59 protein-coding genes, 2 tRNA genes and 1 riboswitch (2 of these 62 cut by a window edge) are annotated in these 54,576 nt (G+C 57.2%); of the genes, 28 read left to right on the forward strand and 33 right to left on the reverse strand.

The window, feature by feature from the left end; translation table 11 throughout:
* Positions 1–865, reverse strand: the 5' portion of a protein-coding gene (locus A6013_RS02550; protein WP_028012690.1) for a rhodanese-related sulfurtransferase. The gene continues 185 nt to the left of window position 1, outside the view; only the first 865 of its 1,050 coding nucleotides appear in the window; the start codon lies at positions 863–865; its stop codon lies beyond the left edge, outside the window.
* A 222-nt stretch (positions 866–1,087) separates the two neighbouring features.
* Here A6013_RS02550 and A6013_RS02555 point away from each other — a divergent pair, with 222 nt between their 5' ends.
* The 3 genes from A6013_RS02555 to A6013_RS02565 all read left to right on the forward strand — a co-directional run bounded on the left by A6013_RS02555 (position 1,088) and on the right by A6013_RS02565 (position 3,844).
* Positions 1,088–2,014, forward strand: coding sequence for a Kdo(2)-lipid IV(A) acyltransferase (locus A6013_RS02555; protein ID WP_028012689.1), 927 nt, complete (start codon positions 1,088–1,090; stop codon positions 2,012–2,014).
* 140 nt (positions 2,015–2,154) lie between these two features.
* Positions 2,155–3,372 carry a multidrug efflux MFS transporter MdtG gene (gene mdtG, locus A6013_RS02560; protein ID WP_069732491.1) on the forward strand — a complete coding sequence of 406 codons (1,218 nt, stop codon included), beginning with the start codon at positions 2,155–2,157 and terminating at the stop codon, positions 3,370–3,372.
* 97 nt (positions 3,373–3,469) lie between these two features.
* Positions 3,470–3,844 carry a MysB family protein gene (locus A6013_RS02565; protein WP_069732492.1) on the forward strand — a complete coding sequence of 125 codons (375 nt, stop codon included), beginning with the start codon at positions 3,470–3,472 and terminating at the stop codon, positions 3,842–3,844.
* 6 nt (positions 3,845–3,850) lie between these two features.
* Here A6013_RS02565 and A6013_RS02570 read toward each other — a convergent pair whose 3' ends face one another.
* The 3 genes from A6013_RS02570 to mdoG all read right to left on the reverse strand — a co-directional run bounded on the left by A6013_RS02570 (position 3,851) and on the right by mdoG (position 8,237).
* A complete protein-coding gene (locus tag A6013_RS02570) occupies positions 3,851–4,078 on the reverse strand; it encodes a YceK/YidQ family lipoprotein (protein ID WP_013097162.1) in 228 nt (75 codons plus the stop codon).
* 84 nt (positions 4,079–4,162) lie between these two features.
* Positions 4,163–6,691, reverse strand: a complete 2,529-nt coding sequence (gene mdoH / locus A6013_RS02575) for a glucans biosynthesis glucosyltransferase MdoH (RefSeq protein ID WP_069732493.1) — start codon at positions 6,689–6,691, stop codon at positions 4,163–4,165.
* Positions 6,684–8,237 (reverse strand): glucans biosynthesis protein MdoG, encoded by a 1,554-nt coding sequence (gene mdoG / locus A6013_RS02580; RefSeq protein WP_028012685.1) that lies wholly within the window; start codon positions 8,235–8,237, stop codon positions 6,684–6,686. The genes mdoH and mdoG overlap by 8 nt, the downstream gene beginning before the upstream one ends.
* 254 nt (positions 8,238–8,491) lie before the next feature.
* Here mdoG and mdoC point away from each other — a divergent pair, with 254 nt between their 5' ends.
* Positions 8,492–9,631 (forward strand): glucans biosynthesis protein MdoC, encoded by a 1,140-nt coding sequence (mdoC, locus tag A6013_RS02585; protein ID WP_028012684.1) that lies wholly within the window; start codon positions 8,492–8,494, stop codon positions 9,629–9,631.
* 35 nt (positions 9,632–9,666) lie between these two features.
* Here the strand turns inward: mdoC and ymdB are convergent, their stop codons facing one another.
* From ymdB to csgB, 5 genes are all read right to left on the reverse strand, one after another.
* Positions 9,667–10,209 carry an O-acetyl-ADP-ribose deacetylase gene (gene ymdB, locus A6013_RS02590; RefSeq protein WP_069732494.1) on the reverse strand — a complete coding sequence of 181 codons (543 nt, stop codon included), beginning with the start codon at positions 10,207–10,209 and terminating at the stop codon, positions 9,667–9,669.
* A 103-nt stretch (positions 10,210–10,312) separates the two neighbouring features.
* Positions 10,313–10,633: a type 1 fimbrial protein gene (locus A6013_RS02595; RefSeq protein WP_045261657.1), complete on the reverse strand. Its 321-nt coding sequence runs from the start codon at positions 10,631–10,633 to the stop codon at positions 10,313–10,315.
* A 150-nt stretch (positions 10,634–10,783) separates the two neighbouring features.
* Positions 10,784–11,116 carry a curli assembly chaperone CsgC gene (csgC, locus tag A6013_RS02600; RefSeq protein WP_059356860.1) on the reverse strand — a complete coding sequence of 111 codons (333 nt, stop codon included), beginning with the start codon at positions 11,114–11,116 and terminating at the stop codon, positions 10,784–10,786.
* A gap of 61 nt (positions 11,117–11,177) precedes the next feature.
* Positions 11,178–11,630: a curli major subunit CsgA gene (gene csgA, locus A6013_RS02605; RefSeq protein WP_047368274.1), complete on the reverse strand. Its 453-nt coding sequence runs from the start codon at positions 11,628–11,630 to the stop codon at positions 11,178–11,180.
* Positions 11,631–11,671: 41 nt separating this feature from the next.
* Positions 11,672–12,127, reverse strand: coding sequence for a curli minor subunit CsgB (csgB, locus tag A6013_RS02610; protein WP_028012679.1), 456 nt, complete (start codon positions 12,125–12,127; stop codon positions 11,672–11,674).
* A gap of 754 nt (positions 12,128–12,881) precedes the next feature.
* On the opposite strand from csgB, the gene csgD reads away from it, so the two are divergent.
* The 4 genes from csgD to csgG are packed head-to-tail and all read left to right on the forward strand — an operon-like array spanning position 12,882 to position 15,223.
* Positions 12,882–13,532 (forward strand): biofilm master transcriptional regulator CsgD, encoded by a 651-nt coding sequence (csgD, locus tag A6013_RS02620; protein ID WP_028012677.1) that lies wholly within the window; start codon positions 12,882–12,884, stop codon positions 13,530–13,532.
* A 4-nt stretch (positions 13,533–13,536) separates the two neighbouring features.
* Positions 13,537–13,926: a curli production assembly/transport protein CsgE gene (gene csgE, locus A6013_RS02625; RefSeq protein ID WP_028012676.1), complete on the forward strand. Its 390-nt coding sequence runs from the start codon at positions 13,537–13,539 to the stop codon at positions 13,924–13,926.
* A gap of 23 nt (positions 13,927–13,949) precedes the next feature.
* The gene (gene csgF / locus A6013_RS02630) at positions 13,950–14,363 is read left to right on the forward strand and encodes a curli production assembly/transport protein CsgF (RefSeq protein WP_028012675.1); all 414 of its coding nucleotides are present in this window, start codon (positions 13,950–13,952) and stop codon (positions 14,361–14,363) included.
* 26 nt (positions 14,364–14,389) lie between these two features.
* Positions 14,390–15,223, forward strand: coding sequence for a curli production assembly/transport protein CsgG (gene csgG / locus A6013_RS02635; RefSeq protein WP_028012674.1), 834 nt, complete (start codon positions 14,390–14,392; stop codon positions 15,221–15,223).
* A 43-nt stretch (positions 15,224–15,266) separates the two neighbouring features.
* Here the strand turns inward: csgG and A6013_RS02640 are convergent, their stop codons facing one another.
* The 4 genes from A6013_RS02640 to ghrA form a co-directional block, all read right to left on the reverse strand.
* Positions 15,267–15,749, reverse strand: coding sequence for a DUF1097 domain-containing protein (locus tag A6013_RS02640; RefSeq protein WP_072201771.1), 483 nt, complete (start codon positions 15,747–15,749; stop codon positions 15,267–15,269).
* Positions 15,750–15,845: 96 nt separating this feature from the next.
* Positions 15,846–16,400: a molecular chaperone gene (locus A6013_RS02645; protein WP_048998814.1), complete on the reverse strand. Its 555-nt coding sequence runs from the start codon at positions 16,398–16,400 to the stop codon at positions 15,846–15,848.
* A 20-nt stretch (positions 16,401–16,420) separates the two neighbouring features.
* Entirely contained in the window at positions 16,421–17,158 is a 738-nt protein-coding gene (locus A6013_RS02650; RefSeq protein ID WP_028012671.1) for a phosphatase, read from the reverse strand.
* Positions 17,159–17,242: 84 nt separating this feature from the next.
* Positions 17,243–18,181, reverse strand: coding sequence for a glyoxylate/hydroxypyruvate reductase GhrA (gene ghrA / locus A6013_RS02655; RefSeq protein ID WP_069732495.1), 939 nt, complete (start codon positions 18,179–18,181; stop codon positions 17,243–17,245).
* Positions 18,182–18,413: 232 nt separating this feature from the next.
* Here ghrA and A6013_RS02660 point away from each other — a divergent pair.
* Positions 18,414–18,501: transfer RNA gene (locus A6013_RS02660), tRNA-Ser, on the forward strand.
* 243 nt (positions 18,502–18,744) lie between these two features.
* Here the strand turns inward: A6013_RS02660 and A6013_RS02665 are convergent.
* On the reverse strand, positions 18,745–19,650 hold the full coding sequence (locus A6013_RS02665; protein WP_028012669.1) for a LysR family transcriptional regulator: 906 nt from the start codon (positions 19,648–19,650) through the stop codon (positions 18,745–18,747).
* A 109-nt stretch (positions 19,651–19,759) separates the two neighbouring features.
* Between A6013_RS02665 and A6013_RS02670 the strand changes: the two genes are divergently transcribed.
* The 3 genes from A6013_RS02670 to A6013_RS02680 all read left to right on the forward strand — a co-directional run bounded on the left by A6013_RS02670 (position 19,760) and on the right by A6013_RS02680 (position 21,543).
* Positions 19,760–20,620, forward strand: coding sequence for a pirin family protein (locus tag A6013_RS02670; protein WP_069732496.1), 861 nt, complete (start codon positions 19,760–19,762; stop codon positions 20,618–20,620).
* A 20-nt stretch (positions 20,621–20,640) separates the two neighbouring features.
* The gene (locus tag A6013_RS02675; RefSeq protein ID WP_069732497.1) at positions 20,641–21,318 is read left to right on the forward strand and encodes an isochorismatase family protein; all 678 of its coding nucleotides are present in this window, start codon (positions 20,641–20,643) and stop codon (positions 21,316–21,318) included.
* Positions 21,319–21,455: 137 nt separating this feature from the next.
* Positions 21,456–21,543: transfer RNA gene (locus tag A6013_RS02680), tRNA-Ser, on the forward strand.
* A 145-nt stretch (positions 21,544–21,688) separates the two neighbouring features.
* Here the strand turns inward: A6013_RS02680 and phoH are convergent.
* From phoH to efeU, 4 genes are all read right to left on the reverse strand, one after another.
* A complete protein-coding gene (phoH, locus tag A6013_RS02685; RefSeq protein ID WP_024908976.1) occupies positions 21,689–22,477 on the reverse strand; it encodes a phosphate starvation-inducible protein PhoH in 789 nt (262 codons plus the stop codon).
* 499 nt (positions 22,478–22,976) lie between these two features.
* Entirely contained in the window at positions 22,977–24,260 is a 1,284-nt protein-coding gene (efeB, locus tag A6013_RS02690) for an iron uptake transporter deferrochelatase/peroxidase subunit (protein WP_028012667.1), read from the reverse strand.
* Positions 24,261–24,265: 5 nt separating this feature from the next.
* Complete coding sequence (gene efeO / locus A6013_RS02695; protein WP_028012666.1) at positions 24,266–25,393, reverse strand: iron uptake system protein EfeO; 1,128 nt, start codon at positions 25,391–25,393, stop codon at positions 24,266–24,268.
* 40 nt (positions 25,394–25,433) lie between these two features.
* The gene (gene efeU, locus A6013_RS02700; RefSeq protein WP_028012665.1) at positions 25,434–26,267 is read right to left on the reverse strand and encodes an iron uptake transporter permease EfeU; all 834 of its coding nucleotides are present in this window, start codon (positions 26,265–26,267) and stop codon (positions 25,434–25,436) included.
* A 251-nt stretch (positions 26,268–26,518) separates the two neighbouring features.
* On the opposite strand from efeU, the gene A6013_RS02705 reads away from it, so the two are divergent.
* Positions 26,519–27,703 (forward strand): NupC/NupG family nucleoside CNT transporter, encoded by a 1,185-nt coding sequence (locus A6013_RS02705; RefSeq protein WP_047368266.1) that lies wholly within the window; start codon positions 26,519–26,521, stop codon positions 27,701–27,703.
* Between the two features lie 48 nt (positions 27,704–27,751).
* Here the strand turns inward: A6013_RS02705 and A6013_RS02710 are convergent, their stop codons facing one another.
* A complete protein-coding gene (locus A6013_RS02710; RefSeq protein ID WP_069732498.1) occupies positions 27,752–28,171 on the reverse strand; it encodes a DUF3574 domain-containing protein in 420 nt (139 codons plus the stop codon).
* A 70-nt stretch (positions 28,172–28,241) separates the two neighbouring features.
* On the reverse strand, positions 28,242–29,750 hold the full coding sequence (putP, locus tag A6013_RS02715) for a sodium/proline symporter PutP (RefSeq protein WP_049001648.1): 1,509 nt from the start codon (positions 29,748–29,750) through the stop codon (positions 28,242–28,244).
* 422 nt (positions 29,751–30,172) lie between these two features.
* On the opposite strand from putP, the gene putA reads away from it, so the two are divergent.
* Both putA and A6013_RS02725 read left to right on the forward strand, forming a co-directional pair.
* On the forward strand, positions 30,173–34,135 hold the full coding sequence (gene putA / locus A6013_RS02720; RefSeq protein WP_069732499.1) for a trifunctional transcriptional regulator/proline dehydrogenase/L-glutamate gamma-semialdehyde dehydrogenase: 3,963 nt from the start codon (positions 30,173–30,175) through the stop codon (positions 34,133–34,135).
* Positions 34,136–34,186: 51 nt separating this feature from the next.
* A complete protein-coding gene (locus tag A6013_RS02725) occupies positions 34,187–34,582 on the forward strand; it encodes a lysozyme inhibitor LprI family protein (RefSeq protein ID WP_069732500.1) in 396 nt (131 codons plus the stop codon).
* On the opposite strand, the gene rutR is transcribed toward A6013_RS02725, so the two are convergent.
* The gene (gene rutR, locus A6013_RS02730) at positions 34,579–35,217 is read right to left on the reverse strand and encodes an HTH-type transcriptional regulator RutR (RefSeq protein ID WP_028012659.1); all 639 of its coding nucleotides are present in this window, start codon (positions 35,215–35,217) and stop codon (positions 34,579–34,581) included. The two genes, A6013_RS02725 and rutR, sit on opposite strands and share 4 nt — an antisense overlap.
* A gap of 245 nt (positions 35,218–35,462) precedes the next feature.
* Between rutR and rutA the strand changes: the two genes are divergently transcribed.
* From rutA to rutG, 7 genes are read left to right on the forward strand one after another with little or no spacing between them, the layout of a single operon-like run.
* Positions 35,463–36,554 carry a pyrimidine utilization protein A gene (rutA, locus tag A6013_RS02735; RefSeq protein WP_069732501.1) on the forward strand — a complete coding sequence of 364 codons (1,092 nt, stop codon included), beginning with the start codon at positions 35,463–35,465 and terminating at the stop codon, positions 36,552–36,554.
* A complete protein-coding gene (gene rutB / locus A6013_RS02740) occupies positions 36,554–37,243 on the forward strand; it encodes a pyrimidine utilization protein B (RefSeq protein ID WP_028012657.1) in 690 nt (229 codons plus the stop codon). The genes rutA and rutB overlap by 1 nt, the downstream gene beginning before the upstream one ends.
* An 11-nt stretch (positions 37,244–37,254) precedes the next feature.
* Positions 37,255–37,641, forward strand: a complete 387-nt coding sequence (gene rutC / locus A6013_RS02745; protein WP_069732502.1) for a pyrimidine utilization protein C — start codon at positions 37,255–37,257, stop codon at positions 37,639–37,641.
* Positions 37,642–37,648: 7 nt separating this feature from the next.
* The gene (rutD, locus tag A6013_RS02750) at positions 37,649–38,449 is read left to right on the forward strand and encodes a pyrimidine utilization protein D (RefSeq protein WP_028012656.1); all 801 of its coding nucleotides are present in this window, start codon (positions 37,649–37,651) and stop codon (positions 38,447–38,449) included.
* 9 nt (positions 38,450–38,458) lie between these two features.
* Positions 38,459–39,049: a malonic semialdehyde reductase gene (locus tag A6013_RS02755; RefSeq protein WP_069732503.1), complete on the forward strand. Its 591-nt coding sequence runs from the start codon at positions 38,459–38,461 to the stop codon at positions 39,047–39,049.
* A 12-nt stretch (positions 39,050–39,061) separates the two neighbouring features.
* Positions 39,062–39,553 carry an NADH-dependent FMN reductase RutF gene (gene rutF, locus A6013_RS02760; RefSeq protein ID WP_032644856.1) on the forward strand — a complete coding sequence of 164 codons (492 nt, stop codon included), beginning with the start codon at positions 39,062–39,064 and terminating at the stop codon, positions 39,551–39,553.
* A 21-nt stretch (positions 39,554–39,574) separates the two neighbouring features.
* Positions 39,575–40,897 carry a pyrimidine utilization transport protein G gene (gene rutG / locus A6013_RS02765; protein ID WP_069732504.1) on the forward strand — a complete coding sequence of 441 codons (1,323 nt, stop codon included), beginning with the start codon at positions 39,575–39,577 and terminating at the stop codon, positions 40,895–40,897.
* Positions 40,898–40,955: 58 nt separating this feature from the next.
* Here rutG and A6013_RS02770 read toward each other — a convergent pair whose 3' ends face one another.
* From A6013_RS02770 to A6013_RS02785, 4 genes are all read right to left on the reverse strand, one after another.
* Positions 40,956–41,456: a GNAT family N-acetyltransferase gene (locus A6013_RS02770; RefSeq protein ID WP_172616463.1), complete on the reverse strand. Its 501-nt coding sequence runs from the start codon at positions 41,454–41,456 to the stop codon at positions 40,956–40,958.
* 27 nt (positions 41,457–41,483) lie between these two features.
* Positions 41,484–41,753, reverse strand: coding sequence for a DUF1778 domain-containing protein (locus A6013_RS02775; protein WP_008499829.1), 270 nt, complete (start codon positions 41,751–41,753; stop codon positions 41,484–41,486).
* 61 nt (positions 41,754–41,814) lie between these two features.
* Positions 41,815–42,732 (reverse strand): DMT family transporter, encoded by a 918-nt coding sequence (locus tag A6013_RS02780; protein WP_069732505.1) that lies wholly within the window; start codon positions 42,730–42,732, stop codon positions 41,815–41,817.
* A gap of 116 nt (positions 42,733–42,848) precedes the next feature.
* Entirely contained in the window at positions 42,849–43,019 is a 171-nt protein-coding gene (locus tag A6013_RS02785; protein ID WP_001273664.1) for a general stress protein, read from the reverse strand.
* A 390-nt stretch (positions 43,020–43,409) separates the two neighbouring features.
* On the opposite strand from A6013_RS02785, the gene wrbA reads away from it, so the two are divergent.
* Both wrbA and A6013_RS02795 read left to right on the forward strand, forming a co-directional pair.
* Positions 43,410–44,006 carry an NAD(P)H:quinone oxidoreductase gene (wrbA, locus tag A6013_RS02790; protein ID WP_041910554.1) on the forward strand — a complete coding sequence of 199 codons (597 nt, stop codon included), beginning with the start codon at positions 43,410–43,412 and terminating at the stop codon, positions 44,004–44,006.
* A gap of 18 nt (positions 44,007–44,024) precedes the next feature.
* Positions 44,025–44,252 carry a YccJ family protein gene (locus A6013_RS02795; protein WP_028012649.1) on the forward strand — a complete coding sequence of 76 codons (228 nt, stop codon included), beginning with the start codon at positions 44,025–44,027 and terminating at the stop codon, positions 44,250–44,252.
* Positions 44,253–44,285: 33 nt separating this feature from the next.
* On the opposite strand, the gene agp is transcribed toward A6013_RS02795, so the two are convergent.
* Positions 44,286–45,527, reverse strand: a complete 1,242-nt coding sequence (gene agp, locus A6013_RS02800) for a bifunctional glucose-1-phosphatase/inositol phosphatase (protein ID WP_069732506.1) — start codon at positions 45,525–45,527, stop codon at positions 44,286–44,288.
* 152 nt (positions 45,528–45,679) lie between these two features.
* On the opposite strand from agp, the gene A6013_RS02805 reads away from it, so the two are divergent.
* Both A6013_RS02805 and A6013_RS02810 read left to right on the forward strand, forming a co-directional pair.
* A complete protein-coding gene (locus tag A6013_RS02805) occupies positions 45,680–46,123 on the forward strand; it encodes a helix-turn-helix domain-containing protein (RefSeq protein ID WP_028012647.1) in 444 nt (147 codons plus the stop codon).
* A 125-nt stretch (positions 46,124–46,248) separates the two neighbouring features.
* The gene (locus A6013_RS02810) at positions 46,249–47,043 is read left to right on the forward strand and encodes an SDR family oxidoreductase (protein WP_069732507.1); all 795 of its coding nucleotides are present in this window, start codon (positions 46,249–46,251) and stop codon (positions 47,041–47,043) included.
* 1 nt (position 47,044) lies between these two features.
* Here the strand turns inward: A6013_RS02810 and A6013_RS02815 are convergent, their stop codons facing one another.
* On the reverse strand, positions 47,045–47,404 hold the full coding sequence (locus tag A6013_RS02815) for a helix-turn-helix domain-containing protein (protein WP_023335206.1): 360 nt from the start codon (positions 47,402–47,404) through the stop codon (positions 47,045–47,047).
* A gap of 100 nt (positions 47,405–47,504) precedes the next feature.
* Between A6013_RS02815 and A6013_RS02820 the strand changes: the two genes are divergently transcribed.
* Complete coding sequence (locus tag A6013_RS02820) at positions 47,505–48,254, forward strand: SDR family oxidoreductase (protein WP_069732508.1); 750 nt, start codon at positions 47,505–47,507, stop codon at positions 48,252–48,254.
* Position 48,255: 1 nt separating this feature from the next.
* On the opposite strand, the gene A6013_RS02825 is transcribed toward A6013_RS02820, so the two are convergent.
* Entirely contained in the window at positions 48,256–48,759 is a 504-nt protein-coding gene (locus A6013_RS02825; protein ID WP_069732509.1) for a DedA family protein, read from the reverse strand.
* 155 nt (positions 48,760–48,914) lie between these two features.
* Positions 48,915–49,084: riboswitch (M-box (ykoK) riboswitch) on the forward strand.
* Between the two features lie 60 nt (positions 49,085–49,144).
* On the opposite strand from A6013_RS02825, the gene A6013_RS02830 reads away from it, so the two are divergent.
* Complete coding sequence (locus tag A6013_RS02830) at positions 49,145–50,146, forward strand: magnesium transporter (protein WP_069732510.1); 1,002 nt, start codon at positions 49,145–49,147, stop codon at positions 50,144–50,146.
* Here the strand turns inward: A6013_RS02830 and hpxK are convergent.
* The 5 genes in view from hpxK to A6013_RS02855 are tightly spaced (at most 13 nt apart) and all read right to left on the reverse strand, a layout consistent with a single transcriptional unit that may run on beyond the window.
* Entirely contained in the window at positions 50,112–51,374 is a 1,263-nt protein-coding gene (gene hpxK / locus A6013_RS02835; protein ID WP_069732511.1) for an allantoate amidohydrolase, read from the reverse strand. The two genes, A6013_RS02830 and hpxK, sit on opposite strands and share 35 nt — an antisense overlap.
* Positions 51,371–52,612 (reverse strand): alanine--glyoxylate aminotransferase family protein, encoded by a 1,242-nt coding sequence (locus A6013_RS02840; protein ID WP_069732512.1) that lies wholly within the window; start codon positions 52,610–52,612, stop codon positions 51,371–51,373. Before A6013_RS02840 ends, hpxK begins: the two co-directional genes overlap by 4 nt.
* 13 nt (positions 52,613–52,625) lie before the next feature.
* A complete protein-coding gene (locus A6013_RS02845) occupies positions 52,626–53,363 on the reverse strand; it encodes an amino acid ABC transporter ATP-binding protein (protein WP_008499843.1) in 738 nt (245 codons plus the stop codon).
* Positions 53,344–54,000 (reverse strand): amino acid ABC transporter permease, encoded by a 657-nt coding sequence (locus A6013_RS02850; protein ID WP_014883296.1) that lies wholly within the window; start codon positions 53,998–54,000, stop codon positions 53,344–53,346. The genes A6013_RS02845 and A6013_RS02850 overlap by 20 nt, the downstream gene beginning before the upstream one ends.
* Positions 54,000–54,576, reverse strand: the 3' portion of a protein-coding gene (locus tag A6013_RS02855) for an amino acid ABC transporter permease (protein WP_041912033.1). 89 nt of this gene lie beyond the right edge of the window; the window shows 577 of its 666 coding nt (coding positions 90–666); its start codon lies beyond the right edge, outside the window; it ends in the stop codon at positions 54,000–54,002. The genes A6013_RS02850 and A6013_RS02855 overlap by 1 nt, the downstream gene beginning before the upstream one ends.

Genomic DNA, 54,576 nt, shown 5'->3' on the forward strand with positions numbered 1-54,576 from the left:
ACAGCAGGTGGCAACCGTCGTTTTTGCAGTTGGTGTGGGTATCGCACGGCGCGCCGCACTGGTGGCACTGGGCAATCACATCTTCTGAAATGCGCTCGCCCATGCGCTCGTCAAAGACGAAGTTTTTACCGATAAAGCGTACCGGTAAGCCCTGCTCACGGGCGCGGCGGGCGTACTCGATAATACCGCCTTCAATGTGCCAGACCTTGTTGAACCCATTGTGCTTCATCCACGCGCTGGCCTTCTCGCAGCGGATACCGCCAGTGCAGTACATAACGATTTTTTTATCCTTATGCTCCTGCATCATCTCCACCGCTTTAGGTAGCTGCTCGCGGAAGGTATCGGCCGGAATCTCCATCGCGTTTTCGAAATGACCCACTTCGTACTCGTAGTGGTTACGCATATCAATGAATACGGCATCCGGATCGTCCAGCATCGCATTCACTTCCGCGGCCTTCAGATATTCGCCGACGTCCGCCGGGTTAAACTCAGGATCGTCAATACCGTCCGCCACGATGCGTTCACGCACCTTCATGCGCAGCACCCAGAACGATTTTCCATCGTCATCCAGGGCAATGTTCAGGCGTAAGCCGTTGAGGGCCGGATCGAAGCTATAAAGCGCGTCGCGGAACGCATTCACTTTGCTTTCCGGCACGCTAATCTGCGCGTTAATGCCTTCGCGGGCAAGGTAGACGCGCCCGAAAACGTTCAGCGCCGTGAAGGCCTGATAAAGCGCATCGCGGGTCGCCTGCGGATCGTCGATGGTGAAGTATTTGTAGAAGGAGATGGTCGTGCGCGGTTCGGTTTCAGCCAACATGCGCGCCTTTAACATCTCATTCGAAACGCGGTTGTGTAACACTGGCATGGTGTACAAGTCCTGCAATCGTCAGAGAGAATGAAAAATCGGTCGGCATCATATAGCAAACAAAACTAATTTACATCCACACAATTTACGCTACATTTCACACACCCTGATGAATCAGGCTTAACAATTGCCGTCGTCGTGCAGGTTTCGACGGCAGATATTTTGGCTACGTCTCAAAAAATGCGACAATAGCGAAACAGGACGTTTGAACACAGGAAAGACATGACCCAGTTACCAAAATTTACCGTCGCCCTTTTGCACCCCCGCTATTGGATGACCTGGCTTGGCATTGGCTTTTTATGGCTACTGGTACAGCTTCCCTACCCTGTTATCTTCCGGTTAGGTACATCATTAGGCCGACTCGCGCAAACGCTTATGAAGCGCCGCGCCCGCATCGCGTATCGTAACCTTGAGCTGTGCTTTCCGCAGATGAGCGAGGCGGAGCGCCATGATATGGTCTCGAAGAATTTCGAGTCCGTCGGCATGGGTCTCATGGAGACCGGTATGGCGTGGTTCTGGTCGGACAAACGTATGGCCCGCTGGAGCAAGGTTACAGGCACCGGCATGGAGCCGGTGCATACGCTTCAGGCCAATCAGACCGGCGTGCTGCTGATCGGCGTCCATTTCCTGACGCTCGAAATCGGGGCGCGTATGTTTGGCATGCAGGCGCCCGGCATCGGGGTTTACCGTCCTAACGACAACCCGGTTATCGATCTCATCCAGACCAACGGCCGCATGCGCTCCAACAAAAGCATGATCGACCGTAAGGATCTGAAGGGCATGATCCGCGCGCTGAAGTCCGGTGAAGTGGTCTGGTATGCCCCCGATCACGACTATGGCCCCCAGGCCAGCGTCTTTGTCCCCTTCTTCGCCGTTGATGAGGCCGCCACCACGACCGGCACCTGGATGCTGGCGCGGATGTCCAAAGCCGCCATCGTTCCCTTTGTTCCCCGCCGTATGCCGGATGGCTCAGGCTACGAGCTGATGATGCTTGAGCCGGAACTCGCGCCGCCGCTGGAAGATGCGGAAACCACCGCGCGCTGGATGAACGGCGTTGTGGAGAAGTGCATCATGCTGGCACCCGAGCAGTACATGTGGCTGCATCGACGCTTTAAAACGCGGCCAGAAGGCACGCCTTCCCGCTATTGATCCTCATGCGGCCCTCAGGGCCGCATGCTATTTTAGCTTTAAAAGCTCCCCCTCATTGCGGCAATCATAACCCAGGCGCATAATTAGCAGGCTTATTACTTCATGCCTCAGGTGCTCTGCACCTCACTATGCGGATTGTTATGACACCCTCAGATGCCCCCATAAACTGGAAGCGTAACCTCACGGTTGCGTGGCTTGGCTGTTTTCTTACCGGCGCGGCGTTTAGCCTGGTCATGCCTTTCCTGCCGCTCTACGTCGAACAACTGGGCGTGACGGGCCATAGCGCGCTCAACATGTGGTCTGGCCTGGTATTCAGCATCACGTTTCTCTTTTCCGCCATTGCCTCCCCCTTCTGGGGCGGCCTTGCCGACCGCAAGGGACGTAAAATCATGCTGCTGCGTTCGGCGCTGGGGATGGCGATAATCATGGCGCTGATGGGCATGGCGCAGAACGTCTGGCAGTTCCTGATATTGCGCGCATTGCTGGGCTTATTGGGCGGATTTATTCCCAACGCGAACGCCCTGATCGCCACGCAAATTCCTCGCCATAAGAGCGGCTGGGCGCTTGGCACGCTCTCAACCGGTGGCGTGAGCGGCGCCCTGCTTGGGCCGCTGGCGGGGGGATTACTGGCGGATAACTACGGCCTGCGCCCGGTCTTTTTCATCACCGCCAGCGTGTTGTTCCTGTGCTTTATCGTCACCCTGGTCTGCATCCGTGAAAAATTTACGCCCGTCGCCAAAAAAGAGATGCTTCACGCCAGAGACGTGCTGACCTCGCTTAAAAATCCCAGACTGGTGCTGAGCCTGTTCGTAACGACATTGATCATTCAGGTGGCAACCGGATCGATCGCTCCTATTCTCACCCTATACGTTCGCGACCTGGCGGGTAACGTCAGCAATATTGCGTTTATCAGCGGACTGATTGCCTCTGTGCCCGGCGTGGCGGCGCTGGTTAGCGCACCGAGACTGGGGAAATTGGGTGACCGGGTCGGCCCGGAAAAGATCCTGATCTGCGCACTGATCATTTCCGTCCTGCTGCTTATCCCCATGTCGATGGTGCACTCTCCGTGGCAGCTGGGCGTGCTTCGCTTTTTGCTGGGCGCCGCCGACGGGGCGTTGCTGCCTGCCGTACAGACCCTGCTGGTCTACAACTCCACGAATCAGATTGCCGGGCGTATCTTTAGCTATAACCAGTCGTTTCGCGATATCGGTAACGTCACCGGGCCGCTTCTCGGGGCGGGTATTTCCGCCAGCTTCGGTTTTCGCGCCGTCTTTATCGTGACGGCAGGCGTGGTGCTGTTCAACGCGATTTACTCGTGGTTCAGTTTATCCCGCGCGTTACGGCCGGTGACGGAATAAGAAGAACGCCTGACGGCTTATTTTCGCATTCATACTTGCAGAATCTGATATTCAGCTATTCTTTCCCTGAAACCTTCTGGAAAACAGGGAGACACCAATGACCATGTACGCCACGCTGGAAGAAGCTATTGATGCCGCTCGTGAAGAGTTCCTTGCCGATAATCCCGGCGTTGAGGAAGAAGATGCTGACGTGCGACAACTTAATATCCAAAAATATGTTCTGCAGGATGGGGATATTATGTGGCAGGCTGAATTCTTTGCCGACGAAGGTGAAGAAGGAGAATGTTTGCCGGTCCTGAGCGGTGCAGGTGCGCAGGCCGTGTTTGATGGCGATTATGACGAAATCGAGTTACGCCAGGAATGGCTGGAGGAGAATACGCTGCACGAGTGGGATGAGGGCGAATTTCAGCTCGAGCCACCGCTGGATACGGAAGAAGGTCAAACCGCAGCCGATGAATGGGACGAGCGTTAATTTACGCTACTCGTACGGGCCGTGGCTGGCATCGATGGGCAGCAACAGCGTGTCGAAAATCAGCGAGAACGGCAGATCGAGCACCGTCAGGTAGCGCCATGCGGAATCACGGACATCCCATTTTACGCCCGGGTAGTACTGGTTGCCATGGCCCTGACCTGGAATGGTGCGGCTGATGATGCTGCCGCAGCCGCTCAGCAGGCATGCCATCATGACGACGATGATTATTTTCATCAGTAACCTCTAAAAAAATACCGGCCTCACAGCCGGTATTTTATCTGGCGGGTGGCGCTTTGCTTACCCGCCTTGCTTAACCGCTTACTTCGCCTTCAGCGCCAGCGGGTTCAGCTTCAGCTCTTTGTAGTAGTTCACCCACGAAGAGTACTTCTCCGGAGCGGACCATACGCGATAGTGAAGTCTTGCCATCGTGACCGGATCGCTCAGCAGCACCAGACGACGGTCGCGATTGAGTTTTTCCGGGGTCTCGTTAAGCGCCTGCTCAACATGACGATCGCGGGCAATCTCCAGCACCTGGCTTGCGCGGTGGCGCGCGGTGGCCATTGCCGTCGCCAGAGCGTTGAATGACGGATTAAACACGGCGTGCATAAAGCCATCGTCCAGCGTGCGGTTACGGTTCTGCTCCAGATAGGTATCGGTATCCACCAGCACCTGCGGCGGGGAATACTCTTCCGGGATCAGGAACAGTTTCCAGCGTTTGGTACGCAGCCCTACCGTTGAACGGCTGGAGATCACGGACACAAACGGCGACAGGATCAGCGAGAAGACAATCGGCGCCAGCCAGAACAGGAAGCGCAGATCCAGCCAGGCCATCCCGGCCGCCCACACCAGGCCCAGCAGCAACTGAGAGCCGTGGCGCATGAAGGCTTCACTCCACGGCGTGGAGTCGTCATCACGCTGCGGTGAGTTCCAGACCACTTCCCAGCCCAGGAACGCGCTGACCACAAACACGGTGTGGAACAGCATACGCACCGGCGCAAGCAGCACGGAGAACAGCACTTCCAGCAGCAGCGAAAGGGTTACGCGGAAGAATCCGCCGTACTCTTTCGAGCCTTTGCACCAGATCAGGATGATACTGAGCAGCTTAGGCAGGAACAGTAGCACCATGGTGGAAGCAAACAGCGCAATCGCCAGCTCCGGACGCCACTGCGGCCACACCGGGAACAGCTGGCGCGGTTGCAGGAAGTATTGCGGCTCCGTCAGGGCATGGACGACCTGCAGCGCAGTGGAGAGCGCGAGGAACATAAACCACAGCGGTGCGGAAAGATAAGACATTACGCCCGTCAGGAACACCGCACGGTGAACCGGATGCATCCCTTTTACGAGGAACAGGCGGAAGTTCATCAGGTTACCGTGACACCAGCGGCGGTCGCGCTTGAGCTCGTCCAGCAGGTTCGGCGGCAGCTCTTCGTACGATCCCGGCAGGTCGTAGGCAATCCAGACGCCCCAGCCCGCACGACGCATCAGCGCCGCTTCCACGAAGTCATGCGACAGAATCGAACCGGCAAACGAACCCTCGCCCGGCAGCGGCGCCAGCGCACAGTGTTCGATGAACGGCTTCACGCGGATAATGGCGTTGTGGCCCCAGTAGTGCGACTCACCCAACTGCCAGAAGTGCAGACCGGCGGTAAACAGCGGGCCGTAAACACGGGTGGCGAACTGCTGGCAGCGCGCGTACAGGGTGTCCATGCCGGATGCTTTTGGCGAAGACTGAATGATCCCCGCGTTCGGGTTGGCTTCCATCAGACGCACCAGACCGCTCAGGCAGTCACCGCTCATGACGGAGTCAGCATCCAGCACGACCATGTAGCTGTACTGGTTACCCCAGCGGCGGCAGAAGTCATCGATGTTGCCGCTTTTACGCTTCACGCGACGGCGGCGGCGGCGGTAGAAGATCTGCCCTTCGCCCTGCACTTCTGCAATCAGCTCCATCCAGGCTTTTTGTTCTGCAACGCAGATATCCGGGTTGTAACTGTCGCTCAGGATGTAAACGTCGAAATGCGCCGCATTACCGGTTGCCTTTACGGACTCCCAGGTTGCACGCAGCCCCGCAAATACGCGGTCAACGTCTTCGTTACAGATAGGCATAATCAGCGCGGTACGGTGCTCAGGATTGAGGGGTTCATCCCCGACCGTTGACGCCGAAATGCTGTACTTGTCCCGTCCCATCAGCAGCTGCAGGAAGCCCATCAGCGCGGTCCAGAACCCGGCCGAGACCCAGCAGAAGAGGACCGCGAACAGCAGGAGAATGCCGCTCTGCAGGATATACGGCAGCAGCTGCATGAAGGAGACCCAGAGATCCTGGCCCATCATGTCCGTCGGGTTGATAAACGCCCAGCCCTGGTAAGGCAGAATGGTTTTCATATACCAGGTCGCGACAACCGTCTGCGCCAGCGTCAGAAGCAGCAGGATATAACGGCGAATTGTCCCCACGGTACGCCATTTCTGTTCGGAGGCCTGCTCTTCTTTCGTCAGGCGCGACAGATAGCGCGGCGTGACGTCACGCCCGCGCAGGCGATCCCAGAAGCGGCCAACCGGGTTGGTGCGCCATGGATCGGGGAACATTGAGGAACGCGTCGCTTTCGGCATCGCCTGAAGCTGATCGCGTCCTTCGTCGTCTTTAATCAACTGCCCTTCTGCCAGCGAGTCCGGCCAGGCCTGCTCCAGACGCGCCTTGACTGACCCCAGCGGCGTATCATCATCACGGGAAAACTGACGATGTTCGCCATCCAGCGCGGTATGAACCGCGCGGATGTCGCTCTTAGGCAGCGCCGCATTTTCGATATCCGTCAGCGGCATGGCATCAATATATTCAGATGTATTATTCATTGGCAGGTAGCTGGTAGCTCCAGGTTTCACTCAGCGGCTGATCTTCACTGACCAGCGCAGCACGCATTTCAGTGGTCTGTTTCGGATCTTTCACTTTCACGCGCAGGGTCAGACGCCAGCCTTTGGTTACCGGGTTGTAACGCACGGTGTTCTCTACGATTTCACCGTTGTCACCGATGCTGGCCTGGGCCGACACCGCAGTATCAGGAGACAGTTTCTTCATATCCTGGCCGGTGAAGTCCACGACAAACGCTACCGTACCGTCAGGCTGACGGATCAGGTTAGACTGCTTCACGTCACCCGTAGAGCGGCGAGTCTGCGTCACATACGCGTTATCCGGCGCATGCAGCTTATCTTCGTCGCGGCTGAAGGTAATGGTGTACTTGAAGTTCATCTCTTTACCGGCTTCCGGCAGCTGATCCGGCGTCCAGTATGCGACGATGTTGTCGTTGGTTTCGTCGTTGGTTGGAATTTCAACCAGCTCTACCTTGCCTTTACCCCAGTCGCCTTTCGGCGTAACCCAGGCGCTTGGACGCAGGTCATAGCGGTCGTCGAGATCTTCAAAGCGAGAGAACTGACGGCCACGTTGCAGCAGGCCAAAGCCCTGCGGGTTTTCCATCGCAAAGCTGCTGACCGCCAGATGTTTCGGGTTATTCAGCGGACGCCAGATCCACTCACCGTTACCGGCATGAATAGACAGACCGTTGGAGTCATGCAGTTCCGGGCGGAAGTTGGTTGCCGGTGACGGCTGGTTCGGCCCAAACAGGAACATACTGGTCAGCGGAGCGACGCCCAGTTTGCCCACTTTGTCACGCAGGTAAACCTTAGACTGCACGTCAACGACCGTGTCACGACCAGGCATAATCACAAAGCGATAGGCACCGGTTGCGCGTGGGGAATCCAGCAGCGCATAAATAGTCAGACGTTTGTCCGTTGGTTTTGGACGCTCAATCCAGAACTCGCGGAAACGCGGGAACTCTTCACCTGATGGCAGCGCGGTATCAATAGCCAGACCGCGCGCAGAAAGCCCGTACACCTGCCCCGCGCCAATCACGCGGAAGTAGCTGGCGCCAAGCATGCTAACGATTTCGTCGTTTTTATCTTTGCTGTTGATCGGGTAAAGCACCTTGAAGCCTGCGAAGCCCAGGTCTTTCACCGTATCTTTGTCGTGCTGCACATTGCCAAAATTGAAGTAATCCGGGCTGTACTTGATCTTACGTACCGCGGTCGCCGTCACTTCATTGATGGCAACAGGCGTGTCGAAGTACATACCCTGATGATAAAATTCAAGCTTGAACGGGGTTTTAACGTTGTTCCAGTACGCTTTATCGTGGTTGAACTGGATCTGCTGATAGTCCGCATACTTCATGTCGCGGAAAACGGAGGGCAGGTTACTTTTCGGCGCTTCGTAGCTCTTGCCTGCCATCGATTTTGCCTGTTTTGCGACATCGTCGATGTTAAAGGCCAGTGCCGATGAGGTATACAGTGATAACACCACCGCAACACCCAACCAACGCATTTTCATCATCTGTGGTTTATGTTTCATAATAAGTAAGCACTTCCCCCTTTGTGTGCTTATATCGATCCGATCCATTTTAATGGAAACTCAGGCAATCCGACAACATAATCACTGCTTTGTTCAGCTGCTGGCTCATGGATTAAGCAAATGAAAGAACCCGTTATTCACTTTGCGTGCTTATCCTGGAGACAGTGTGTCGGTCTTGGTGTAGGGTTGGCGTCGAATGTAACCATTATGAGCCTTAGGGATAAGGCGAAAAGTCTGAGAATGCGCAACGTTATATGAGCACAACACCGATACAACGGGAATATTTCCTCGACTCGATCCGGGCATGGCTGATGCTATTGGGGATCCCCTTTCATATTTCACTGATTTACTCCAGCCACACGTGGCATGTTAATAGCCAGATGCCCTCCTGGTGGCTGACGCTGTTTAATGACTTTATTCACGCCTTCCGCATGCAGGTGTTTTTTGTCATCTCCGGCTATTTCTCGTACATGCTTTTTTTACGCTATCCGCTTAAGCGCTGGTGGAAAGTGCGCGTGGAGCGCGTAGGTATTCCCATGTTAACCGCCATACCGCTCCTGACGCTGCCGCAGTTCATTATGCTGCAATACGTTAAAGGCAAGGCGGAGAACTGGCCGAATCTCTCGCTGTATGAAAAGTACAACACGCTGGTCTGGGAGCTGGTGTCTCACCTCTGGTTCCTGCTGGTTCTGGTGGTGCTGACCACGGTCAGTCTGGTGATTTTCAGCCGCCTGCGCCGTCATCTCAGCACGACAGCAGACTCTTTCTTCGCTAACGTCACGCTGGGCAAACTGTCGGTGCTCTTTTTACTGCTGGGGATCGCTTATGCCGCGGTGAGACGCACGCTGTTTATCGTCTATCCACCAATACTGAGCGACGGCCTGTTCAATTTTGTGGTGATGCAGTCGCTGTTCTACATTCCGTTCTTTTTGATTGGCGCGCTGGCCTTTATTCATCCGAGGCTTAAAGCGCTGTTTACCACCCCGTCACCGTGGTGCGCGGTGGGTGCGGCCATCGCCTTCGTGGCCTACCTGCTGAACCAGCGCTACGGGAGCGGCGACGCCTGGATGTATGAAACGGAAAGCGTGATCACCATGCTGTTGGGCTTGTGGATGGTGAACGTAGTGTTCGCACTCGGCCACCGTTTGCTGAACTTTAAGTCCAGCCGCGTGACCTACTTCGTCAATGCCTCACTGTTTATCTATCTGGTGCACCACCCGTTGACGCTGTTCTTCGGGGCATACATCACGCCGCATATCGCATCCAACACGCTGGGCTTCTTTACCGGGCTGGTGTTTGTGGTGGGGATTGCCGTCGTACTCTACGAGATCCATCTGCGGATCCCTCTCCTGCGCTTCCTGTTTTCAGGAAAACCTCAGCCGAAAGCCGCCTGAGCAGCGCGGCGCACTCACGGTGCGCCGCCTTCGCTTCAGCTCTCCAGCTCTTGTCTGCGGTGAGTCAAAAGCCGCTGATAAAGATGCGTGGTGTCTTCATCGAAGCAGACAAAAATCACCTTCTCTGGCAGCGGTTTAAGCGACAAATAGCGGTAAACCGTTTCGACGGCGATGGTCGCCGCTGCCGCCTTAGGATATCCATACACGCCGGTGCTGATGGCCGGGAACGCCATCGTTTTATAGCCGTTGTCGGCGGCAAGCCGCAGACAGTTTCGGTATGCCTCCTCCAGAAGGCTCGCTTCATGCTGCTCTCCGCCGTGCCACACGGGCCCGACAGCATGAATCACCGCTTTGGCAGGAAGGTTGCCCGCCAGCGTAATCACCGCATGGCCCGGAGGGCATTCACCCTGTTGCTGACGCACCATTTTACAGGCTTCCAGTAACTGCGGTCCGGCAGCCCGGTGAATAGCGCCGTCTACGCCTCCTCCCCCCATCAGGGAAGGATTGGCCGCATTGACGATGACGTCGACATGAACTGTCGTAATATCGCCATGAATAACTTCAATTTGCGGTTTCATAAAGCCCCTCTGCTGCCCGCCTTTTTTATAAGTGTATCGCAGAGGGGTTATTGAGAAAAACGATAGGCATAAAACCGCGCCCGCCGACGGGCGCGCACGGGTATTAACGATACTGGATCTGAACAACCGCGAGCGTTTTTTCAGGATTCAGGTACGTCATATTCACTGTCGCCAGGCCGGAAGCCGTCGCCTTGCCGTTCAGCGCGTCGCCGTAACTCACCATACGCGTTTGCATACGATTTTTTTCCGGACACGACACCGCCAGCTGCCGCTGCTGCTGGGTAACTTCGCAAGGGTCAGCAACGATTGCGCCGCGAAAGTGAATAACGCCGCCCTGCGCGAGCGTGGCCGAATAAGCTGGAGCGATAAATGCCGAAACAAGCAGGCCCAGACCTGAAATAAGATGTGCAAAAGAGTGGGTCACGATATGTACTCCTCAATGAAAATCGTCCATGAGGGGCAAACGCGCTTCATTATGCAAACGAAGGCTGACGTTACGGAACCTAACAACGCAGTTCCTGATAACAGCTTAGTTCAACGGCAAATATTCACAATGCATTGATTTCATGAATATTTACAGCGCACCCCCGGCTGGCGACCACTGCTGTGATAAATGAAGCGCTTTTCCATCCGTGACGGTGACAACGATGTTGATCGTGTCTTCCGCAGAAATAGTTAAACTCAACCGCGTTAAATCAATCGGCTGATTAGCGGGAATAAAAAGGGTATTTTGCTGTCGCGAAGCACTTTGCCCACTCTGCCCTTCCTTCAAAGAGAGGATCTGGACCTGACAATCACACGGTTCCGTCAAAATGACCTGCGGAATAATGGTCGTCATATTTCCCTGCTGTGACGTTTGAAAGGTTATCTGCCCGGAAAGCGCGGCAAGGAGAATGATGGTATTCATGAAGAACTCCCGAAAAAAAACAGGGCATCGGCCCTGTTTTTTTGTAGTACAGATTTCAGTATCAGTACTGATGCGCTGTCGCGTGGTTACCAAAGCCGATCTGGGTAACGTTGACGGTGGAGTTAGACGCCGTCTGGTCTACGAGCGCACCGTTAAGGCCGCCGTACTGGCTAACATTCATAACGGATTTTTTGCTGTTCCACTGATCGAGTGTCGCACTGTTGCCAAAGCCGTTCTGGGTCAGGTTGATTTTGCTGTCGTCAGAACCCTGACCGACATCAGCCCCGTTACCGCCACCGGTCTGGCTAATATTAAGAACGGAATTTCTGGCATCTGTCTGCAACGCCAGCGCGGAGTTACCGCCACCGTTCTGATAAATATTCAGGGTTGAATTTGGACCACTGTTTCCGCCATGACCGTGTCCATGACCCCATCCGCCCTGATTAATCATACCAGCCATAGCACTACCAGAAACGACGATTGCTGCAAGTGCTGCCACTTTGATAAATTTCATGGTAAACCCCCATCGGATTGATTAACGTCGTCGCGAAATAGCTAGCGCTGAATAACGCGAATTGCCATCTGCGACTGTTTCTGCACTACAACTGCGGTTTTCTGCGTACCGTACTGCGTAATATTTGCTCTATTACCCGACCCTTTCTGGATAATTTTCGCACTATTACCATATCCATCCTGCGTAATACCTGCATCGTTCCCGTTACCGCTCTGATCGATCCAGGCAATATTGTAAGTCCCTGATTGATCAACTCTCGCTCTGTTGCCTGCCCCATCCTGAGAAATGACGGACAAGAGTTTCGATCCTTCCTGGCGAAGCTGAGCGTCATTAAATACGCCCTGTTGACCAATAATGGCTGCCTGATTTAATGATGAATAACTTAATTCATTAACCGCAAAATTATATTCAGCGTTTGCCAAATCTGAATTCGCGGCGGTTACAAATCCAGGCGCACCCAGTAATGTAAACATCAAAAATAACGATGTGTTTTTCATGTTGTCACCCTGGACCCGGCTACCTGAAAACACCCTGATCGTATTTCGTATTAAACGACTCGTTTTTGTTAACGCGTCGTTACGGTGAAGAGTATGTCCGCTGAAACATTTTAAATATCTCACCCGCGCGGCTTATTTTTATTTTTCAGGTCACCACAAAGTTGTAATTTGCACCATAAAAGGCATGACACAGGCCGTTTTTATTTTTTATGAAATATTTATGCGCGACATGTTGTACAAAGGCGAGAGAGCCGTACATGCCCCTTCCCGCGTTGTTTAAGCGTAACGCCAGGATGAGATTTTCTTCAGGCCGTGACACAAGGCGAGTTTTCTTAAGCCAGAAAAACCAGAGCGACATGACTTAGAAAGTATCAGTTACTCATACCTGGATACAAACTAAAGAAAATAATAAATACTTATAAATATTAACCAGTTAATTATATTTGTATGATTTTTAAAATCTATGCACAACTATTTCCATGTACAACTTTCATATCAAATAACAACATTAAAAATCTGCAATTTTCACAAATTAATATTGATTTTTACATCTTGTTACATGATTAACACTTGCTTTAAAATTCGTAAAAGCTAGATTGAAATTAGATGTACGAAATTGGTTTTATATTTACCTCCCTGTGGAGGTTATGTTCTGATTCTACACACAGCAGTGCAACATCTGTCAGTACTTCTGGTGCCCTCTTCTTTACAGAGAGGGCGGCTGTCAGGTGCCAAAAATAAGTGGGGTTTCATCATGTATAATGAAGTCCATAGTTTACATGGTCATACATTACTGTTGATCACAAAACCTTCTCTGCAAGCGACAGCTTTATTACAACATTTAAAGCAATCTCTATCACTGAATGGGAAATTGCATAATATTCAACGTTCTTTTGATGATATTGCGCCTGGCAGCATCATTCTGTTTGATATGATGGAAGCCGATAAAAAGCTTATCCATTACTGGCAAGATAACTTAAGCAGGAAAAACAATAATATCCGCGTGTTATTATTGAATACGCCTGATGAATATCCTTTTAGAGATATTGAAAGCTGGCCGCATATCAATGGCGTGTTCTACGTCACTGAAGAAGAGGTTCGGGTGGTAGATGGTCTGCAAGGCATATTGCGCGGCGAATGCTATTTCTCGCAAAAGCTGGCCAGCTACCTCATCACGCACTCCGGAAATTACCGCTATAACAGTTCGGAATCAGCGCTGCTCACCCACCGTGAGAAAGAGATCCTGAACAAATTACGCATTGGTGCTTCAAATATTGAAATCGCCCGTTCCTTATTTATCAGCGAAAATACGGTAAAGACACACCTTTATAATCTTTTCAAGAAGATAGCTGTTAAAAACCGAACTCAGGCGGTTTCATGGGCAAACGATAACCTCAGGCGTTAATCACATGAAGCGCACGTTGAGTTGGATCGCCGCAGCGAGTCTCCTGCTCGCTGCAGGGAACCTGCAGGCCGTTGAGGTCGAAGTTCCCGGATTGTTAACTGACCACACTGTCTCATCGATCGGGCACAGTTTTTACCGGGCCTTCAGCGATAAATGGGACAGTCCCTACACGGGTAATTTAACAATCAACGAGCGGCCCAGTGCACGATGGGGAAGCTGGATAACCATAACGGCCAATCAGGACGTTATTTATCAAACGTTTTTATTCCCCTCGAAAACAGACTTCGAAAAAAACGTAGCCTTAGCACTGGCTCAAACTGAAGACGCTATTAATCGCCTGCAAATAGATAAAGCCCTATTAAGCACCAGCGATTTAGCAAAAGATGAGTTCTAGCGAACCGATATGCGGAGGCTGTCATGCGTATTGCATATGCAGTTGTTTCGATCATGCTTATTGCTCCCCTGAGCTGGGCCGGAAATATGACCTTCCAGTTCCGTAACCCTAACTTTGGCGGTAACCCCAACAACGGTGCCTTTCTGCTGAATCAAGCTCAGGCACAAAACTCCTATAAAGATCCGAGCTTTCAGGATTTTACCGTTGATACCCCTTCCGCACTGGATAACTTCACCCAGGCTATCCAGTCGCAGATTTTAGGGGGATTGCTGACCAACATTAATACCGGCAAACCCGGCCGAATGATGACCAACGACTTTATCGTCGACATCGCCAACAGGGACGGACAGCTCCAGTTGAATGTGACCGATCGTAAAACCGGAAAAACTTCCACCATAGAGGTTTCCGGCCTGCAAAATAATTCAACTGACTTTTAAACAATAGCTAAATAAGGACAACGACCATGCAGCGCTTCCTGATATTTGTTGCAGTGTGCTTATTGAGCGGTTGTTTAACTGCTCCGCCTAAAGAAGCTGCAAAACCCACATTAATGCCGCGGGCCCAGAGTTACCGTGATTTAACCCATTTGCCTTCACCTACGGGCAAGATATTTGTCTCGGTATACAACATTCAGGATGAAACCGGACAATTTAAGCCTTATCCGGCAAGTAACTTCTCCACCGCGGTGCCGCAAAGCGCCACCGCCATGCTGGTGACTGCACTTAAAGATTCGCACTGGTTTATTCCGCTGGAACGCCAGGGGCTTCAGAACCTGTTAAATGAACGAAAAATCATTCGTGCCGCGCAGGAGAATGGCACCGTTGCGGACAATAACCGGATGCCTCTGCAGTCTCTGGCCGCCGCAAACGTGATGATTGAAGGGTCGATTATCGGTTACGAGAGCAACGTGAAATCGGGTGGCGTGGGAGCGCGCTACTTCGGTATCGGCGCAGATACCCAGTACCAGCTCGACCAAATTGCGGTTAACCTGCGTGTCGTCAACGTCAGTACCGGTGAAGTGCTCTCTTCGGTCAACACCAGCAAAACCATATTGTCTTATGAAGTTCAGGCTGGGGTATTCCGCTTTATTGATTATCAGCGCCTGCTGGAGGGAGAAATTGGCTACACCTCCAACGAACCGGTCATGATGTGTCTGATGTCAGCCATTGAAACCGGCGTGATCTTCTTAATCAACGATGGTATCGATCGCGGGCTGTGGGATCTGCAAAACAAAGCGGACGTGCAGAACCCGATCCTGGTGAAATACCGTGATATGTCGGTGCCACCGGAATCCTGACAGGCAGCGTATAAAAAAGGCGAGATGATTATCTCGCCTTTTTTTATTCACTCACCGCGGTGATGTTTTGCGTTTTTTCCCGTCGCGCCGCCAGCCAAAGACCGCTGTTCTTCATGGCGTAGCCAAACAGCAGCCCCAGCGCCAGGGAAGGAACCACCAGCTTCCAGTCCCCCTGCCCGGCAAAGGTTGCGCAGGCCCCCATAAAGGTTCCCGGCACAAACGACAGCAGCAGATGCTTCGCCTGGATGCACATCAGGAAGGCGACGACACCCGTCATGACGTACCCCAGCATCTCCAGATGCGGCGCCAGCGCGCTGCCTTTCATGATGACCAGCGCCCAGATAACGCCGCTCATCAGCGTGCAGCCTGAGATAAAGAGCCCTTTCAGCCCGCCCTGAGGACAGGCGAAATAGGCCGTGCAACCCAGGAAGCCAGCCCAGCTTAACAGACCGAGAGACACCGCTACCCATCCCCAAATACCGGAGAGGATACCCGTCGTGATTGCAATACAAAGTAATATGTTCATGGCGCGCATCTTAGCAGAAGCGCGCCATAGAAATGAGATCAGAAGCACATTACGTGCAAGTTGAAATGTATCGTTGCAGGATTTTTGTGATTTACATCACTCTTCACTCTCTTCTTCCAGCTCGTCCCACATTGCTGCAATGGCGTCACGCGTCAGCGGGGCCAGCGTTCGCCAGAACGGAGAGGTGGCATGAGCTTCCACTTTACCCAGGAAGGTCCCCACCCACGGCAGCAGATACGTTTCGAAAAGGATCCCGATGGCTTCATTTTCATCGTCGCCAGCGTTGTCTTCGATCCAGGACGCGGCCAGCAGCAGCGTACCGATATGATCGGCTGGGGTATCGCTCAGGGGCATCCCGCGTTCTGAAAGGAATGCCCGCACTTCCGCTTCGGTCGCGCCTTCCTGCCAGGCGGAACGATACGGCGACACGCGGCACTCTTCGCCCACGAACAGAGCGTTGTAGTCCGTTGAGATCTGCTGCATATCGCAGTTTTTCTGCAGGCGCTCCAGTAACTCATCCTGTTCCAGCGGCCAGTTCTGCGCCAGTTTACCTTCGCGAATCAGCGTAAACAGCGGCACCAGCAGCGGGTCCTGCGGCTGGCGGTAATACAGGGAGCCCAGCACGCGGCAAAGGATGGAAAATTCATTCATTGTTTTATTCCGTTATTCAATTAAAGATCGGCAAATTCATCAATCGGCGCCATGCCGCGCGACTCGAGGAAATCAAGCATACGACGCGGCGTGACGTTCAGGATGCGCTCTTCCGGGAAATCCACATCCTGCAATATTTTCAGGCACTCGCTAAAATCCCCCAGCGTGAAGGCCGTGTGCGAATCAGAGCCCAGCGCCACCATGCCACCCGCATCACGCACGGCGGCAGCCACTTCGCGACAGTTGGCTTCACTGCCTTTACGCGAGTGCACGAACGAGGAGTTATTAATCTCCAGCGCCACGCGGTGTTTCGCCGCGGCCTGCGCCACGGCCTGAATATCAATCGGGTATTTCGGATTGCCCGGATGGCTGATGATGTGCACATTGCCGCTGGCAATAGTGGCAATCATCGCCGCGGTATTGGTCTCTTTATCCTGCGGCGGGAAAACCGGCTCATGGAAGCCGGCAAGGATCAGATCTAAGGAGGTCAGCATCGGGCCGGTACAGTCAATTTCACCGTCGGTGTTTTTGATGTTCGCCTCAATGCCGCGCAGTATCCCAATGCCGTCCACCAGACGTGGCCAGATACGCATATTCACAAAATGCCAGTAGTGCGGCGCATCCGCCATATCCGGGCCGTGATCGGTTATCGCGAACAGCTTGATGCCCTTAAGCTTCGCCTGGGCGATATAATCATGGAGGTTGCTATACGCGTGGGTGCTGGCGACGGTGTGCATATGCAGGTCAACGGGATACATCTTTCTCTCCTCTGCGTTTTTTCCAAAGGATAGCAGTTATCAGCGGCGAATATTAGCAAAAACCCGGCGAACGCCGGGTTTCTCTCAGTAGCCGCGCTGTCGGTCGACCTGTCCGGTGACCGGGTTACCCTTCTCTATTTCACCGATCGTGTGCGAGATATAGGCCATCGCCTCGGCAGGTCGCGTCACGGCGGCAACGTGCGGAGTCATTGCCACGCGCGGGTGTCGCCACAGCGGGCTTTCCTCCGGCAGCGGCTCACGGCTGTAGACATCCAGCATGGCGCCTTTAAGCTTCCCGCTATCCAGCGCCTTCAGCAGATCCGGCTCGACCAGATGCACGCCGCGCGCCAGGTTCATCAGGTAGCTCTGGTCGTCCAGCTGGTTGAGCAGGCCTTCATTGATAATCCCCACCGTTTCCGCCGTATTGGGCAGCAGGTTAATCAGCACACGCGTGCCGTTCAGGAAGGCCGGAAGCTCATCCGTTCCGGCAAAGCTCTCAACGCCCGGGTAGTCTTTACGGCTGCGGCTCCAGCAGCGCAACGGGAAGCCCCACGGCGCGAGCGCTTCAGCCACTTTCGAACCCAGCACGCCCGCGCCGAGGATACCAACGGTAAACGCTTCGCGCGGATATTCAGGCAGCGGCTCCCAGCGGGATTGCTGCTTAAGCGCCTGATAGTCATCAAAGCGGCGGAACCAGTGCAGCACCTGGCTGACGGCATATTCCTGCATTTGCTGGCCCATACCGGTATCTTCCAGGCGGAACAGAGGAATATCTTCCGGCAGCATTTCAGGGTGTGCTTTCAGCTTGCTCAGAATGGAATCCACGCCGGCTCCAAGCGCAAACACAGCCTTCAGCTTACGGCCCAGGAGCATTTCTACCGGCGGATGCCAGACCAGCGCGTAGTCAGCATGTTCGTTATCGCCCCGCTTCCACTCACGAACGCGAGCGCCCGGCAGTGCCGCAGAAAGTGCCTTAATCCAGTAAGCCGTATCAAAAGTGGGGTGATAGAAGAGTATATCCATAGTCAATCCTGCCTTTTATTGCGCTGATTTATTTTGCTTTTTAACTGGACGGTCAGCATAGCAAATTTATTGCGTGATCGTGTTGTTGATAAAAAAGACGCTTTCAGCACATTTAAGAATCATGTTGCCTGAAGTTTGTCTAAACGCGCTAAATTACTGAAAAAGTGGGTTGACGGCAGTTCGGCTTTTCCTTACATTAGCGCCCGTCCCAGCAACAACGGGATGACAATATGGTGAGGTGTCCGAGTGGCTGAAGGAGCACGCCTGGAAAGTGTGTATACGGCAACGTATCGGGGGTTCGAATCCCCCCCTCACCGCCATATTCAAGATGAGAGCTCGTACGAAAGTACGGGCTTTTTTCTTTTATATTCTCCGTAAGGGGGGGATGAGAATCCCCGACCGGGGTTCGACAACAGGCGCAGCCAGTTGGACAGACTGTGAGCAAAGCGAACAGGCTGCCCGCAGGGCGAGCGAAGCGAGTCAATCCCCCCCGGTGCTATATTCAGCTCGGTGCAGCCTGAGCGCCTCACCCTAACCCTCTCCCCAAAAGGGCAAGGGGATCGTTACTCCTCCACCATCCGCGCATACTCTTCAGTAAGAAAATCCACCAGCGTTCTGACGGACGGCAGCAAACCTCGCCTGGAAGGATAAACAGCGTGAATCACTTCCCGTCGGGGTTCCCATGCGTCCAGCACCCTTACCAGTTCCCCGGATGCCAGCTGATCCTTGACCATCAAAATCGGCAGCTGCACCACACCCACCCCCGCCATCGCCGCTTCACGCAGCGCCAGCATGTCGGTGGTAATAAAGCGCGGCGTGTAATGAATCGCGGCTTTCGCTCCCTCCGGCCCGCTCAGCTCCCATCTGTGCAGCTGCTTTCCCACCCCCATGCTCAAACCCGGCCACTCGCTCAGCTCAGAGGGCACGGCAGGGTGACCCATCCGCTCAATCAGTGCAGGGCTCGCCACCAGGCAGTGTCCCCTGTCTGCCAGCACTCTTAACACCAGGTCGCTGTCATCAAACGGACGTGGACGAACGCGGATCGCCACGTCAATGCCCTCGCCCACCAGATCGACCCGTCGGTTGGTGGCCTCAAGCTGAAGATTGATCCCCGGATAGCGCGCCATAAACCGCGCCAGCATGGGACCCACATGCACGTGCAGCAAGGTGACCGGACAGGTGATCCTGACCACGCCGCGTGGCTCGGCCTGCAACGCCGCCACCGCCTCTTCCGCAGCTTCGGCCTCTACCAGCATGGCTTTACAGTGCTGATAGAACGTCTGCCCCACTTCCGTCACCGTAAACTGCCGGGTGGTGCGCTGGATCAACCGCACGCCAAGGCGCTCTTCCAGCTGGGCAATCCGGCGGCTCAGTTTTGACTTGGGCTGATCGAGCGCCCGACCCGCCGCCGCAAATCCACCATGGTCCACCACCTTCACAAACCACGCGAAATCATTGAGATCCTGCATACGCCCTCATCGTTCCATATTCAGAACAGTGAATGTCATTTTCACTATCTACCGGGATATTAACCCTGAATATAAGCTAATTACATCAACAGAACATCAGGAGTACATCATGAAAAACGTAACAGGCGTTTATACCGCACCTCGTCCGCACTGGGTCGGTGACGGTTTCCCGGTTCGTTCAATGTTTTCTTACCAGACGCACGGCGAGCCGCTGAGCCCGTTTCTGCTGCTGGACTATGCCGGACCGTACACCTTCCCGGCGGACGGCGCGAAACGCGGCGTGGGCGAGCATCCTCATCGCGGCTTTGAAACGGTGACCATCGTTTACGCCGGCGAAGTGGAGCATCGCGACTCCACCGGCAGAGGCGGCGTTATTGGCCCCGGCGACGTGCAGTGGATGACGGCGGGCGCAGGCATCCTGCACGAGGAGTTCCACTCCAGCGCCTTCGCGCAGAAAGGCGGTGAACTAAAAATGATGCAGCTGTGGGTCAACCTGCCCGCCAAAGACAAAATGGCGACGCCCGGCTACCAGAGTATCACCAAAGCGGATATCCCGGTGGTCACGCTGCCGGATAACAGCGGCACGCTGCGGGTCATCGCCGGTCGCCTTGAGGACGTGACGGGCCCGGCCCATACCTTCTCACCGCTGAACGTCTGGGACATCGCGCTTAACCAGGGCAGCCATCTGGCGCTCAAACAGCCCGAAGGCTGGAGCACGGCGCTGGTGGTACTTGAGGGCAGCGTAACGGTGAACGGCACCACGCCAGCGGGTGAAGCGCAGCTGGTTGTGCTAAGTCAGAGCGGTGAAAAGCTGCATCTGGAAGCGAACAGCGACGCGAAATTGCTGCTGATGGCCGGTGAGCCGCTGAATGAACCGATTGTGGGCTACGGCCCGTTTGTGATGAACAGTAAAACCGAGATCGCGGAAGCCATCCGTGATTTCAACTCCGGCCGCTTTGGCCAGATCTGAACGTAATTAAGGAGCACAATATGTCTACCCCTGCAAACTTCAACGGTGCACGCCCCGTCATTGACGTAAATGATGCCGTCATGCTGCTTATCGACCACCAGAGCGGGCTGTTCCAGACCGTCGGCGACATGCCCATGCCGGAGCTGCGCGCCCGTGCGGCGGCGCTGGCAAAGATCGCCACGCTGGCGAAGATCCCGGTGATCACCACCGCCTCCGTTCCACAGGGACCGAACGGCCCGCTTATCCCGGAGATCCACGCCAACGCGCCGCATGCGCAGTATGTGGCCCGCAAAGGTGAGATCAACGCCTGGGATAACCCGGAATTCGTGGCGGCGGTAAAAGCTACCGGTCGCAAGACGTTAATTATTGCAGGCACGATCACCAGCGTCTGCATGGCCTTCCCGTCCATCAGTGCGGTGGCGGACGGATATAAAGTGTTTGCGGTGATTGATGCCTCCGGCACCTACAGCAAAATGGCGCAGGAGATCACACTGGCCCGCGTGGTCCAGGCAGGCGTGGTGCCGATGGATACCGCCGCTGTGGCCTCTGAGATCCAGCGAACCTGGAACCGTGAAGATGCGGCTGAATGGGCTGAGGTATACACCCACATCTTCCCGGCCTACAAGCTGCTGATCGAAAGCTACGGCAAAGCGCAGGAGGTGGTGAAAAACAGCGAAGTGCTCGATTCACAGCGTTAATCCTGCGCTGTGCGTCATAAGCTGATTAAGGCTTAACCGAACAAGCACGAATGCAGAAAATCTGCTTGACCGCTTTCGCGCAACTCCCTATAGTAGCGCCCCGTTGCCCCCCAAGCGGTCAGGCAGCAAAACAATATGGTGAGGTGTCCGAGTGGCTGAAGGAGCACGCCTGGAAAGTGTGTATACGGCAACGTATCGGGGGTTCGAATCCCCCCCTCACCGCCATATTTGAGATGAGAGCTCGTACGAAAGTACGGGCTTTTTTCTTTTGGATCGCACCTGGGGATTCGAACCTTGAGACTCCCTGCGCTCTTTATGCCTGCACATAAAACAAAGCCCGGTTTCCCGGGCCTTGAACGCAACAGCACACTCAGTAATACGCTTGTAGCGTCCGTTGACACAGCGCCGAGCGCACGCAGTCCTCTTTGGTAAAGCGTACCACCCCAATCATCTCATCTTCCTCAAAACGTGACATGGCGTCGCTGAGGCCGGACTTCACGCCCGACGGCAGGTCACACTGGGTAATATCGCCGTTAACGATAACCGTCACGTTCTCCCCGAGGCGCGTTAAAAACATCTTCATTTGCGCAGCGGTCACGTTCTGAGCCTCGTCGAGAATAACGACCGCATTTTCAAATGTACGTCCGCGCATATAGGCGAACGGCGCGATTTCCACCTTGCCAATCTCTGGTCGCAGGCAGTACTGCATAAAGGATGCACCCAGTCGCTTCACCAGCACGTCATAGACGGGCCTGAAGTACGGAGCAAACTTCTCCGAAATATCGCCGGGCAGGAAGCCGAGATCTTCATCAGCTTGCAGTACAGGACGGGTAACAATAATGCGCTCCACGTCCTTATGGATCAGCGCTTCCGCTGCTTTGGCTGCACTGATCCAGGTTTTCCCGCATCCGGCTTCACCGGTTGCAAAGATGAGCTGTTTACTCTCGATAGCATTCAGGTAGTGCGCCTGAGCCTCATTGCGCGCCACAATTGGAGAATTATCACGGCTGTCTCTGGCCATGCCAATTGCTTCTACGCCACTCATCTGCACAAGCGAGGTGACCGATTCTTCTTCACGCTGTTTATGGCTACGTGAGTCCCGTCTCAGCACACGTTTTGCTTCGCGACGAGCTTTGATCACTGCTTTTTGTCTTCCCATGGATAGCACCTTGAGTTGTTGGTATTCATCACACGCGCCAGCTTCGGCACGATTATGCGCACGAACATCAGAGGGTTGGCTTCCTTGTAAGCCATTGCTTGCTTTATCAGATGACGATACAGAACGGCTACGCGCACCGGTCTGCACGTCGGTCGAATCAGATTCTTGAGGTGTGGGGGAGAATTTAGTGGTGAGGAAATCGCTGCCGGAGTCTGAGCCTCCGCGCCGGGTGCTGCGGTTGTTATGTTTACCTTGTCCAGTACAGGACGCAACCATTCGCGATCTCCATAGTGATTCAGCATCACTGCCGGGAACTACCGCTGTCTTATCTTAAGTACATCAGGAGTTATCATAAATGCAACATTTATTTTACCTGAATGCAACTTTTAAGACTGTTCCTGCAGCGGAATCAGTCTTATATATGAATATTACAGAAATATAACAATAAGATAGTCATATGAAAAAATAATGTCCCCGCGAACTATCGCAGGGACGATTATCAGGCTTCCATCAGACCTTGTGCGAGATACGCGCCAGCATCGCGCGCGCCGGGCAGGGCAAAGAAATAGCCGCCGCCGATGGGCTTAATGTACTCTTCCAGCGCTTCGCCGTTTAACCGCTTCTGCACGGTCAGGAAGCCTTTCTCCAGATCGTGCTGATAGCAGACGAACAGCAGCCCCATATCAAGCTGGCCGGAATTGGTCACGCCCAACGAATAGCTGTAGCCACGGCGCATCATCAGGCTGGACTGCGTCTCTTTGGTGCGCGGGTTGGCAAGGCGAATATGGCTGTCGAGCGCGATAACGTCGCCATCCGGGTCGTTCGCGTAGTCCGGCACATCATGCTCGTGCTTCATGCCCAGCGGCGCCCCGCTCTGCTTGTCGCGGCCAAAAATCGTCTGCTGCTCTTTCAACGGCGTGCGGTCCCAGAACTCCACGTGGAACTGAATAATGCGCACAGCCTGGTAGCTGCCGCCCACCGCCCATGCGGGTTCCCCCTGATCTGCCGTCACCCACACCACGTCTTTCATCAGCGCCGCATCGCTGCTGTCCGGGTTGGCCGTGCCGTCCTTAAAGCCCAGCAGGTTAACCGGCGTCTCTTTGCCTTTGCTGCGGGCGGCGTGGTCAGAGATAAACCCTTCCCGCTTCCAGCGCACGCTCAGCAGATCCGGCGTGTGCTTGATGATATCGCGCAGGGCGTGGATCACCGTGTCCTGGGTATTGGCACAAATCTGCAGCAGCAGATCGCCATGGCACAGCGCCGCGTCGAGGGAGTCATTCGGGAAGCGCGTCATCTTCTGCAGCGCGTTCGGCTTCTGTTTTGCCAGGCCGTAGCGGCCGTCAAACAGCGACTCCCCTACCGACACGGTAATGGTCAGGTTATCCGGCGCGATAAACGCCCCGAGGATACCGGAATCCATCGGCGGCAGGCGCGGGTTCGGCGTATCCGGTGCCGGCCCGCCCGCGGTAAGAAACGCGATGCGCGCCGTCAGCAGGCGGAACAGACGCTCCAGATCCGCCTTATCGCTGGCCAGCGAATCAAAGGCCACCAGCATCATGGAAGCCTGCTGCGGCGTGAGAATACCCGCCTGGTGCGCGCCATAAAACGGCTGGGTCTCCATGCGGGCATCCGGCGAGAGCGTACCGGGCGCGCTCTGCGGTTTCGCCGCATGCGCCACCGGGCAACCTCCCGCCAGGGCAAACGCGCCGCCCAGCGCCCCTACCCCTTTTAACAAACGACGTCGGGAAGGTTCCGCCACGTCGAATTCTTCGTGCTTGTTCATCGTGCTTAGTCCAGACCCAGTACGCCGCGCAGCAGGGAGAGATCTTCCGCCAGCGTCGTAATCGGGCCTTTCAGCGCGTTACGGTCGGCGTCGGTCAGCTTGTCGTAGGTTTCGAACCCGTCTTTGGTACGGTACTTCGCCAGGATGGTATCGACCTTTTTGAAGTTGGCATCTACTTTCGCCAGCAGTTCGCCGTTCTCTTTCTGCAACTGAGGACGCAGCAGCTCGACAATCTTCTGCGCACCGTCGACGTTGGCCTGGAAGTCCCACAGGTCGGTGTGGCTGTAGCGATCTTCTTCACCGCTGATTTTGCTCGCGGCCACTTCTTCAATCAGACCGGCCGCGCCGCCCACCACCTTCGACGGCGGGAAGGCCAGCTCGCTGATGCGCTTTTGCAGCTCCAGCACGTCGGTGTTCAGCTGCCCGGCGTATTTCTCCATTCCTTTGGTGGAGTTATCGCCAAACAGGGCTTTTTCCAGACGGTGGAAGCCGGTGAATTTCGGATCGGCGGCCTTCTGCTCGTAGTCATCTTCGCGGGCATCAATGCTGCCGTCGAGGTCAGAGAACAGCTCGGCAATCGGCTCGATGCGCTCGTAGTGCTGACGGGTTGGCGCGTACAGGGATTTCGCTTTTTCGATATCGCCCGCTTTCACGGCGTCGGTGAAGGCTTTGGTACCCGTGACCAGGTCCGCCGTCTCTTTGGTGACGTAGGCTTTATAGGCGGTGATAGCGTCGCCCAGGCTCAGCAGGGCCGTGCCTTTGGCCGCGTCCGCCGTCGCTGCACCTTTGACGATCAGCTTGCCTTTAGGGTTGGTCAGCAGGCCGCAGGTCATGTCGTATTCACCCGGCTGCAGGTTGGCGGTCATCTTCTGGCTGAAGCCCGGCGCGATGTTCTCGCGCTCTTCCACCACCATCACGCCTTTGAGGATCTCCCACTCCAGCGCCTTCTGGCTGTGGTTCTGAATGATAAACTGGGTTTTACCGCTGTTAACCGTGATGGTCATCGGCTCGCACTGCTTATCGTTAACGGTGACTTTTACCTGCGGAATATCCGCAGCCTGCGCAGCGAATGCAGAAGCGAACAGCGCGGCAATGCCTGCGCACAATGCACTACGACGAAACTGAATTGCCATGACTCTTCCCTTAAAAAGTATGTTGTAACTAAAACAATAATTACGGCGCAACGCGCGACGCCTGCGAGCCGGTACGCGGCGGCATCGCGAACAGCACCAGCGCCGGAACCAGATAGATAAAGTACATCGCCACTTCGCTGACGCTCGGCGTTTCCTGGTAGCCGAAGATGCCTTCGAGCAGGGTGCCGGTCAGTGAATGGGTGGAGAGAACGTTGCTAAGATCGAACGCTACGTCCTGGAAGTGGTTCCACAGGCCCGCCTCGTGGAAGGCGCGGATCGCCCCTGCTGCCAGCCCCGCGGCCACAAGCAGAATGAACAGGCTGGTCCACTTAAAGAAGGCGCCCAGGTTGAGGCGAATGCCGCCCCAGTAGAGCAGAAAGCCCAGCACCACCGCCGTTGCCAGACCGAGCATGGCGCCCAGCGGCGGCCAGATGCCCACGTCCTGCTGGAATGCCGCCAGCAGGAAGAAAACCGATTCCAGACCCTCGCGCGCCACGGCGAAAAAGACCATCATGATCAGTGCCCAGCCGTGGTGATTCCCCTTCTGCAGAGCGTTATCCACCGCCTGCTCCAGCTGCACCTTCACGTTGCGGGAAACTTTGCGCATCCAGAAGACCATCCACGTCAGGATAAACACCGCAATCACGGCGACGATACCTTCAAACAGCTCCTGCTCTTTCTGCGGGAATTCGCCGGTGGTTTCATTGATGAGGATACCTAAGCCCAGGCAGAGCGCCGCGGCAAGGAATACGCCAACCCACATCACGCCAATCCAGCGCCCACGCTGGGTGCGCTTCAGATAGCTGGCGATAAGGCTGACAATCAGGGCCGCTTCAAGGCCTTCACGTAACATAATGAGAAATGGAACAAACATGCCGACACCTTAAATGTTTATCGCGGTCAACTGATGCAAAGAAAGGTAAATTCTTGTGATAGTGATTATCATTACGGCGAAAGGAAACACAAGCGAAATATGTGGTGATTTGATGACGAGTTGTAAACGCAAAGCCTGTTAATAGTTGCCGCCGTTACCGTTAAGTTTATAAGTTATAATAAAAATGCCCATTTACGGTTAACCAGTGCTGTGGCTAAATATCCGCCTCAAAAACCAACCGAAAATATCCCATGTTTAAGATTGTCCATTTCCTGCTGGCGCTGGTGATTATTCTTGCGCTTGCCTGGCTGGTGAGTTTCGACCGCCGAAAAATTCGCATTCGTTATGTTTTACAGCTGATTGTTATTGAAATTGCCCTGGCGTTCTTTTTCCTGCACGCCGAAAGCGGGCTATTCCTGATTAAATACGTTTCCGGCTTCTTTGAGTCACTGCTGAAATTTGCCTCGGAAGGGACGAATTTCGTCTTTGGCGGAATGGGTGAAAAAGGGCTGGCGTTTATTTTCCTCGGCGTGCTGTGTCCGATTATTTTTATTTCCGCACTGATTGGTATTCTCCAGCACTGGCGGATCCTGCCGATTTTTATTCGAATCATCGGAACGCTGCTGTCAAAGCTGAACGGCATGGGCAAGCTGGAATCGTTCAACGCGGTGAGCTCGCTGATCCTTGGCCAGTCGGAAAACTTCATTGCCTATAAAGGCGTGCTGGGGGATCTCTCCTCGCGTCGTCTGTTCACCATGGCGGCCACGGCCATGTCGACGGTCTCCCTGTCGATTGTCGGTGCCTATATGACCATGCTCGACGCCAAATTTGTCGTTGCCGCGCTGATCCTGAACATGTTCAGCACCTTTATTATTCTCTCGGTCATTAACCCGGTACGTCCGGAAGCCGAGCCGGATATCAAGCTGGAAAAACTGCACGAATCCCAGAGCTTCTTTGAAATGCTGGGCGAGTATATTCTGGCCGGTTTTAAGGTGGCGATGATTATTCTGGCGATGCTGATTGGGTTTATCGCCCTCATCAGCGCCGTTAACGCCCTTTTCTCCAGCGTATTCGGCATGAGCTTCCAGCAGATCCTGGGCTATGTGTTTTATCCGCTGGCGTGGCTTATCGGGATTCCGCTGAGCGATGCGTTAAACGCGGGCAGCATTATGGCAACCAAGCTGGTGGCGAATGAATTTGTAGCGATGATTGAGCTGCAAAAAATTGCTCATGAAATGTCACCGCGCGGGCTGGGTATTTTGTCCGTCTTCCTCGTCTCGTTCGCTAACTTCGCCTCCATCGGCATCGTCGCCGGGGCAATTAAGGGGCTTAACGAGCAGCAGGGCAACGTGGTGTCGCGGTTTGGTCTGCGCCTGGTATACGGTGCGACGCTGGTGAGCCTGCTGTCGGCGAGCTTTGCGGGATTAGTGCTGTAAATAGCTTTGCTACAAAACAACAACGGCGGGTTATCCCGCCGTTTTTTATTAAAACTGTACGCACACCGGCTGGTCGACCCGCATCACCGATTCCTGCGCGAAACGAGACTTATAGATCCCGCGCAACGCTTCGATGTTCTTCTCGCTCTGCGCATCTTTACCGTGGATCAGCATTAACGCTTTGCTGGATTCACGCGCCACTTTCCCGTCGTTCCCCAGCCACTGCCCGCGCGCATCAAACACCGTTAAGCCATCGCGAAAACGCGGCGTCACGTCCTGGTCAACAAACTGCTGCCACTCGCTGCCGGTAATCTGCGCCCCTGCCGGGCGATTCAAGCCAAAATAGAGCGTGGTCTGCTGCATCTGGTTATCCGCTTTGCAGGTCTCCACCGCCGCACGCTGCGAGGGTGCGTTACAACCCGCCAGCAGCATAAATGCTGCCACCATTAACCCTGTTTTAATCATCATTTATCATCTCGAACTGGTGAACGGTCTGTCCCCTCTCCCATTTTGGGAGAGGGTTAGGGTGAGGGGAAAATTATTCTGCCTGAAGCTTAGTCGGCGGCGCAGTGTGGTAGTGCGCATCCGCTTCCGCAAAGCGCTTCTGCATAGAGGCAGACGGCGCTTTACCCAGCAGGCTGAACACCACAATACCGATGCTGCCGAAGATGAAGCCCGGAATGATTTCGTACAGGCCCAGCCACGCGAACTGCTTCCAGACGATGACGGTCACCGCACCGATGATCATCCCCGCCAGCGCGCCGTTGCGGGTCATGCGTGACCACATGACGGAGAACAGCACCACCGGCCCAAACGCGGCACCGAAGCCCGCCCACGCGTAGCTCACGAGACCCAGCACGCGGTTTTCCGGGTTGGCTGCCAGCGCAATGGCTACCAGCGCCACCACCAGCACCATAAAGCGCCCTACCCACACCAGCTCTTTCTGGCTCGCATTTTTACGCAGGAAGGCCTTGTAGAGGTCTTCGGTGATTGCGCTGGAGCAAACCAGCAGCTGACAGCTCAGGGTGGACATCACCGCCGCCAGGATCGCGGAGAGCAAAATACCGGCAATCCACGGGTTAAACAGAATCTGCGCCAGCTCGATGAACACGCGCTCGGCGTTCTGGTTCACCGCGCCCGCCTGCGCCGGGTTATTGCTGAAGTAGGCGATACCGAAGAAGCCGACCGCACACGCGCCCGCCAGACACAGGATCATCCACGTCATGCTGATGCGACGCGCGTGAACGATGGTGTGATGAGAATCCGCCGCCATAAAGCGCGCCAGAATGTGCGGCTGACCGAAGTAGCCCAGGCCCCAGCCCATCAGGGAGACGATGGCAACGAAATTCAGCCCTTTCAGCATGTCGACGTTTTCGATGCTCTTCTGCTTGATCACTTCCAGTGAATCGCCAAAGCCGCCAACGGTGAAAATCACAATCACCGGGGTCAGGATCAGGGCGAAGATCATCAGGCTCGCCTGCACGGTGTCGGTCCAGCTGACGGCCAGGAAGCCGCCCACGAAAGTATAGAGGATGGTTGCCGCCGCACCGGCCCACAGGGCGGTTTCGTAGCTCATGCCGAAGGTACTTTCGAACAGACGCGCACCGGCCACGATGCCGGAGGCACAGTAGATGGTGAAGAACACCAGGATCACCACCGCGGAGATAATGCGCAGCACGCGGCTGTTATCCTCAAAGCGTCCGGTGAAGTAATCCGGCAGCGTCAGGGCGTTGTTGTTGGCTTCGGTATGTACGCGCAGACGGCCTGCCACCAGCTTCCAGTTGATCCACGCGCCGACGGTCAGGCCGATGGCGATCCAGCTTTCGGAAATACCAGAGATGAAAATCGCGCCCGGCAGCCCCATCAGCAGCCAGCCGCTCATGTCGGATGCGCCCGCAGAGAGCGCGGTGACCATTGGGCCTAAGCTGCGCCCGCCAAGGATGTAGTCGTCAAAGTTTTTAGTGGAACGCCATGCCAAAAACCCTATCAGGATCATGCCAAAAATATAAACGAGAAATGTCACCAGCATCGGTGTGCTAATAGCCATTCAAATTCTCCAAAATGTCGAGCGACAACCGTCCGGGTTGCCTTGTTATGTCATCACCGGAACGTAGTGATGTGTGTATGTGTTTCCGTTGGGCGCGCTATCCTGCCGTATACGCTTCCCACTGACAAACGATTTAACACTGCATTTACATGAATTTCATCCCTGGTTTTATACGTCTTTCCTATAGGTTGCACTCGCTCACATTTATACGGGTTGCACCTTTGAAAAGTGTTAAGCACCGCATAAAAACAGGCTTCGCATGCAGAAGCCAGCGCTTTTCTCCAGCTAACTATTCGTTAACAATCCATTCATTTTCCAGCTTGCAAACCAGGTCACATTTAACACGGTTGCACAAAGTTGCAACATGGTGGATATTTCACGCTATCAACAGAACGCTATTACAGAACAACAGGAGTTTTGGCATGGGGATGACCACCATGGGGGTTAAGCTGGATGACGCGACCCGCGAACGGATTAAGACCGCAGCAACCCGCATTGACCGCACACCGCACTGGTTAATCAAGCAGGCGATTTTTAACTATCTGGAAAGGCTGGAGAGCGAAGACGGCCTGCCGGAGCTGCCTGCCCTGCTGGCGGGCGCAGCGAACGAAAGCGAAGACGCCGCGACGGCGGTGGAAGAGAACCACCAGCCGTTCCTCGAATTTGCCGAGCAGATCCTGCCTCAGTCCGTCAGCCGCGCCGCCATTACCGGGGCTTACCGCCGCGCCGAAACCGACGCCGTGCCGATGCTGCTGGAGCAGGCCCGCCTGCCGGAAGCCGTTGCCGCCCAGGCGCACAGCCTGGCGTATCAGTTAGCCGACAAGCTGCGCAACCAGAAAACCGCCACCGGCCGCGCCGGGATGGTGCAGGGCCTGTTGCAGGAGTTCTCCCTCTCCTCACAGGAAGGCGTGGCGCTGATGTGCCTGGCGGAAGCGCTGCTGCGTATTCCGGATAAAGCTACCCGCGATGCGCTGATCCGCGACAAGATCAGCAACGGCAACTGGCACTCCCACATTGGCCGCAGCCCGTCGCTGTTCGTCAACGCCGCCACCTGGGGTCTGCTGTTTACCGGCAAGCTGGTCTCCACCCATAACGAAGCCAACCTGTCACGCTCTCTGAACCGCATTATCGGCAAGAGCGGCGAGCCGCTGATCCGCAAGGGCGTGGACATGGCGATGCGTCTGATGGGCGAGCAGTTCGTCACCGGGGAGACCATTGCCGAAGCGCTGGCGAACGCCCGCAAGCTGGAAGACAAAGGTTTCCGCTACTCCTACGACATGCTGGGTGAAGCGGCCCTGACCGCCGCCGACGCGCAGGCCTACATGGTCTCTTACCAGCAGGCGATCCACGCCATCGGTAAAGCGTCCAACGGTCGCGGTATTTATGAAGGTCCGGGCATCTCTATTAAGCTCTCTGCCCTGCACCCGCGCTACAGCCGCGCGCAGTATGACCGGGTGATGGAAGAGCTCTATCCGCGCCTGAAGTCCCTGACCCTGCTGGCGCGCCAGTATGATATCGGCATCAACATCGACGCCGAAGAGGCTGACCGTCTGGAGATCTCCCTCGATCTGCTGGAAAAATTGTGCTTCGAGCCGGAACTGGCAGGCTGGAACGGGATTGGTTTCGTCATCCAGGCCTACCAGAAACGCTGTCCGTTCGTCATTGATTACCTGATTGACCTGGCCAGCCGCAGCCGTCGCCGCCTGATGATCCGCCTGGTGAAAGGCGCCTACTGGGACAGCGAAATCAAACGCGCCCAGATGGAAGGTCTGGAAGGCTATCCGGTCTATACCCGCAAGGTCTACACCGACGTCTCTTACCTCGCGTGCGCGAAAAAACTGCTCGGCGTGCCGAACCTGATTTATCCGCAGTTCGCGACCCACAACGCCCATACCCTGGCGGCGATCTACAGCCTGGCCGGGCAGAACTACTATCCGGGCCAGTACGAGTTCCAGTGCCTGCACGGCATGGGCGAACCGCTGTACGAGCAGGTCACCGGGAAAGTGGCGGACGGCAAGCTGAACCGCCCGTGCCGCATCTATGCCCCGGTGGGCACCCACGAAACCCTGCTGGCGTACCTGGTGCGTCGTCTGCTGGAGAACGGGGCGAACACCTCCTTCGTTAACCGCATCGCCGACACCACCCTGCCGCTCGACGAACTGGTGGCCGATCCGGTGCAGGCCGTTGAGAAGCTGGCGGCGCAGGAAGGCCAGATTGGTCTGCCGCATCCGAAAATTGCCCTGCCGCGCGAGCTGTACGGCGCGGGCCGCGTCAACTCGGCGGGCCTGGATCTGGCGAACGAACACCGTCTGGCGTCGCTCTCCTCTGCCCTGCTCAACAGCGCATTGCAGAAATGGCAGGCCAAACCGATCCTTGAGCAGTCCGTTGAGGACGGTGAAATGCAGCCGGTGATCAACCCGGCAGAGCCGAAGGACATCGTCGGCTACGCGCGTGAAGCAACCGAAGCGGAAGTGGAACAGGCGCTGGAGAGCGCGGTGAATAACGCGCCAATCTGGTTCGCCACCCCGCCGCAGGAGCGTGCCGCCATTCTGGAACGCGCCGCGGTGCTGATGGAAGATCAGATGCAGCAGCTCATCGGCGTTCTGGTGCGCGAAGCGGGTAAAACCTTCAGCAACGCCATCGCCGAAGTGCGTGAGGCGGTCGACTTCCTGCACTACTACGCCGGTCAGGTGCGCGATGATTTCGACAACGAAACGCACCGTCCGCTCGGTCCGGTGGTCTGTATCAGCCCGTGGAACTTCCCGCTGGCCATCTTCACCGGCCAGATTGCCGCCGCCCTTGCCGCAGGCAACAGCGTGCTGGCGAAACCGGCAGAGCAAACCCCGCTGATTGCCGCCCAGGGCATCAACATTCTTCTGGAAGCAGGCGTTCCGGCGGGCGTGGTGCAACTGCTGCCAGGGCGTGGTGAAACGGTGGGCGCCAAACTCACCTCCGATAACCGCGTGCGCGGCGTGATGTTTACCGGTTCGACCGAAGTGGCCTCCCTGCTGCAACGCAACATCGCCACCCGTCTGGATGCGCAGGGTCGTCCTACCCCGCTTATCGCCGAAACCGGCGGCATGAACGCCATGATTGTTGACTCCTCCGCCCTCACCGAGCAGGTGGTGGTTGACGTGCTGGCCTCCGCCTTCGACAGCGCCGGTCAACGCTGCTCCGCCCTGCGCGTGCTGTGCTTACAGGATGACGTGGCTGACCACACGCTGAAGATGCTGCGCGGCGCGATGGCGGAATGCCGCATGGGCAACCCGGGCCGTCTCACCACCGACATCGGGCCGGTGATCGACGCGGAAGCCAAAGCCAACATTGAAAACCACATTCAGGCCATGCGCGCCAAAGGCCGTCCGGTGTTCCAGGCGGTGCGCGAGAACAGCGAAGATGCCCGCGAGTGGCAGACTGGCACCTTCGTGCCGCCTACGCTGATTGAACTGGCAAGCTTCGACGAGCTGAAAAAAGAGGTCTTCGGCCCGGTGCTGCACGTGGTGCGTTACAACCGTAACAACCTCAACGCGCTTATCGACCAGATCAACGCCTCCGGCTACGGCCTGACGCTCGGCGTGCATACCCGTATCGACGAGACCATTGCGCAGGTCACCGGCACGGCCAAAGTCGGCAACCTGTACGTCAACCGCAACATGGTTGGCGCGGTCGTGGGCGTGCAGCCGTTCGGCGGCGAAGGCCTCTCCGGTACGGGTCCGAAAGCGGGCGGCCCGCTCTACCTGTATCGTCTGCTGGCGAACCGTCCGGAAAATGCGCTGGGCGTGACGCTGGCGCGTCAGGACGCTGAATATCCGGTGGACGCGCAGGTTAAAGCCGTGCTGACCCAGCCGCTGGAGGCGCTGATTAAGTGGGCTGATAACCGTCCTGAACTGCGTGCGATTGCCCAGCAGTACGGCGAGCTGGCGCAGGCCGGTACCCAGCGTCTGCTGCCGGGGCCAACCGGCGAGCGCAACACCTGGACGCTGATGCCGCGCGAACGCGTACTGTGCGTGGCGGATAACGAGCAGGACGCGCTGGTACAGCTGGCCGCGGCGATGGCCACCGGGTGTGAAGTGCTGTGGCCGGACGATGCGCTGCATCGCGATCTCGCCAAACAGCTGCCGAAAGCGGTTTCGGCCCGCATTCGCTTTGCGAAGGCCGATGCCCTGCTGACCCAGCCGTTTGACGCGGTGATCTACCACGGTGATTCCGACCAGCTGCGCGAGCTGTGCGAGCAGGTGGCGGCCCGCAGCGGGGCGATTGTTTCCGTGCAGGGCTTCGCCCGCGGGGAAACCAACCTGCTGCTGGAGCGTCTGTACGTGGAGCGCTCGCTCAGCGTCAACACCGCGGCGGCGGGCGGTAACGCCAGCCTGATGACAATCGGCTAACGCTGTGCTAATAAGGCTCCGGAGACGGAGCCTTATTTTATTGGGGAGTATATGAAACGATATCTTATCGCCGGTGCGGCACTGCTGCTCAGCACCGGCGCGCTGGCCAACGAGTGCGACAACGCGACCACCCAGCTTGAACTGAATACCTGTAGCGCGCAGCAGTACCAGGCAGCCGATAAAAAACTCAACCAGACCTACCAGGCCGCCATCAAACGCGCGGCGGCTCCCCAGCGCGACCTGCTGAAAAAAGCGCAACAGGCGTGGATTACCCTGCGCGACGCGGACTGCGCGTTTATCGGTTCGGGGACGGAAGGCGGGAGCGTCCAGCCAATGATTGTTAACCAGTGCCTGGCGGAGAAAACCGTGGAGCGCGAGGCGTTTCTGGCCTCGCTGATGCAGTGTGAAGAGGGCGACTTAAGCTGCCCTCTCCCGCCGGGCAATTAACGCACGCGGATCCCTTCGATAATCATCCGCTGCACGTTTTCGAGGGTGCTCTGGAAAAACGCCTCGTCCTGGAGCGTTTTACCGGTTACCGCCTCGACCTGGGCCGCAAAGTCAGCGTAATGCTGGGTAGCGGCCCAGATCATAAAGATCAGGTGCTGCGGGTCGACCGGGGCCAGCTTACCGCTGGCAACCCATCCGGCGATAATCGCCGACTTATCGTCCACCAGCTGCTTTAAATCCCCCGTCAGCTCCGCCTGTAGCAGCGGCGCGCCCTGCAGCATCTCAAGACAAAACAGCCTTGACGCCTGCGGGTAATCGCGCGACACCTCGAGCTTCAGGCGAATGTACTCCTCGATAGCCACCAGCGGGGCCAGCTCTTCGCGAAATGCCTTGAGCGGCGCCAGCCAGATATCGAGGATCTGCTGCATCACCGCCACATACAGCGCCTCTTTCGACGGGTAATAGTAGAGCAGATTGGTTTTAGACACCCCGGACTGCTCCGCCACCTGCTCCAGGCGCGTGCCGTGGATGCCAAACTGTGAAAAGGTCTCCAGCGCGGCGCTGAGGATCGCCTGCTTCTTGGCGCTCACCGCCTGCGAACGTTTTCCGGGTGTTTTCACTGCGCCTTGTGTCATTTCCGCTCTCCATTTTCTTTCCTGCGCTCAGCATAGCAAAACCCCCGCCTCGCCACGACCTTCTGCACTCCCATCGCGCATGAGTGCCTGTTTTCTGTGCAATGTTTTTGACCATTTAGTCCACATTTAGCGGCATCAATCCTCCAACCTTTGATTAACACATTAATAACACAAGCGTTTTCAAAACTGGCATTGCCTTTGCAAAACCACCGTTACACCTGCGACGTAATGAAGAGAGGTTCGTGATGAAAATTGGCGTATTTGTACCCATCGGCAACAACGGCTGGCTTATCTCGACCACTGCACCGCAGTACATGCCGACCTTTGAGCTGAACAAAGCCATCGTGCAGAAAGCGGAGCACTACCATTTCGACTTTGCGCTTTCGATGATCAAGCTGCGCGGCTTTGGCGGCAAAACGGAATTCTGGGATCACAACCTGGAGTCCTTCACACTGATGGCCGGGCTGGCAGCGGTTACCTCGCGGATCCAGATCTACGCCACCGCGGCCACCCTCACCCTTCCGCCCGCGATCGTGGCACGCATGGCCTCCACCATCGACTCCATCTCCGGCGGGCGCTTTGGCGTTAACCTGGTCACCGGCTGGCAAAAACCGGAGTACGAGCAGATGGGACTCTGGCCGGGCGACGATTACTTCTCCCGTCGCTACGACTACCTGACCGAATACGTGCAGGTCCTGCGCGATCTGTGGGGCACCGGCAAAAGCGACTTCAAAGGCGACTTCTTTACCATGAACGACTGCCGCGTCAGCCCGCAGCCGTCGGTACCGATGAAGGTGATTTGCGCCGGGCAGAGCGACGCGGGGATGGAATTCTCCGCGAAATACGCCGACTTTAACTTCTGCTTCGGCAAAGGCGTTAACACCCCTGCCGCCTTCGCCCCGACCGCCGCGCGGATGAAAGAGGCCGCCGACAAAACCGGGCGCGACGTGGGCTCGTACGTGCTGTTCATGGTCATTGCCGACGAAACCGACGACGCCGCACGCGCCAAATGGGAACGGTATAAGGACGGCGCTGACGACGAAGCCCTGAGCTGGCTTACCGAGCAGAGCCAGAAAGACACCCGTTCCGGCGCAGACACCAACGTGCGCCAGATGGCCGACCCGACCTCCGCCGTCAATATCAACATGGGCACGCTGGTTGGCTCGTACGCCAGCGTTGCCAGGATGCTCGACGAAGTGGCGGCCGTACCCGGCGCGGAGGGCGTCCTGCTGACCTTCGATGATTTCCTCACCGGCGTGGAAACCTTCGGCGAGCGCATCCAGCCGCTGATGCAGTGCCGCACCCATATCCCTGCCGTCACGAAGGAGGTGGCGTAATGACGACCTTAAACGCTCGCCCGGAAGCCATCACCTTTGCGCCGCAGCAGAGCGCGCTGATCGTGGTGGACATGCAAAACGCCTATGCCAGCCAGGGCGGTTATCTGGATCTGGCGGGGTTCGACGTCTCCGCCACAAGGCCTGTGATCGAGAACATCAAAACCGCCGTCGCCGCCGCGCGCGCGGCGGGAATGCTCATCATCTGGTTCCAGAACGGCTGGGATGACCAGTACGTCGAGGCCGGCGGCCCCGGCTCGCCCAACTTCCACAAGTCGAACGCCCTGAAAACCATGCGCAAGCGGCCCGAACTGCAGGGCAAGCTGCTGGCCAAAGGCGGCTGGGATTATCAACTGGTGGACGAGCTGGTCCCGCAGGCGGGCGATATCGTCCTGCCGAAACCGCGCTACAGCGGCTTTTTCAACACCCCGCTCGACAGCCTGCTGCGCAGCCGGGGCATTCGCCACCTGGTGTTCACAGGCATTGCCACCAACGTGTGCGTGGAATCGACCCTGCGCGACGGCTTTTTCCTCGAGTATTTCGGCGTGGTGCTGGAAGACGCCACCCACCAGGCCGGGCCGGAATTCGCCCAAAAGGCAGCTTTGTTCAATATCGAAACCTTTTTTGGCTGGGTCAGTAACGTTGCGGATTTCTGCGACGCCCTGAATCCTCCGCTCGCCCGTATCGCCTGAGGAGACACACGATGCCGAAATCCGTAATCATCCCGCCGGGCACCAGCACGCCCATCGCCCCGTTTGTCCCCGGCACCCTCGCCGACGGCGTGGTGTATGTCTCCGGCACGCTGCCGTTTGATAAAGACAACAACGTGGTATTTATCAACGACCCAAAGGCGCAAACCCGCCACGTGCTGGAGACGATCAAAACCGTGATCGAAACGGCAGGTGGCACGATGGAGGATGTGACCTTCAACAGCATCTTTATCACCGACTGGAAAAACTACACCGCGATTAACGAAATCTACGCCGAGTTCTTCCCCGGCGATAAACCGGCGCGGTTCTGCATTCAGTGCGGGCTGGTAAAACCGGACGCGCTGGTTGAGATCGCCACCGTTGCGCACATCGCGAAGTGAGGCAGGCATGAAACTTTCCGTCTCGCCGCCGCCGTACGAGGGTGCGCCCGTGGTGGTCTTTATTTCCGGTCTCGGCGGCAGCGGCAGCTACTGGCTGCCCCAGCAGGCCGCGCTGGAGCCGGAGTATCAGGTGGTGTGCTATGACCAGCGGGGAACGGGCAATAACCCCGACACCCTGCCGGAGGGTTACAGCCTTGCGCAGATGGCAGACGAGCTCGCCCAGGCGCTGGCTGACGCAGGCATTGCGCGCTACAGCGTCGTCGGGCACGCGCTCGGCGCGCTGGTCGGCCTGCAGCTGGCCCTCGACAGGCCCGACGCCCTCACCGCGCTGGTGTGCGTCAATGGCTGGCTGACCCTCAATGCCCACACCCGCCGCTGTTTTGACGTTCGCGAGCGGCTGCTGCATTCCGGCGGCGCGCAGGCGTGGGTCGAGGCGCAGCCGCTGTTTCTCTACCCGGCAGACTGGATGGCCGCCCGCGCGCCGCGTCTGGAGGCCGAAGAAGCGCTGGCGCTGGCCCATTTCCAGGGTAAAACCAACCTGCTGCGCAGGCTCAGCGCCCTGAAAAAAGCCGACTTCCGCCGCCAGTCCGCACGCATTCGCTGCCCGGTGCACATTATCTGTTCCGCCGACGACGTGCTGGTGCCGTCTGTCTGTTCCGCTGAATTGCACGCCGCCCTCCCGCACGCCCACAAAACGGTCATGCGCCAGGGCGGACATGCCTGCAACGTCACCGAACCGGACACCTTTAACACCCTGCTGCTGAACGGGCTTGCCAGCCTGCTGCACAGCCCTGAACCCGCTTTATAAGGAGCTTTAATGAGCGAAGCCATTACCCCCGCCGCGCTGGAAACGCTGTTCACCGGTGCCCGCACCCACAACGGCTGGCTGGATATGCCGGTCAGCGACGAGACGCTGCGCGAGATGTATGACCTGATGAAATGGGGCCCAACGTCTGCCAACTGCTCACCGGCGCGCATTGTCTTTGTGCGAAGCTCAGAGGGAAAAGAGAAGCTGCGCCCGGCGCTCTCCAGCGGCAACCTCGAGAAAACGCTTACCGCCCCTGTGACAGCGATTGTCGCCTGGGACGGGGAATTCTACGAGCGCCTGCCCGAGCTGTTCCCGCACGGCGATGCCAGAAGCTGGTTTACCGCAAGCCCCGCGCTGGCGGAAGAGACGGCCTTTCGCAACAGCTCAATGCAGGCCGCGTATCTGATTTTCGCCTGCCGCGCACTCGGCCTGGACACCGGCCCGATGTCGGGCTTTGACCGACAAAAGGTCGACGAGGCCTTTTTCACCGGCACAACGCTTAAAAGCAACCTGCTGATCAACATTGGCTATGGCGATACGAGCAAACTTTACGGGCGCCTGCCGCGCCTGACCTTCGACGATGCCTGCGGACTGGCGTAAGGAGCGATCGTGATGACACCCGATAAACAGACCTTTCGCGACGCCATGGCCTGCGTTGGCGCGGCGGTCAACATCATCACCACCGACGGCCCGGCGGGGATGGCGGGCTTTACCGCCAGCGCGGTATGCAGCGTCACGGATTCCCCTCCCACCCTGCTGGTGTGCCTGAACCGCGGCGCGTCGGTCTGGCCCACGTTCAGCGAAAACCGCACCCTGTGTGTGAATACCCTGAGCGCCGGACAGGAGCCTTTATCCAATCTGTTTGGCGGCAAAACGCCGATGGCGGAACGCTTTACCGCCGCCCGCTGGCAGACGGGCGACACGGGCTGCCCGCGTCTGGAGGATGCGCTGGCCTCGTTTGACTGCCGCATCAGCCAGGTGGTCAGCGTCGGTACTCACGACATTCTGTTTTGCGACATCGTATCGATTATTCGCCACCCCGCACCGCAAGGTCTGGTGTGGTTTGACCGCAGCTACCACGCGCTTATGCGACCCGCCTGCTAAGGCGCTTTAAGGAGACAGACCATGTTCGGATTTCCCCACTGGCAGTTGAAATCGACCTTCACTGAAGCAGGCGTGGTCGCGCCGGATGAACGCCTCCCGCTCGGGCAAACCATGGTGATGGGCGTCCAGCATGCAGTCGCGATGTTTGGCGCGACGGTATTGATGCCGATGCTGATGGGGCTCGATCCCAACCTGTCTATTCTGATGTCGGGAATCGGCACCCTGCTGTTCTTTTTTGTTACCGGCGGGCGCGTGCCCAGCTACCTGGGCTCCAGCGCCGCCTTTGTCGGCGTGGTGATCGCCACTACCGGTTTTAACGGCCAGGGGATCAACCCCAACCTGAGCGTGGCCCTTGGCGGCATCATCGCCTGCGGGCTGGTCTATACCCTGATTGGTCTCGTTGTGATGAAGATCGGCACGCGCTGGATCGAACGGATGATGCCCCCCGTCGTCACCGGCGCGGTGGTGATGGCGATAGGCCTGAACCTCGCGCCGATTGCGGTGAAAAGCGTCTCCGCTTCGCCGTTTGAAAGCTGGATGGCGGTGATCACGGTGCTGTGCATCGGCCTGGTGGCAGTCTTTACGCGCGGGATGATCCAGCGTCTGCTGATCCTGGTCGGGCTGATTGTCGCCTGTCTGATCTACGCCCTGCTGGCGAACGTGTTCGGCATGGGCAAGCCGGTCGATTTTACCCTGCTTCATCAGGCCGCCTGGTTCGGTCTGCCGCAGGTGACCTCGCCCACCTTTAACACGCAGGCGATGATGCTTATCGCCCCGGTGGCGGTGATCCTGGTGGCGGAAAACTTAGGGCACCTGAAGGCGGTGGCGGGAATGACCGGGCGCAGCATGGATCCGTACATGGGCCGCGCGTTCGTCGGCGACGGGCTGGCGACCATGCTCTCAGGCTCCGTGGGCGGCAGCGGCGTGACCACCTATGCGGAAAACATCGGCGTGATGGCGGTGACCAAGGTCTACTCAACGCTGGTCTTCGTGGCGGCGGCGGTAATGGCGATCCTTCTTGGTTTCTCACCGAAGTTCGGCGCGCTGATCCACACCATTCCGTCACCGGTCATCGGCGGCGCGTCGATTGTGGTGTTCGGGCTGATCGCCGTGGCCGGGGCACGCATTTGGGTGCAGCATCGGGTTGACCTCAGCCAGAACAGCAACCTGATCATGGTGGCCGTCACGCTGGTGCTGGGCGCGGGCGATTTTGCCCTGACGCTGGGCGGGTTTACGATCGGCGGGATTGGTACGGCGACCTTCGGCGCGATCCTGCTTAACGCCCTGCTGAGCCGCCGGATGGCTGCCGCGCCGCAGGCCGCCGCGGCGCATCTGGATTCGTGAAATCGATATGTCGGGTGACGGCTACGCCTTACCCGACCTGCATGCTCCTTTAGAGCGATCACGCCTGCTCAAACAGTCGTTCGATAGCTTTTGTCGGGAAGAACAAAGAATGGCTGTTTTCGCCTGCCAGCGGGATGAACCCCAGCTTCAGATAAAATCGTTTAGCCTGCTCGCTAAGGGCATCAACAAATATTCCGTGTACTCCCACAGCCTGCGACGCCAGGTAAACCACCCGCATAGCGTGTGCAACAAGCGTTGTTCCCCACTCGTTTCCCTGTAGTTCTTTATGAATAGCCAGACGTCCCAGCGTCACGCTGGGTACGTTGAGATAAGGGATCCGACGCTGCTGAGTCTTAGAAGGAAGCATCGCTCTCTCAAAGCAACTTCCCGATAGCGTGTAATAGCCCAGCACGCGCGGATGGTCGCGCTCTTTAAGCAGGTAGGCTCGTAGAATACGTCCATTGTGCTGGCGTACCAGGTGTTCTCTCAGGAAAGCATTTAGCGAGGGTTCACCACAATCAAAATCCCCGAAATCATAGTCGGTTCCCTCTGAAAACATTTCAATCGTGAGATTTGCCAAGACGCTTCACTCCATGTTTCGAAGACGTTTTGCCGCGCGCTTGAGGCGTTCATTTGGCTCTGGCGGATTGTCGATGGCATCCATCACCGCATTCCATGAGGCTTCGTTTAACACGAGACGACGGTGTTGCTCGATGACCTCTGCAGCACGCTCTGACGCACTGTTCACCATAAACTGGGTGATCGTTTGATTCGTCATCGCCGCCGCTTCTTCAATCATTGTTTTGTCTTCGTCCGTTAAGCGAAGATCGATACGCTGTTTTTTAAGTGCTGGCATGGTTTACATCACCGTGTACGGTTTTAATCCGTACACATCCTAAGTAACGTTGCGCTTTTTTTCAATCTAAACCTTTTTCAGCAGTCAAATGACTCGCTTCACGCCGCCGCTTTCTGAGCTTTAGCTCGCTCACCAGCACCCCGGCGACAATAAACGCCGCGCCCACCAGCGCCAGCAGCGGTAAACGCTCGCCGGCCAGTCGTCCGAAAATCCCCGCCCAGACCGGTTCACCGGTGTAGATCACCGTCGCCCGCGTTGGCGATACGCTGCGCTGCGCCCAGTTCATGGTCACCTGGATAATGGCGCTGAAGATGCCAAGCCCCAGCGCGACCACCACCAGCCCCGTGGACATCGGCGGCACGGATTCCCCGGCTGGCACCATCGTCGCGAAGGCCACCAGCGACGCCGTCGCGAGCTGCACCACCGTCACGCGCTTGACGTCCACTTTCCCAGCCCAGGCGCTGATCAGAATAATTTCCGCCGCGATGGCAATGGCCCCGACGAGGGTAATGATCTCGCCCGGCCCCAGCGCCAGCAGGTTATTTTCCGGCCCGGCTAATAAAATCAGGCCGATAAACGCCAGCACGATGCCAATGCAGGACATCAGCCCCGGTAGCCGCCCGAGGCATAACCATTGCAGCAGCGGCACCAGCGGCACGTACATGGCGGTAATAAAAGCGGATTTGCTGCTGGAGATGGTCTGCAATCCCCACGTCTGCAGGCTGTAGCCCATCGCTATCGCAACTCCAATCGCCACGCCGGCCTTGAGTTCCTTCAGCGTCAGACCCCGCAGCGTTTTAAGGGAGATCAGCCCCACGGCTATCGCCGCCGTCGCAAAGCGCAGGCCGACAAAAAAGAACGGATCGCTGAGGGTCACCGCGTACTGGACGGCAAGAAAGGTCCCGCCCCAGAACATGGTGATGAGAATAAGGATGGCTTCCTGCGGTTTTATGGAGAATTTAAAGCGTGAGACGGACATGCGACACCAACAAGTGAGATCAATTCTGTAGTGTGCGTTGCCTTTGGTTACAGTTCAATGTTGCAGACATAAAAAAACCGCCGGGAAACCCGGCGGCAGGGAGTCAACCCGGCGTACTACTTATTGCTGCCGTGGCTATTTTTACCCCCTTTTTTACCAGCCTCTGATGCGCGCTGAGGGTCGTTCTTAAAGTTACCCCCGCTAGACTGGCCACCTTTACGACCTGCTTCTGATGCTCTTTCACGGTCTTCAGCGAAATTACCTGAACCACCACGATGGTTTGCCATCTCTAACCTCCAGAGTGTGAAACATTAGACATCATATTGCATTCAGTAAAAGAGGATTCTTTCACCTCGCGGCTAAAGGACAGGGCCTTTATCTGTGCCGCGTGAAACTAAGCTTAGTGGACTGAGGCTATCCGGCAAGCCACGGGTAATATTCTGCAACATGATATCCGCCTTTCGGGTCAGATAACGCGACGGAAATCTATAAGCCTTTCTTATCATTTTAAAATTCGACGACCAGAAAGTTGTTTCATTTTGCTACAGCACCGTATTGTAACCATGTTGTTATAAATCAAAGAAATGCCGTTCATTTTTGCAGTCTGGCCGTGATGTCATATCTTTAAATGAACGCAGCGATCCGCTGTCAGAAAAACCAACGAGGAGTGATGCAAAATGGCAAAAGTTCTGGTGCTCTATTATTCCATGTATGGACACATTGAAACCATGGCTCACGCGGTAGCAGAAGGTGCAAACAGAGTGGACGGCGTTGAGGTTGTGGTAAAACGCGTACCGGAAACCATGCAGGCGGAAGCGTTCGCCAAAGCCGGGGGAAAAACACAAAATGCCCCGGTCGCCACCCCGCAGGAGCTGGCGGAGTATGATGCCATTATCTTCGGCACCCCGACCCGCTTCGGCAATATGTCAGGCCAGATGCGTACCTTCCTCGATCAAACCGGCGGGCTCTGGGCATCCGGGGCGCTGTACGGCAAACTCGCCAGCGTATTCAGCTCTACCGGCACCGGCGGCGGCCAGGAGCAGACGATTACCTCAACCTGGACTACCCTTGCTCATCATGGGATGGTGATTGTGCCAATTGGCTACGGCGCGCAGGAGCTGTTTGACGTTTCTCAGGTGCGCGGCGGGACGCCGTACGGCGCAACCACCATTGCCGGTGGGGATGGCTCACGTCAGCCAAGCAATGAAGAACTCTCTATCGCCCGCTATCAGGGTGAATACGTCGCGGGTCTCGCTAAAAAACTGAACGGCTAACCCAACAGGAGGAAAAGTATGCCAACACAGGAATCCAAAGCTCACCACGTGGGCGAATGGGCAAGTTTACGCAACACCTCTCCGGAGATTGCCGAAGCCATCTTTGAAGTCGCGAACTACGACGAAAAGCTGGCCGAGCAGATTTGGGAAGAAGGCAACGATGAAGTGCTGATTCGCGCCTTCGAAAAAACGGACAAAGACTCGCTCTTCTGGGGCGAGCAAACCATCGAACGTAAAAACGTCTAAGCGTTCCCCCCCGCCGCAGCGGGGGGTTCTCTTTTACTTCGCCGCGTTATTCATGACCGCATTGAATTTATCAACCGGACAGAAGCCGTTCGCGTCCACCGGACAGCCCTTCAGCTCCAGCGTCACGCGCTGCGCGGGCGACTGCAGTGTCAGCACGCTGGCGTTGCGCAGCTGCTCCGCGCTCTGGTAGACATACTCAATTTTCATCAGCTCCTGATTGCTGTTTTTGTCGTGCCAACGCTGGAAGACAATCTTGCCGCCGATCGGGGTCCGTTCCTGCTGGTCATGCAGCTGATACGGCTTGAAATCCAGCGCGGTGAGCAGTGAAGCGATGTTCGAATCGTGCCCTACCAGCAGAGTAATCTTAGGCGCTTTCGCCTGTTCGGTGACCAGCGTTTTATCGATATATTTCACCAGCGGCTTCGCCACGTTTTGCGCCACCTCGGTGGAGGTAAACAGCGAGTCCTGATAGCCGTTCTTCAGCTTCGACAGCACGCGCCACTGCTGGTCGGTCTTGATTTCACCCCAGGCCACCTGGTCGGCCGGGAAACCTTCGTAATACTGCAGCGTGAACGCGTCCACCAGCGAGTTACCCACCTTAAGCGGCCCGGATACGCCAGGCTCTTTTTCATAGTCGGCGCTGAAGGTATCTTTCGCGTCTGCCAGCGAGCAGACCTTTTTCTCTTTGCAGGACGGAGAGTCAGCGTAGTTCGTCAACTGCTCCAGCAGCTTATAGCTTTCACCAAGCTGCATTTTCTGCCGCTCGGACTCCATCGCCTTGAGCGCTTTTTCGCGGAATTCCGGCGAGTTGTCGGTAATCACCGGATTAAAGGTCGGATCCATGGTGCCCATTTTTTCCTGATGATGCACGGGGACGTCGCACCCCGGGAACGCGCCGGTAATAAAGAACTGCGCGGTGGCGACAGTACGCTGCAGGCTGTTGGCGTAAGCATAAACGCTATCCGCTGGCGGACACTCTCCCGTCTTCACCATCCCCTGCTCTGCCAGCCACTCGCGCATGTAATGGCCCATATAGACTTCCAGCACGCCGCCTTTGGTGGTGAGCTGACCGCCCGGCACGTCCCACTCCGGCCACTGCTTCGGCGTGGACTGCTCCAGCACGCTGCCGTTGTTGGCGAGCGGCGCGCGCAGGTTGTGACGGCTCATGATTAACACCTGCTCCAGCTGATAGCCTTTCGGCGTCTCCTGCGCCTGTGCGCCAAAGGTCATTGAAAGGGTACCTGCCACGGCCACTGCGAGTAGTGCTTTTCTCATCCCTCGTTCCTCACGTTTTTTTAATGTTCCAGTGAGTGTGACAGATTCGTGACAGTTTTTTCGGGAAGCATTTCTCAAACTGATGATTAACGTGCTTACGGTGGGCGCTAATTAGTTTTATAATAAAACCATACCCCACCGGAGACCTGACCGTGAAACGCACCCGCCTTGAAGAGAGCACCTGCCCCGTCGCCCGTTCGCTGGATATCATTGGCGACTGGTGGTCGCTGCTGATCGTTCGCGACGCGCTGCGCGGGATTAAACGCTTCGGCGAGTTTCAGAAAAGCCTCGGTATCGCAAAAAACATGCTCACCTCGCGGCTGAAGCTGCTGGTCGATGAAGGCATCCTCCGGCTTCAGCCCGCCTCCGACGGCAGCGCCTGGCAGGAATACGTTCTGACCGACAAAGGACGCGCGCTCCAGACGGTGCTGGTTGCTCTCTCCCAGTGGGGCAATGAATTTTTGTTCGCGGAAAACGAATGCGGCACCGTTCTCGTCGATAGCGAACAGCGCAAACCCCTGCGTAAACTGGCGCTTATCGCCGACGATGGGCGCGAGCTGACGCCTGAAGAGATCGTGGCTAAACTCCCCTCCTGATCGTTCCCAACGGCAAAAGCACAAAATGCCCGGCAAAATGGTTGCATTATAAAACCAAATAGCAGAGAGTTAATTCAGTTTCATATTGAAACCAAATAACCCACTTTGCTTTGAGGTAACACACAATGACTACGCAAATCACCACCGCCTTAATTACCGGCGCCTCTTCCGGGATCGGGGCCGTCTATGCCGATCGCCTTGCCGCGCGCGGCGCTAACCTGGTCCTGGTCGCCCGCCGCGAGGATCGCCTGAGAGCCCTCGCCGCCGACCTGCGCGCGCGCTATGGCGTGGCCGTCGCTATACTGGTGGCCGATCTCAGCGATGAAGCCGGGATCCGCGCCGTGGAAAATGAACTGCGCCACAATACAGCCATCGATACGCTGGTAAACAACGCGGGCACCGCGCAGATGGCCCCGTTCCTCACGGGCGATGTGGCGCAGCATCAGGCCATCAACACCCTCAACACCACGGCGCTGATGCGTCTGACCTACGCCATCCTGCCCCGCCTGGCGCAGAACAATCGCGGGACGCTGATCAATATCGCCTCGGTGTTATCGCTCCATGTCCGTGCGGGCAGCGCGCTGTACAGCGCCACCAAAGCCTGGGTACTGAGCTTTACCCGCGGACTGCAGGAAGAATTTGCCGATAGCAGCGTGCGCATTCAGGCCGTGCTGCCCGCCGCGACGGCGACGGAGATCTGGAGCCATTCAGGGGTTACGGTGAACGATCTGCCGGAAGGGTCGGTGATGACCACCGACGATATGGTCGATGCGTCACTGGCGGGTCTGGATCAGGGCGAACAGATCACTATTCCGCCGATGCATGACGCCGCCCTGTGGGATCGCTACGAAGCGGCGCGCCTTGAGCTGTTTAACAGCGCGCGCACCGGGGTTCCGGCACCGCGCTACGTTAAACAGTAGCCTAACGCTCAAGCTGGTCGCCGTACTCGCTCATCCAGGCGGCCAGCGGCGAAAGTGCGTCCTGCAGGGTTAACCCCAGCTCGGTAATTTGATACTCCACGCGCGGGGGGATCTCCGGGTAGACCGTCCGCGTCACCAGCCCGCGCTGCTCAAACAGGCGGAGCTGCTTCGTCAGCTCTTTCTGCGTGATGGGGGCAGCGGCACGCAGCAGATCGCCAAAGCGTACGGGCGTATTGAACACAATCAGGCGATAGAGAATGGGGATCGCCCACTTACCGGATATAAGGTTGACAAACTGCGTCATCGGGCAGGTATACGCCTCAGATTTTTTTTCGCAGCACACCTCCAGCATTTCTGCCATAGCACACCTCTTGCCTCGTTAGTATCCATTTGGTACCTGGTTTCCTTTCGATACTAACGTTTCTATAGTGCTTTCTCCAGTGACATTTCAGGAGAAGAACATGGGTCGTTTAACCGATAAATATACGCTGATTACCGGCGGCACCAGCGGCATTGGTCTTGCCACCGCGCAGGCGTTTATCGCCGAAGGGGCGCGCGTCGCCGTGACCGGACGCAACCCGGACACCCTCGCCGAAGCAGAGCGCATTCTGGGCGATAAGGCCTGGGTGATCCCAACCGACGCAGGCGATATCGCGTCGCAAAAAGCGCTGGCGGAAACCCTCGCCGCCCGCTGGCCACGCCTGGACGCGGTGTTTCTCAACGCTGGCGACGTGACGCACGCGCCGCTGGAAGCCTGGCAGGAGGATGCGTGGGACCGCCTGATGGGCATCAACCTGAAGGGACCGTTCTTTCTAATTCAGGCGCTGCTGCCGCTGCTGAATAACCCATCGTCGGTGATCCTCTGCGGCTCCGTGAGCGCACGCATCGGCCTGCCCACCAGCAGCGTGTATGCCGCGAGCAAGGCCGCCCTCCTGTCGCTGGCGCGTACGCTGTCGGCGGAGCTGCTGCCGCGCGGGATCCGCGTCAACGGGTTGAGCCCCGGTCCGGTGGAAACGCCGGCATTTACGAAGACGGGCTTAAGCGAAGAGACGCTTAACGCGATGGTGGCGGAGATCATCAAGCTGGTGCCGCTCGGCAGAATGGGCTCGACGACGGAGCTGGCAAAAGCCGCGCTCTATCTGGCGTCCGACGAGTCGAGCTACACGGTAGGAACGGAGCTGCTGGTGGACGGCGGAATGGGGAGTCTGTAACTCAAAAGGCGCTGATGCCGGTGACCGCACCGACATACAGCGCCGCCCATGCACAGGCGGAAAGCAGGCTGACGACGTAAACTTTGACGGCGTTCAGCCTGAGCATCCCCGCCGCCAGCGGCACGACATAACGCAACACCGCCAGAAAGCGCGACGTAAACAGTACGATGACACCGTTTTTTTGCAGCTGATGCTGAACCCGTAAAAACGTAGCGGCATGCTTCTCCGTAAAGCGCGCGACAAGCCGGGTGTGCCCCATCAGCTGGCCGATATGGTAGTTCAGCACCGATCCCGCCGTTGCCCCCAGCACCACGGCGAGCCACGCCAGCGCCGGGTGCATGCTCCCCTGGCTGACGCCGATGCCCGCCAGCAGCATCACCGAGGCGGGCGGCAGCACGGAGGAGATCAGCACCGTGGACTTGCTCAGCGCCATTACGAATAACAGCGCGAACAGATGTGCCGGATAAAGCGCAAAATGATTCAGCAGATTATCAAACCACGCCATTTTCCTTCCCCCCGTTAATTAATCCTCCATTTAAAAGGAATAACCTTAAATAAACCCTCAACATTTTATTAATAAGATTTACCTAAACCTTCCTTAAACATTATTTAATTTCCTGAGCGATAAATTTAAACAAGCGTATTATTCCTCACGCTTTACAACGATCTCGTTATGGCGAGGCTCCTGTACAAATACACGTTATCGCTCTGGTGGGTTCGAGAGAACCGGCACAGGGTAAAACAGGCACTGTCGAATCAAGGCTTTGTCAGTATAACTTCCCTTGCGGGATACGGTGTACAGTGCTGAACCCAGGACGTGGGGATCTCCTTTCCGACATGCCCTGTCTTGCTCGCCCCTGAGAGATTTTATTATTCAAAGGGAATTCACTATGTCTTACGCTATTCACAACCACAACCTGGCATTCAATGACAGCGCGGTCGCGCAATATATGAATACCGATTTTATTGTCCTCGACGTTTCATTATGCGTGGCGCTGGCGCGCGAGCAATTCTTCGAAAAATTAAAAGACGATGATATTCCGTCGCATATTTTTATTGAAGACCATGGACGCCTGGCGGGCATGATTGCGGTACGCAAATTATTGCAGGTCACGGATACCGTGCAGCCAATTAAAAGCCTGATGATTTCGCAGTTTTTGCAGGTCAAACCGGAAGATGAACGAGCCGATGTCGCCGGACTTCTGGCCCACGGCGAGGCGGACGTCGTGCCGGTGGTAACCCACGGCAAGGTCGTCGGCTGCCTGACCGAGCGCGAAATCGCCCATCTGCTGGAAGATGACGTCACCGAAGACGCCCAGCTTCAGGGGGCGACGCTGCCGCTGGAGAAGCCCTATCTGGAAACCAGCGCCTTCAGCCTGTGGAAGAAACGCTCCGTATGGCTGCTGCTGCTGTTTGTCGCGGAAGCCTACACCAGCTCGGTGATCCAGCACTTCGAAGAGGCGCTGGAGTCTGCCATCGCGCTGGCGTTCTTTATTCCGCTGCTGATCGGCACGGGTGGCAACAGCGGAACGCAGATCACCTCCACGCTGGTGCGCGCCATGGCGCTGGGTGAAGTGCATCTGCGCGACGTAGGCCGCGTGCTGCGCAAAGAGATGACCACCTCGCTGATGATTGCCGTGACGCTCGGTATTGCCGGGTGCATCCGCGCCTGGATGATGGGTATCGGGCTGGAAATCACGCTTATCGTCAGCCTGACGCTGGTATGCATTACGCTCTGGAGCGCGATTGTGTCGTCAGTGATCCCGATGGTGCTCAAGCGCTGCGGCATTGACCCGGCGGTCGTCTCCGCGCCGTTTATCGCGACGCTTATCGACGGTACCGGGCTGATTATCTACTTTAAGATCGCGCAGTATACGCTGGGGCTGGAGTAACGCGATCCGCCAGCTGAATCACCGCACGCGAAAACGCCTCAATCGCCAGCGCAACATCCTCAGCCATCACCGATTCCGCCGGGTGGTGGCTGACTCCGCCCCTGCAGCGCACGAACAGCATGCCCACCGGCCAGCGTTCCGCGATGGCAATCGCATCGTGGCCCGCGCCGCTGGGCAGCGAAAGCGAGCGCCCCTGTACCGATTTGACGGCCTCCCCCAGCACGTTCTGCAGGTGCAGATCGCACGGCGTGGCGGCAATGCGGTAAAACTCCTCGGCGCTAAATGCCAGCCCGCGGCGCGATGCGATCGCCCGGGCATGTTCCAGCAGGTCGTTGAGCAACCTGTCCAGCGGTGCATCCTGCGGGCCGCGAATATCGAGCGAGAGCTGAACCTCACCGGGGATCACGTTGACCGCTCCCGGCAGACAGCGCAATTCCCCGACCGTCGCCACCAGGTTGCCGCCCTGCTGTCGGGTAGCGTTTTCAACGATAACCATCCACTCGGCGGCGGCGGCCAGCGCGTCTCTGCGGTGGAGCATCGGCACGGTTCCCGCATGTCCGGCCTCGCCGGTGAAGCGACAGTTCAGGCGACGGGCGCCGTTAATGGCTTCCACCACGCCAAGCGCGAGCGCCTCCTGCTCAAGGCACGGCCCCTGCTCAATATGCAGCTCAAGATAGGCGCTGAAATCTTCCTGACGCCTTGCGGCATGCGACACGCGGGCAGGATCGAGCCCCGCCTGGGTCATCGCCTGCGCCACGCTGATGCCGCTGGCGTCAGTTTTTTCCAGCCAGCCCTGCGGCCAGGTGCCCGTCAGCCCCCGGCTGCCTAACAGCGTAATGCCGAAGCGGGTGCCCTCTTCATCGCAAAAGCCGACAATCTCGATGGCCTGCGCCAGATGCATACCCTGCTGATGCAGGCTGTCCACCACTTCAATGGCCGTGAGCACCCCGAGCATGCCGTCGTAGCGTCCCGCGTTGCGCACGGTATCCAGATGCGATCCAAGCAGCACCGCCTGCGCCCCTTCCTGCGCCCCCTCATAGCGTCCACAGATGTTGCCCACGCTGTCCTGCCAGACGGTCATGCCCGCCTGGCTCATCCACTGCCCCACCAGCTGGTTGGCCTGCAGATGCTGCACCGAGAGATAGACCCGGGTCAGCGCATCCGGGGTTTCGCTGATGGCGGCCAGCGCGTCGGCGCGCGCCATCACCCGTTCTGCCGCCGGGCTCATTGCGGCGTCTCGCGGAGATAGTGATCCCACGCGGCCTGCATGGCCGCACCCTGCGTGGTGGTGAATTTCAGGTAGTTCAGCACCGACTCCAGCGCGCTCAGGGTGGTCATCACGCAGTCCTTGCGCGCGTTGTAGCCCATGGTGCCGATGCGCCACACCTTGCCGTGCAGCGGGCCAAACGAGGTGCCGATTTCAATCCCGAAATCCTCCAGCATCAGCTTACGCACCTGGTCGCCGTTGATGCCCTGCGGGATGACCACGCCCAGCACGTTGTTCATCTTGTGCTTCAGATCGCCAAAGGTCTCCAGCCCCATCGCCTGAATGCCCTTCAGCAGCGCATCGCCGTGCAGCCTGTGGCGGGCGATGCCGTTATCCAGCCCTTCCTGCAGGATCAGACGCGCGCACTCGCGGGCGCCAAACAGCGCGGTGGTCGCTTCGGTGTGGTGGTTGAGGCGCTCCGGCCCCCAGTAGTCCATCACCATGCCGAGATCGAAATAGTTGGAGTAGATCATCTCCTCATCGCCGTCTCGGTGGGCGTCGGTGCGAATGCCCTCCTCAACGCATTTGCGGCGGCGGATCGCCTCCTCCATGCGCGCGCTCAGGGTGATCGGCGACGTGCCCGACGGGCCGCCGAGGCACTTCTGCATCCCGGCCGAGACGGCGTCCAGCCCCCAGGCGTCGGTCTCCAGCGCGTTGCCGCCGAGCGACGCGGTGGCATCGGTGTAAAACAGCACGTCGTAGCGGCGGCAGATGGCGCCGAGCTCCGCGAGCGGCTGCAGCATGGTGGTGGAGGTGTCGCCCTGCACGGTTAGCAGCAGGCGCGGACGAATACGCTTAATCGCATCCTCCACCTGGTCCGGGGTGAACACCTCGCCCCACGGCACCTCGATGGTATGCACCTCCGCGCGGCAGCGGCGGGCAATTTCGCACAGCAGGTGTCCAAAGCGGCCAAAGACCGGCACCAGCACTTTATCTCCGGGGCGGATGGCGGAGACCAGAATGGCTTCAATCCCCGCCCGGGAGGTGCCGTCCACCAGCATCGTCCAGTGGTTCTCGGTGCGAAACACGCCGCGATAGAGCGCCATCACCTCGTTCATGTAGTGGGTCATGGCCGGATCGTACTGGCCAATCAGCTGGCTCGACATGGCGCGCAGCACGCGCGGGTCGGCGTTGATCGGCCCCGGCCCCATCAGCAGGCGCTGGGGCGGGTTGATTTGCGGAAAGTGTGCGATATCCATTGTTAAGTCCTTATCAGTTGAGGCCGCGCACGGAGGAGATGAACTGCTTCAGTTCCGTGGTCTGCGGGTTGGCGAACAGCGTTTTGCTGTCGCCCTGCTCCCAGACTTTCCCCTGGTGCATAAACACCACGCGGTCGCCCACTTCGCGGGCAAAATTCATTTCATGGGTCACGAGAATCAGGGTCATCCCCTCGGCCGCCAGCTGCTCCAGCACCTTGAGCACTTCGCCCACCAGCTCCGGGTCGAGCGCGGAGGTGATCTCGTCGCAGAGTAAAACTTTAGGCGACATCGCCAGCGCGCGGGCAATCGCCACGCGCTGCTGCTGGCCGCCGGAGAGGCTCGACGGGTAGTAATCCAGACGATCGCCAAGCCCCACTTTCTCCAGCATGCGCTGGGCCAGTTCGCGGCATTCGGCGGCGCTTTTCTTCAGCACCCGACGCGGGGCAAGCATCACGTTCTCCAGCGCCGTCATGTGCGGGAACAGGTTAAAGCTCTGGAACACCATCCCGACCGAGCGGCTGATTTCACGCGCCTGAGAATCCCGGTCGGTAATGGTCATGCCGCCCAGCTTGATGCTTCCGTCCTGATACCCTTCCAGGCCGTTGATGCAGCGCAGCAGCGTGCTTTTGCCCGATCCGCTGCGCCCGATAATGGAGATCACCTGGCCCATATCGATATCCAGATCGACGCCCTTGAGCACGTGGTTATCGCCGTAGTACTTCTGCACCTGATTAATGGTGATGAGAGGCATTGAATTTGGTCTCCAGATAGCGGCTGTAGCGCGACAGCGGATAACACAGAATAAAGTAGCCCAGCGCCACCAGCGCAAAGACCTTAAACGGCTGATAGGTCACGTTGGTCAGCATGGTGCCGGCCTTGGTCAGCTCGATGAAGCCGATAATCGACGCCAGCGCGGTACCTTTGATCACCTGCACCGCAAAGCCCACCGTCGGGGCGATGCCGATGCGCAGCGCCTGCGGAGCGACTACGCGAAACAGGGTCTGGCCGAAGGTCAGGCCCAGGCAGCGTGAGGCTTCCCACTGCCCCTTCGGCAGGGCGCGAATGCTGCCGTACCAGATATCGAGCAGAAATGCGCTGGTGTAGAAGGTTAACGCCAGCGAGGCGGCGGTCCACGGCGAAACGTCGATGCCGAACAGTGCCACGCCGAAGAAGGCCAGGAACAGCTGCATCAGCAGCGGGGTGCCCTGAAACAGCTCGATATAGCCGCGGATAATGCGCTTCACCGTGCGCCCGCCCGTCAGGCGCAGCAGCAGGAGCGGCAGCGTTACCACCGCCCCGCCGACAAACGCCACCAGCGACAGCAGTACCGTCCAGCGTCCGGCCAGCAGCAGGTTGCGAATAATGTCCCAGTCGGTAAAGGTGGTCATCATGCCTGCACCCCCAGCCATTTGCGTCCTGCCGCCATCATCAGCTGGCGCAGGGTAATCGACAGCGCTAAGTAAATCCCGGTTGTCACCAGATAGACCTCAAAGCTCAAAAACGTTCTGGACTGGATCAGGTTAGCGGCGAAGGTCAGCTCTTCATACGAGACCTGCGACACCACCGACGAGCCGAGCATCACGATGATGCACTGGCTCACCAGCGCCGGATAAATGCGCTGCAGCGCGGGCGGCAGCACCACGCGAATAAACGTCTGCAGACGGGTCAGCCCCAGCACGCGCCCGGCCTCCCACTGTCCTTTCGGCGTGACCTGAATGCCCGCGCGGATAATTTCGGTGCTGTACGCGCCCAGGTTCACCACCATTGCCAGCAGCGCCGCCTCCCCCGCCGTCATCTTCAGGCCAAGATTCGGCAGGCCGAAGACGATGAAAAACAGCTGCACCACAAACGGCGTGTTGCGGATGATCTCCACGTAGCCGCCCCAGATCCGGCTGTACCAGGTGGTGCGTCCGCTGCGGATCGCCGCGCCGAAAATCCCGATTGCCAGCCCGCCGACGGTTGCC

Origin of the sequence: Enterobacter sp. IF2SW-B1 (assembly GCF_001743375.1) — a bacterium.
Classification (GTDB): Bacteria; Pseudomonadota; Gammaproteobacteria; order Enterobacterales; family Enterobacteriaceae; genus Enterobacter; species Enterobacter bugandensis.

Excerpts from the sequence above, each read along its gene's own strand:
- A6013_RS02555 (WP_028012689.1), top strand. The coding sequence starts at position 1,088 with ATGACCCAGTTACCAAAATTTACCGTCGCCCTTTTGCACCCCCGCTAT.
- mdtG (WP_069732491.1), top strand. The coding sequence starts at position 2,155 with ATGACACCCTCAGATGCCCCCATAAACTGGAAGCGTAACCTCACGGTT.
- A6013_RS02565 (WP_069732492.1), top strand. The coding sequence starts at position 3,470 with ATGACCATGTACGCCACGCTGGAAGAAGCTATTGATGCCGCTCGTGAA.
- A6013_RS02570 (WP_013097162.1), bottom strand. The coding sequence starts at position 4,078 with ATGAAAATAATCATCGTCGTCATGATGGCATGCCTGCTGAGCGGCTGC.
- mdoH (WP_069732493.1), bottom strand. The coding sequence starts at position 6,691 with ATGAATAATACATCTGAATATATTGATGCCATGCCGCTGACGGATATC.
- mdoG (WP_028012685.1), bottom strand. The coding sequence starts at position 8,237 with ATGAAACATAAACCACAGATGATGAAAATGCGTTGGTTGGGTGTTGCG.
- mdoC (WP_028012684.1), top strand. The coding sequence starts at position 8,492 with ATGAGCACAACACCGATACAACGGGAATATTTCCTCGACTCGATCCGG.
- ymdB (WP_069732494.1), bottom strand. The coding sequence starts at position 10,209 with ATGAAACCGCAAATTGAAGTTATTCATGGCGATATTACGACAGTTCAT.
- csgC (WP_059356860.1), bottom strand. The coding sequence starts at position 11,116 with ATGAATACCATCATTCTCCTTGCCGCGCTTTCCGGGCAGATAACCTTT.
- csgA (WP_047368274.1), bottom strand. The coding sequence starts at position 11,630 with ATGAAATTTATCAAAGTGGCAGCACTTGCAGCAATCGTCGTTTCTGGT.
- csgB (WP_028012679.1), bottom strand. The coding sequence starts at position 12,127 with ATGAAAAACACATCGTTATTTTTGATGTTTACATTACTGGGTGCGCCT.
- csgD (WP_028012677.1), top strand. The coding sequence starts at position 12,882 with ATGTATAATGAAGTCCATAGTTTACATGGTCATACATTACTGTTGATC.
- csgE (WP_028012676.1), top strand. The coding sequence starts at position 13,537 with ATGAAGCGCACGTTGAGTTGGATCGCCGCAGCGAGTCTCCTGCTCGCT.
- csgF (WP_028012675.1), top strand. The coding sequence starts at position 13,950 with ATGCGTATTGCATATGCAGTTGTTTCGATCATGCTTATTGCTCCCCTG.
- csgG (WP_028012674.1), top strand. The coding sequence starts at position 14,390 with ATGCAGCGCTTCCTGATATTTGTTGCAGTGTGCTTATTGAGCGGTTGT.
- A6013_RS02640 (WP_072201771.1), bottom strand. The coding sequence starts at position 15,749 with ATGAACATATTACTTTGTATTGCAATCACGACGGGTATCCTCTCCGGT.
- A6013_RS02645 (WP_048998814.1), bottom strand. The coding sequence starts at position 16,400 with ATGAATGAATTTTCCATCCTTTGCCGCGTGCTGGGCTCCCTGTATTAC.
- A6013_RS02650 (WP_028012671.1), bottom strand. The coding sequence starts at position 17,158 with ATGTATCCCGTTGACCTGCATATGCACACCGTCGCCAGCACCCACGCG.
- ghrA (WP_069732495.1), bottom strand. The coding sequence starts at position 18,181 with ATGGATATACTCTTCTATCACCCCACTTTTGATACGGCTTACTGGATT.
- A6013_RS02665 (WP_028012669.1), bottom strand. The coding sequence starts at position 19,650 with ATGCAGGATCTCAATGATTTCGCGTGGTTTGTGAAGGTGGTGGACCAT.
- A6013_RS02670 (WP_069732496.1), top strand. The coding sequence starts at position 19,760 with ATGAAAAACGTAACAGGCGTTTATACCGCACCTCGTCCGCACTGGGTC.
- A6013_RS02675 (WP_069732497.1), top strand. The coding sequence starts at position 20,641 with ATGTCTACCCCTGCAAACTTCAACGGTGCACGCCCCGTCATTGACGTA.
- phoH (WP_024908976.1), bottom strand. The coding sequence starts at position 22,477 with ATGGGAAGACAAAAAGCAGTGATCAAAGCTCGTCGCGAAGCAAAACGT.
- efeB (WP_028012667.1), bottom strand. The coding sequence starts at position 24,260 with ATGAACAAGCACGAAGAATTCGACGTGGCGGAACCTTCCCGACGTCGT.
- efeO (WP_028012666.1), bottom strand. The coding sequence starts at position 25,393 with ATGGCAATTCAGTTTCGTCGTAGTGCATTGTGCGCAGGCATTGCCGCG.
- efeU (WP_028012665.1), bottom strand. The coding sequence starts at position 26,267 with ATGTTTGTTCCATTTCTCATTATGTTACGTGAAGGCCTTGAAGCGGCC.
- A6013_RS02705 (WP_047368266.1), top strand. The coding sequence starts at position 26,519 with ATGTTTAAGATTGTCCATTTCCTGCTGGCGCTGGTGATTATTCTTGCG.
- A6013_RS02710 (WP_069732498.1), bottom strand. The coding sequence starts at position 28,171 with ATGATGATTAAAACAGGGTTAATGGTGGCAGCATTTATGCTGCTGGCG.
- putP (WP_049001648.1), bottom strand. The coding sequence starts at position 29,750 with ATGGCTATTAGCACACCGATGCTGGTGACATTTCTCGTTTATATTTTT.
- putA (WP_069732499.1), top strand. The coding sequence starts at position 30,173 with ATGGGGATGACCACCATGGGGGTTAAGCTGGATGACGCGACCCGCGAA.
- A6013_RS02725 (WP_069732500.1), top strand. The coding sequence starts at position 34,187 with ATGAAACGATATCTTATCGCCGGTGCGGCACTGCTGCTCAGCACCGGC.
- rutR (WP_028012659.1), bottom strand. The coding sequence starts at position 35,217 with ATGACACAAGGCGCAGTGAAAACACCCGGAAAACGTTCGCAGGCGGTG.
- rutA (WP_069732501.1), top strand. The coding sequence starts at position 35,463 with ATGAAAATTGGCGTATTTGTACCCATCGGCAACAACGGCTGGCTTATC.
- rutB (WP_028012657.1), top strand. The coding sequence starts at position 36,554 with ATGACGACCTTAAACGCTCGCCCGGAAGCCATCACCTTTGCGCCGCAG.
- rutC (WP_069732502.1), top strand. The coding sequence starts at position 37,255 with ATGCCGAAATCCGTAATCATCCCGCCGGGCACCAGCACGCCCATCGCC.
- rutD (WP_028012656.1), top strand. The coding sequence starts at position 37,649 with ATGAAACTTTCCGTCTCGCCGCCGCCGTACGAGGGTGCGCCCGTGGTG.
- A6013_RS02755 (WP_069732503.1), top strand. The coding sequence starts at position 38,459 with ATGAGCGAAGCCATTACCCCCGCCGCGCTGGAAACGCTGTTCACCGGT.
- rutF (WP_032644856.1), top strand. The coding sequence starts at position 39,062 with ATGACACCCGATAAACAGACCTTTCGCGACGCCATGGCCTGCGTTGGC.
- rutG (WP_069732504.1), top strand. The coding sequence starts at position 39,575 with ATGTTCGGATTTCCCCACTGGCAGTTGAAATCGACCTTCACTGAAGCA.
- A6013_RS02770 (WP_172616463.1), bottom strand. The coding sequence starts at position 41,456 with ATGTTTTCAGAGGGAACCGACTATGATTTCGGGGATTTTGATTGTGGT.
- A6013_RS02775 (WP_008499829.1), bottom strand. The coding sequence starts at position 41,753 with ATGCCAGCACTTAAAAAACAGCGTATCGATCTTCGCTTAACGGACGAA.
- A6013_RS02780 (WP_069732505.1), bottom strand. The coding sequence starts at position 42,732 with ATGTCCGTCTCACGCTTTAAATTCTCCATAAAACCGCAGGAAGCCATC.
- A6013_RS02785 (WP_001273664.1), bottom strand. The coding sequence starts at position 43,019 with ATGGCAAACCATCGTGGTGGTTCAGGTAATTTCGCTGAAGACCGTGAA.
- wrbA (WP_041910554.1), top strand. The coding sequence starts at position 43,410 with ATGGCAAAAGTTCTGGTGCTCTATTATTCCATGTATGGACACATTGAA.
- A6013_RS02795 (WP_028012649.1), top strand. The coding sequence starts at position 44,025 with ATGCCAACACAGGAATCCAAAGCTCACCACGTGGGCGAATGGGCAAGT.
- agp (WP_069732506.1), bottom strand. The coding sequence starts at position 45,527 with ATGAGAAAAGCACTACTCGCAGTGGCCGTGGCAGGTACCCTTTCAATG.
- A6013_RS02810 (WP_069732507.1), top strand. The coding sequence starts at position 46,249 with ATGACTACGCAAATCACCACCGCCTTAATTACCGGCGCCTCTTCCGGG.
- A6013_RS02815 (WP_023335206.1), bottom strand. The coding sequence starts at position 47,404 with ATGGCAGAAATGCTGGAGGTGTGCTGCGAAAAAAAATCTGAGGCGTAT.
- A6013_RS02820 (WP_069732508.1), top strand. The coding sequence starts at position 47,505 with ATGGGTCGTTTAACCGATAAATATACGCTGATTACCGGCGGCACCAGC.
- A6013_RS02825 (WP_069732509.1), bottom strand. The coding sequence starts at position 48,759 with ATGGCGTGGTTTGATAATCTGCTGAATCATTTTGCGCTTTATCCGGCA.
- A6013_RS02830 (WP_069732510.1), top strand. The coding sequence starts at position 49,145 with ATGTCTTACGCTATTCACAACCACAACCTGGCATTCAATGACAGCGCG.
- hpxK (WP_069732511.1), bottom strand. The coding sequence starts at position 51,374 with ATGAGCCCGGCGGCAGAACGGGTGATGGCGCGCGCCGACGCGCTGGCC.
- A6013_RS02840 (WP_069732512.1), bottom strand. The coding sequence starts at position 52,612 with ATGGATATCGCACACTTTCCGCAAATCAACCCGCCCCAGCGCCTGCTG.
- A6013_RS02845 (WP_008499843.1), bottom strand. The coding sequence starts at position 53,363 with ATGCCTCTCATCACCATTAATCAGGTGCAGAAGTACTACGGCGATAAC.
- A6013_RS02850 (WP_014883296.1), bottom strand. The coding sequence starts at position 54,000 with ATGACCACCTTTACCGACTGGGACATTATTCGCAACCTGCTGCTGGCC.